This window comes from Streptosporangiales bacterium (assembly GCA_009379825.1).
Lineage (GTDB): Bacteria > Actinomycetota > Actinomycetes > Streptosporangiales > WHST01 > WHST01.
On the sequence record WHTA01000008.1, the window covers coordinates 55,812 to 112,996 of the forward strand.

Below are 57,185 nucleotides of genomic sequence, written 5' to 3' on the forward strand. Positions count from 1 at the left end.
GAAGCAGTCGTGCAGCGACCGGCCCCTGATGTGCGTCAGCGGGAGCACCTCGAGCATGCCGCGGTCGACGACCTCCTCGATGACGTCGCTGGACGTGACGGCGGACAGCGTGTCGAAGACCGCCTGCGCCCACGGCGACATCTTCTCCGACTCGCCGCCTGGCAGGTAGCCGAGCTCCTGGCCACCGACCGCGTAGACCGGGCGGAACACCACGACCTTGCGGTGCTGCCCACGTTCGAGGACGGCGTCCAAGCCGGCGCACAGCGCCAACGCGGACTTGCCCGTACCCGCGCGGCCGCCGAGCGAGATGATGCCGACGTCCGGGTCGAGTAGCAGGTCGAGTGCCACCCGCTGCTCCGCGCTGCGGCCGTGGATGCCGAACACGTCACGGTCCCCGCGGACCAGCTGCACCTGCTTGTCCTGCGTCACCCGGCCGAGCGCGCTGCCGCGCTCGGACATCAGGATCAGCCCGGTGTGGCAGGGCAGCTCGAGAGCCTCCTCCAGATCGGCGGTGCCGTCGGCGTAGAGCTGGTCGATGACCGACGACCCGACATCCACCTCGGCCATGCCCGTCCAACCGGACTCGAGCACCAGCTCGGCGCGGTACTCCTCGGCGGCCAGCCCGACCGACGACGCCTTCACCCGAAGCGGCAGGTCCTTGCTGACCAGCGTGACGTCGCTGCCGCTCGCCGCGAGGCTGCGCGCGACGCTGAGGATCCTGGTGTCGTTGTCACCGAGCCGGAAGCCGGCGGGCAGCACGCTCGAGTCGGTGTGGTTGAGCTCCACCCGTACGGTGCCGCCGGTGTCGTTGAGCGACAGCGCCTGGTCGAGCCTGCCGTGGCGCAGCCGCAGGTCGTCCAGCAGGCGCAGCGCCTGCCGGGCGAAGTAGCCGAGTTCGGGATGGCTGCGTTTGCCCTCCAGCTCGCTGATCACGACGAGAGGGAGCACGACCTCGTGCTCGGCGAAACGGTGGATCGCCATCGGGTCGGCCAGGAGAACACTCGTGTCGAGAACGTAGGTGCGCCGCTGCGCGGCTGCACGGCGATGGTTGGTCGTCGCCACACGCACTCCCCCGGGCGCCTACCGGCGCCACTACTCGTAGGACCGGGACCGGACCCGCGCGGGGCGGGATGTCCGGCCCCTCCCTTGCAGCAGCATCAGCAAGAGTGCGGGCCTCCCGAACGGAAGGCCGGTCGCCTTCCGTCGAGATCGACGCTATCGCCCCGCTCGCCCAGGTGGCACCCGACACGCCCGGGCACGTTGCCCGCACCGACGCTCGGTGACGTCCGGGGACGCGAGCGGCAGCTACTTGCCGAAGCGGCGTTCGCGCTGGCCATAGGCGCGCAACGCGCGGAGGAAGTCGACCTTGCGGAACGCCGGCCAGTACCCCTCGTAGAAGTAGAACTCGCTGTAGACGCTCTGCCAGAGCAGGAACCCGCCGAGCCGCTGCTCCCCCGAGGTACGGATCACCAGGTCGGGGTCCGGCTGGCCGCGGGTGTAGAGGTGCTCGGCGATGTGCTCGACGTCGAGCGTCTCCGCCAGCTCCTCCAGCGAGGTGCCGCGGGTCGCGTGCTCCTGCATCAGTGACCGCACCGCGTGGGTGATCTCCTGCCGGCCGCCATAGCCGATCGCGACGTTCACGGTGAGGTCGGTGAAGTCCCTCGTGCGGTCGGCCAGCTCCTTCAGCAACCGCGCCATGGAGTCCGGCAGCAGGTCGAGCGCGCCCATCGGGTGCACCCGCCACCTGCCCACCCCGGCGATCGAGTTGACCACGTCCTCCACGATGCCGAAGAGGGTCTGCAACTCGTCCTGCGACCGCTTGCCGACGTTCTCCGTGGACAGCAACCACACGGTCACGACCTCGACGCCGACCTCCTCGCACCAGCCGACAAGGTCCTCGATCTTGTCCGCGCCCTTGCGGTGGCCGAAGCTGGACGACTCGCCGTACGCCTTCGCCCAGCGGCGATTGCCGTCGACGATCACCCCGACGTGCCGAGGCACTCGTTCCGGCGTGAGCTGACGTTCGAGCCTTCGCTCGTACAAGCGGTACAGAACGTCGCTTACTGCCATGCGCCTTCTCCCCTAACGGCCACCACCACCGAAGGTTACTCGCTGTCGCGGTGGTGCTCCACGGCCGCGGCGACAGCCACGGCCGTGGATTGACGCGTCAGGCCTCCAGACGGTTGACGAGCGCGTCGTACTCCGCCCGCAGCTCGGCCGGCAGGTGGTCGCCGAAGGTCGCGAAGTGGTCGGGGATACGCGCCGCCTCGCTACGCCAGACGTCCCGGTCCACGCTCAGCAGCTCGGCGAGCACCGCCTCGTCCACGTCCAGCCCGGACACGTCGAGGGCACCGGGTGCCGGCACCCGCCCGATCGGGGTGTCCACAGCCGCGGTGCGGTCGTCGATGCGCTCGATGATCCACTTCACCACCCGGCTGTTCTCGCCGAAACCGGGCCACAGCATCGACCCGTCCGTGCCCTTCCTGAACCAGTTCACGAAGAAGATCCGCGGCAGCTTGGTCTGGTCGGCGCTCGCGCCGAGCCGCAGCCAGTGGCCGAAGTAGTCGCCCATGTTGTAGCCGCAGAACGGCAGCATGGCGAACGGGTCGTAGCGCAGCTCGCCTGCGGTGCCCTCCGCCGCCGCCGTACGTTCCGACCCGACGTTCGCACCGAGGAAGACGCCGTGCTGCCAGGAGAACGCCTCCGTCACCAGCGGCACGGCACTGGCCCGGCGGCCACCGAACAGGAACGCGGAGATCGGCACCCCGGCGGGGTCCTCCCACTCCGGCGCGATGCTCGGGCACTGGCCTGCGGGCACGGTGAATCTGGAGTTCGGGTGCGCGGCCGGCTTGTCGCTGTCCGGCGTCCAGTCCTCACCCCTCCAGTCGATCAGGTGGGCGGGCGGCTCGTCGGTCATGCCCTCCCACCAGACGTCGCCATCGTCGGTCAACCCGACGTTGGTGAAGATGCAGTCACGCGTCAGCGTCGCCATCGCGTTGGGGTTGGTGTCCGTGCTCGTGCCCGGCGCGACGCCGAAGAACCCGTACTCCGGGTTGATCGCGTACAGCCTGCCGTCGTCGCCGAAGCGCAGCCACGCGATGTCGTCGCCGACCGTCTCCACCTTCCAGTCGGGGATGGTCGGCACCAGCATGGCCAGGTTCGTCTTGCCGCAGGCGGACGGGAACGCCGCCGCGATGTAGCGCGGGTCGCCGCCCGGCGGCGTGACCTTGAGGATCAGCATGTGCTCGGCGAGCCAGCCCTCGTCGCGCGCCATCACGCTGGCGATCCGCAGCGCATAGCACTTCTTGCCGAGCAGCGCGTTGCCGCCGTAGCCCGACCCGTACGACCAGATCTCCCTGGTCTCGGGGAACTGCGAGATGTACTTCGTGTCGTTGCACGGCCAGGGGACGTCGTCCTCGCCCGGCTCGAGCGGCGCACCGACGGAGTGCACGGCCCGCACGAAGAAGCCGTCGTCACCGAGCTCGTCGAGCACGGCGCGGCCCATCCGCGTCATGATCCGCATGGAGAGCGCGACGTACGCGGAGTCGGTGATCTCCACGCCCAGCGCGGACAGCCGGGAGCCGAGCGGCCCCATGCAGAACGGCACGACGTACATCGTGCGCCCGCGCATGCAGCCGGAGAACAGTTCCTTGAACGTCGACCGCATCTCCTGCGGGTCGACCCAGTTGTTGGTTGGCCCCGCGTCCTCGGCCTTCTCCGAGCAGATGAACGTACGCGACTCGACCCTGGCGACGTCGCTCGGCTCGGAACGGGCAAGGAAACTGCCGGGGCGCTTCACCGGGTCGAGCCGGATCAGCGTGCCGCGCTCGACCAGATCGGCGGTGAGCCGCTGCCACTCGGCGTCCGACCCGTCACACCACTCGATGCGGTCGGGAACGGTCAACTCGGCGATCTCGCGTACCCAGTCGAGCAGCCCGCGGTGTCTGGTAGGAGCCTGTTCCAACCCTGCGATGTCGGTCACGACGTCCTCCTCAAACGGCCGCGGAATGCCGAAAACGGCAGACGGAGCGGAGTACCGCGACCGGCCCGCTCGTCCTTTCAGGGGATGGGACGGATGGTACGCCACCTATCGCCGACGTCCAGTGTCTCTGCGAACGAGACGGTGGTGACCTCTCTCACGTGCGTTCAACAATCGCCCTTGAGCAGGGCAGACGCAACCCGTGAGGAACCTCGCTTCGTGACCCTACTGTTGCGGCCAGCCGCCGTAGCCCTGTTGTCCGCCCCACTGTCCCGGGTTGCCCTGCGGGTACGGCGGCGGCTGCTGGTAGCCGGGCGGCGGGTACGCCTGCTGCATCGCGGGATCGTAGTAACCCTGTGGCTGCTGCGGGGTCGACTTGAGCTCGGCCGCGCGCAGCATCGCCACGGCCACGAGCAACGGGATCACCGTGAGCGCTATCTCCGGCAGCTCCTGGAAGAACGCCTCCGCCTTGTCCCCACCGGACGGGCCGGTGCTGTACTCGGACGTCGACTCGTAGAACAGGCCGGCGAACAACGTGAGGATGCCGAAGAGGACCAGCAGGCCGGCCTCGATGATCACGATGAGCAGGATGGCCTTCGCCCGCCGGATCACGTCGGGCAGCAACGTCACCAACACCACCGCCGCGGTGAGCAGCGCGGCCACCTCGAGCCCGACGAAGCTGCTCGTGCCGTAGTACGCGTTGTAGAGGAACCAGCTGTCCTCGTCCGTGGCGGCGCCCGACGGGTTGAGCAGGCCCCACATCCCCGTCACGAACGCCAGGAACACCACGCTGACGAGCACCCACGCGACCGGCTCGCGCAGTGGTTTGACCGTGTCTTTAATCATCGTCCCCCCAAGGTGAGGCCATGGCCCGGTCACCCTACTGCGGGACGACGGCGGTTACGAAGCAGATCCCTCCGGCGCGCCCGGACCCTTCGCGCGCACCTGCTCGACGTGCTGCAGCGCCTCGCGCAGTTCGACCAGCCAGCTGTCGCTGTGCTGCCCGACCAGCCGCACGCACCAGGCCAGCGCCTCCGACCTGGACCTGGCGACACCCGAGTCGACGAGTGTGTCGAGCACCAGCCGCTCCGGTTGGCGCAGCCTGGTCATCACCGGGCTGGACAGCGAGGTGAAGACCTCCCGCGTCTCACCGCACACCGCACCCCACGCGACCTTCCGCTCCGAGGCGCGTTCCAGCTCGCGGGCGATCCTTATCCGCTGGTCCCTGGTGTCCTCGCGGAACTGCTTGATCTTGCCCTGTTCGGCCGCCGTCCGCTCGGCGTCCGTGCTGTCGTCGCCGACCCGTGGCGGCGGCAGTGCGCCGACCACCGTGACCTCGTCGCGGTCGACGACGATCTCCGGTGGCTCGGTGAACCATTCCTCCGGCAGCCGGCCGGCAAACCAGCCGCGCAGCCGCTCCTTCTCGCTCCTGTGCTCGCTCATGTAATCATGATTACGCTATTACATGCTGCCGGCAAGGCCTCTCTTACCCGGACGCGGACGCGACGGTCAGCGCGGCCGCCAGCTGGCCGGCGTCGGTGACCGGCCGGTCGCAGACGAAGCCACGGCAGACGTACGCGGCTGCCTGGCCGTCCACCAGCCCGCGCTGGGCCAGCAGCGGCACCTGCTCGCCCTCGCCAGGCGCCCCGACCGCGCGCACCGCGCCCGGGCGCACCGACGACAGCGAGACGGCCTGCAGCTGCTGCGTCGCCGGGTCGTCGGCGGCACCCACGACGGCGATCTCGACCGGGCCGTCGAGCAGCGCCTCCGCGACCGCTAGCCCCCAGCCGGCGAACCTGGGCGCGCGCGACGCCAGCTGGCCGTACAACCCGAGCGCACCTGCGGCCGCCTCGCGGTGCCGGCTCGACCCGGTCAGCGCCGCGTACGACAGCAGCGCACCGGCCGCCGCCGACCAGCCGGACGGCGTCGCGCCGTCGGTGGGGTCGCGCGGCCGTACGACGAGCTGCTCGCCGTCGTCCGGGGTGTCGTGGAAACCGCCGCTGTCGGCGGCGAACCTGGTCAGCACCGTCTCGAGCAGCTCGCCGGCGAGCTGCACGTGCGCGGTGTCGCCGGTCACGCCGTACAGGGCGAGCAGCCCCTCGGCGACGTCGGCGTAGTCCTCGAGCACGCCCGCGTTGTCGCCGACGACGCCGTCCCTGGACGTACGGCGCAGCCGGCCGTCCACGACATGGACGTCACGTAGCAGCTGCACGGCGGACTCCGCGGCCGCGACGTACGCCGGCTGGTCGAGCAGCGCGCCGGCCTCGGCGAGCGCCGCCACCGCGAGCCCGTTCCACGCCGCGACCACCTTGTCGTCCCTGGCCGGCTGCGGCCGTTCGGCACGCAGCGCGCGCAGCCGGTCGGTGACCGCGGCGAACCGCCGCTCGTCGTCGGGGTCGCGCCGCAGCTGCAGGGTGGAGGCGCCCGCCTCGAACGTGCCCTGCTCGGTGACCCCGAACAGCTCGGCCGCCCACCGGCCGTCCTCCTCGCCGAGCGCGTCGCGCAGCTGCTGCGGCGTCCACACGTAGGTGGCGCCCTCGACGCCGTCGGTGTCCGCGTCCAGCGCGGACGCGAAACCACCCTCCGCGGTACCCAGCCGCGAGAGCATGAAGTCGGCCGTCTGCGCGGCCACCCGGCGGGCCAGCGGCGACCCGGTGGCGCGCCACCAGTGCAGGTACGCGCGGAGCAGCAGCGCGTTGTCGTAGAGCATCTTCTCGAAGTGCGGGACGACCCAGTCGGTGTCCACCGAGTACCGCGCGAAGCCGCCCTCCAGCTGGTCGTACATGCCGCCCCTGGCCATCGCCTCGCAGGTACCCGTGACCAGGTCGAGCGCAGCGGCCGAGCCGGTCCGCACGTGGCTGCGGAGCAGGAACTCCAGCACCATGGACGGCGGGAACTTCGGGGCGCCGCCGAAGCCGCCGCGCGCCTCGTCGTACTCGCGATGCAGTACGTCGACGGCGGCGTCGAGCTGCTCCGCGGTGACCGGTGCCGTCGGTGCCGCGATCTCCTTGCCGGCGAGCGCGGCGACCACCTGCGCACCCTGGTCGACGACGGCGTCGCGCTTCTCCTGCCACGCGCGCACGACGCCGGTGATCAGCGCGTGGAACTGCGGGCGCGGGAAGTAGGTGCCGCAGTAGAATGGCGCGGCGTCCGGCGTGAGGAACGCCGTCATCGGCCAACCACCGCGGCCGGTCATCGCCTGGGTGGCCTCCATGTAGACGGCGTCGACGTCCGGCCGCTCCTCCCTGTCGACCTTGATGCAGACGAACTCCTCGTTCATCCGCTGCGCGGTCTCCGGGTCCTCGAACGACTCGTGCGCCATCACGTGGCACCAGTGGCATGCCGCGTAGCCGACGCTGAGCAGCACGGGCACGTCCCTGCGCCGCGCCTCCTCGAACGCGCCAGGACCCCACGGCCACCAGTCGACCGGGTTGTCCTTGTGCTGCAACAGGTACGGACTGGTCGCGTCAGCAAGACGGTTGGGCATACCTCCAGCGTGTCACGCCGCCGCCTGGTCGGCGGCGAGGGCCGTCGAGCACCGTGACACCGAGCACCCGGCACTCCAGCGCTGCCCCAACCTTGGGACTCGGCGTACTCGACATTGGGCCCGAGCAGGTCGATGTAATCCCAGACTCCACCTACCTCTCATGCGAAGTAGGCCAAGGCACCGAGAGCGCGCAGCCCGAAGACGAGCGGCGCGGCGATCTTGCCGAAGGCACGTCGGTAGACGTGCAGGGTGAGCGCGCATGCGAAGAACACGACCAAGCCGATGGCGGCCAGCAACCCGATCGTTCCAGCGCCGGCCAGGCCGATACCGAGGCCGACAGCAGCGACAGCCTTCGGTATGCCGGTCAGTGTCACGAAGGTTGGCGAGAGCCCCAGGCTGCGTGCATTGGCCAGCACGAAATCCGCGGTTCCGGTGACGGCCGTCTGCTGGATCCTGCCGATGATCGGCGCGATGGTCACCCACGTCCGGCACGGCTCACCCAAGTTCGTGACGGTGAACTTGGTTATCTTGCTATAGCAACGTTCATCGCATGGGGCCGCTTCGGACCGGAGTCGTTCACCGGCTGACTGCGATGGGGAATGTCTATCGATCGGAGGACCGGCATGAACGTCGGTCAGGTCGTCACCGTGCTGGCCCTCGTCGTCGCGGGGTTCACGGCCTGCGCCGAGTTCGGCTCGTACGCGTTCGTCCACCCGGTGATCCGCCGGCTGCCATTCGAACACCACGTCGCCGTCGAGCAGGGGCTGGTACGGACGTTCGGCCGGTTCATGCCGGTGGCGATGCCGGCCTCGTTCGCCCTGCTCGTCGCCTGGAGTGTGGTCGGGCAGAGCAATCCGTGGCTCGAGGTCGCGGCGCTCGTCCTGTGGGGCGCGGGTCTCGTCACGACGATCGTGGTGAACGTAGCGATCAACCGGCAGACCGCACGGCTGGACGTGGCCACCGTCGACGCCGAGCAGTGGCGTGCGGCGCGGGCCAGGTGGGAGCTGTTCCAGGCGTTCCGGTCATGGGCGTTCCTGCTGTCTTTCGTCATCGTCTGCGTCGCAACCGGCGCCGCCGGCTAGCCGCCTCCCGGCCTGGCCACCTGTTCCGCGAGCCGTGCGGGCGCCTGGATGCAGTACGAGTCGGTCAGCAGCTCGGCCAGCTCGTCCCAGTCGGTGGCGTCGTCGAGCAGCAGGCCGACGACGTTGTGGCCCCACTCCGTCTTGAAGTACGGCGGCCCCAGCTGCTGGAACGCCATGACCTCGTCGGACGCGGCGCGGAAGGTGATCCGGTAGAGCTGGTCCTCGCCGCCGAAGACGTGCGCCACCGTCGCCTGGCCGACGCGCCAGCGCACGCCGACCCAGGCGTCCTCGAACACGCACTCGGGGAAGGCCTCGAGCACCGCGCCGAGCCGACGCACCCACTCCTCGGGAACCTCGGGTCGCTCGCCCACGGCAGCAGTCTCCCCCACCCCACCGACACCGACGCGCCCCATCCTCGAGGAGCACGAGCTCAGCGTTCTGCTGCATCGTGAACGAGCAGCGCCGCCTGGACTCGGTTGGTGAGACCGAGCTTGGCCAGCGAGCGACTCACGTGTGCTTTCACGGTTGCCTCCCGCATCGAAAGCGCGCGACCGATCTCCGCGTTGGACAGTCCCTTCGCGACAGCCTGCAGCACCTCGTGTTTCCGGTCGATGAGTACGGCGAGGCGTTCGCGCGCGGCGTCGGCCTGGTACGGCCTGCGGTCGGCGCACGAGTCGATGAGCCGCTTGGTGACGGTGGGCGCGAGCATGGCGTTGCCCTCGACCACGGTCCGGACCGCCGTGACCAGGTCGCGCGGCGGCGTGTCCTTCAGCAGGAACCCGGCCGCGCCCAGGCGCAGCGCCTCGTGTACGTACTCGTCGAGGTCGAAGGTGGTCAGCATGACGACCCTCGCCGGTACCTCCGAGCCGGTGATCTTCGCCGCGGCGGCAAGGCCGTCCATTCCCGGCATGCGCACGTCCATGAGCACTACGCCCGGAGATGTCCGCAGCACTGCCGCGACGGCGTCCTCACCGTTGGCGGCCTCGGCCACGACGGAGATGTCGCTGGCCGACTCCAGGATCGTCCGCAGCCCGGCGCGCACGAGCGGCTCATAGACGACGACGACCACTCGAATCATGACGTGCTCTCCGGCTCCGGTACGGGCAACCGCGCATGGACGGTAAAGCCGTCGTCCGCGTCCCGTCCGGCGTCGAGTGTCCCGCCGAGCAGCCGCGCACGTTCCCGCAGTCCGACCAACCCGAGGCCACTGCCAGGCGGCGAGGAGACGGGGCGGACAGGTCGCTCGTTGTGCACGGTCACCTCGACATGGTCCCGCGAGTACTGCCGCGCCACCCTGGTCGGCACGCCGCCCGCGTGTTTGCCCACGTTCGTCAGGGCCTCCTGCACGATCCGGTATGCGGTGTGGTCGACAGCGGCCGGCAACGGCCGTATGTCGCCGCTGTCGGTACGACCGACGCCGACGCCGGCGGCGCGAGACCGGTCGAGCAGCTCGTCGAGGTCGTCGAGGGTCTGCTGTGGTTCCCGCTCCTGGTCAGTCCCGGACGGCGAGCGCAGCACACCGAGGACGTGCCGAAGGTCCGCCAGTGCCTCCCTCCCGGCGCTGCGAATGACGGTCGCCTTCTCCGCAGTGCTCTCATCCGGCGCGGACACCGCAAGCGCCCCTGCCTGCAGAACGACCAGCGACACCTTGTGCGCAACGACATCGTGCATCTCGCGCGCGATACGCGCGCGCTCCTCCGCCCGGGCCTGCTCGTATCGGCTTTCTCGCTCGCGCTCCAGGTGCATGGCACGTTCGCGGAGCCCGGCGACCAGCTGGCGTCGCATCCGCACCCATAGTCCTACGAGGAACGGCAGCCCGATCAGTAGTGCCGTGACCAGACCTGCGGACACGTACGGCTGCCCGGAGATCGCGGCGGTAACGAACAGTGGGATCGTGACGACCGCAGTCGTGCCGACGACGTATCGAAGGCGCTCGACTCGCCCGACCGGCAGGGTAGCCGCGTAGTACGAGGCGACGAACACGGCCGGCCACATCGCGAACAACAGCCAGACCGCCACCGCCACAGCGACCAGCGGCCACAATCGTAGGCGTGCTGTCGCCGCAACTACCCCGGACGCGGCCGCGGGTACGACGACGAGCCAATCGGGCAGCTGCCATACCGACTGGACGTCGGTCACGGACTGCACCGTCATGAACCCGTCGACCACGACCAGGGACAGCAGCAACACCGACAGACCAAGCACCCACGGAGCAGCTGCGTCGGCTACGCGCCCTGCTCTCGTCAGCACCCGGCGGCCGGTCGAAGGCGGCACCGAGGAATCTTCCACGGCCACCAGCGTAGGTCGCCCGCCCGGAGCCGACGCTCATACTTAAGTAGCAGCGCCGGATCGCCGGTCGGTCGATGTCGCTTCCCGCGAGCGGCGGCATGTTGGGTGACATGCACACCAGCCAGTCATTGCGATCCCTGCTGACGGCGGTTGCCGTCAGCGCCCTGCTGCCGGCGACCTCGGCCCCGAGCGCACCGTCGAGAAGTACGTCCAGGACACCGTCGAGTCTGGGGTGCCAGGGATCGCCGTCGCCGTGCTCGAAGGCGACGAGATCCTGCACACCGCAGCCGCAGGGACCAATGGCCGCGGCGGAGAACTGACGACGGGCACGCCGATGCGCATCGAGTCGCTGTCCAAGTCGTTCACGTCGCTGGCCGTGATGCAGCTCGTCGAGCGTGGCAGCGTCGATCTCGACGAGCCCGTCAGGCGATACCTGCCGGAGTTCGAGCTGTACGATGCTCGCCAGGACCGGGTCACCGTGCGTCAGCTACTGAACCAGACGTCCGGTATGGCGGACGAGGCCGCACCCGACCTCTACGAGGCGGACACGACCACCCTCGCCGAGTCGGTCGCCAGGCTGCGCACCGCACATCTGGTGTCCGCCCCGGGAGCCCAGTCCCACTACCACAATCCGAACTACGCGGTGGCCGCCCGTCTCGTCGAGAAGGTCAGCGGGCAACCCTTCGCCGACTACCTCGACAAGAAGGTGTTCGAGCCGGTCGGCATGCACTCGACCTTCGACACCCAGACCGCGGACCAGCGCGTTCCCGGCATGGCCGCCGGCCACACCATGGCCTACGACCGACCGTTCGAGAGCGACGGCATCGACTACTTCGCCGAAGGCTCGGGCGGTGTGGTGAGCACAGCGGACGACCTGGCCCGCTGGCTGGTGACGCAGAGCTCCCGGGGACGCACATCCACCGGCGACCAGCTGGTCTCGCCGGAGGGCATCGCCGAGATGCACCGCCCGCAGCCGAACGCCGATGGCTACGGCCTCGGCTGGTACCACGCCGAGTCGGCCGAGGGCCCACCGGTACGGACCTCCCACACCGGCTCAGGCGCGAGCTTCGGGGCCTACCAGGGTCTGTTCACCAAGTCCGGGTACGGAGTCGCCGTCCTCGTCAACCACGGGGCCGGGTTGACCGCCGCGGACCCGGGCGTGCTCGGCCAGAACCTGCTGTCCGAGCTCGATCCCGATATCCCGCCCCTGTCGGGCAGCGGCCACGGGCTGCGCAACGACCTCATCCTCACCGCGCTCGTGCTTCTCACCCTCGCCCTGGGCGTACGCGGGGTCGTACGTGCACGCCGCCGGGCGCAGCGGCGCGTCAACCGGTCGCGACTCGGCACCGCAGCTCGACTGCTGCCGCTGCTGCTGGTCGTTGCGGCCGTGCTGAGCGTGCCGACCCTGCAGCTCATGGCGACCGGTCGGACGGCACCGTACTCGTTGCTCTTCTACGTGATGCCGGTCGCAGTGGTCTGGCTGCTCCTCGCCGGACTGGCCGCGAGCTCGGTGCTCGCCCTCCGGTCGTTGCACTACGTCCGCGCTCGCCGGGCGACATCGGACAACAAACCGTGACCAACTCGCTCGTATCCGTATGCACCGGGTCTCGGACCGACAACGCGCCCGCCACGCTTCGCGTTGAACCGGATGGCGCGTGTGATCCACGTCGCCAAACCACGTACCATGCGGTACTGCTGGCCGTGCGGGAGAAGGCGAAGGAACATACATGGCAGACGGTCCTGGCCGTCCGACAACCCCCGCAGGTGGCGTCGGCCCCAGAATCGCAGCGTGTGCCCTCATCGTGGGGGTCGGTGTGCTCGTCGCCCTCCTGCTGATCCCAGGTGTCGGGAACCGCGCCAGCGCAGGTGACCGGGACGAACCCGGCGCCACGCCGACGCCGGTCGACTCCAAGTCGCTGCACGACTTCGGTGACCGGCTGCCCGCCAAGGACCGCACCGCCCGGCTCGCGGACATCGAGGAAGTACGCATCCCGGTCGACGGCGTGACGCGCAAGGCGCTGGTCTACATCCCGTCCGGGGTCAGCAAGAACGCACCGGCGTTCGTCGCCGTACACGGGTACACAAGCAGCGCGCAGGCGCTGGTCAGGCGGACGAGCTACGTCGACCTCGCCGAGCGCAACGGCTGGATCCTGGCGATGCCGCAGGGCCGGAAGTACGCCAACGGTCAGCACGCCTGGAACGCCGGCACCTGCTGCGGCGGGGCGCCGTCCGCCGAAACCGACGACGTGAAGTTCATCGACGCCCTCGCGAAGGAGCTGGTGGACGACTACGGCGCCGACCGGGACCGGCTCTTCTACCACGGCTACTCGAACGGAGCGATGCTCGGCTACAAGGTCGCGTGCCGCCCGCAGCAGCCGTTCCGCGCCTTCGCGTTCCTCTCCGGCACCCTGGTCAGCCCGTGCACGCAGAGCTCGGGCGCGCCCATCCTCGCCATCCACGGCCTGCGCGACGGCACCGTGCCGTACGTCGGCAGCCGATGGCGGGTGGGACTGCAGACCAAGCTGCCGCCGGTGCTCGACTCGGCCAACACCGCGGCCGTGCTCAACGGCTGCCGATCGCCGCTGGACAGCAGCTCACCGCGGGATCGGCAGGTGCGGGTGCTCGAGGCCGACTGCCCGTCGGAGTCCCCGGTCGAGCTGGTCACGGTGTCGAATATGACCCACCAGTGGACCGAGGACGGCGACCGCTACGGCCTCAACGAGACCCGCTACTCCACGAAGTGGCTGCTCGCGCACTCCTGACGCGCGCTACTCGCCGCGGTCGACGTCGATCTTGCGCAGGTGCTTGATCATCGACCTGGCCAGCAGGAACACCGCGAGGCCGAGGAACGCGAACAGCGCGAAGCCGAGCAGTCCCGGCGTCACCGCCCACTTGGAGATCAACACGCCCGCGAAGGTCAGGTACATGGCGCCTCGATCCGGTCGCGCACCCCCGCGAAGAGGTCGGCCTCGGGGAGCTCGACCTCGACGTGCGAACGTGCCAGGTGGTAGTCGTCCGTGGGCCAGGCTACCTGCTGGACGTCGAGCGGCACGGCGAACCAGTGCCCGTTCGGGTCGACCTGGGTGGCGTGCGCGAGCAGCGCCCGGTCGCGTATCTCCAGGTAGTCGGCACAGTCGACGTTGGTGGTCACCGGCACCACCTTGCGGTCGTCGTGCTCCCACTGCGCCAGCCGCTCGCCGTACGGCGACTCCAGCCCGCGCCGCTCCATCTCCGCGTGCAGCGCCGCGAACCGGTCGTAGTGGAACGAGACGTTGTAGTAGAGCTTCTGCGGCTGCCAGGGCTCGCCCGCGTCCGGGTAGCGCTGCGGGTCGCCGGCGGCCTCGAACGCCTCCACCGAGACCCGGTGGCACATGATGTGGTCCGGGTGCGGGTAGCCGCCGTTCTCGTCGTACGTGGTGATCACGTGCGGCTTGAACTGCCTGATCAGCCGCACCAACGGCTCGGCCGCCACCTCGATGGGCTGCAGTGCGAAGCAGCCGTCGGGCAGTGGCGGCAGCGGGTCGCCCTCGGGCAGGCCGGAGTCGACGAACCCCAGCCAGACGTGGTCGACGCCGAGCGCCTCGATGGCCCGCGCCATCTCCTCCCTGCGCACCTTCGGCAGGTCGGCAAGCAGCTGCGGGTCTTCCTGCAATGCGGGATTGAGCACGTCTCCCCGTTCACCACCGGTGCAGGTGGCGACGACGACCTCGGCGCCCTCGGCGAGGTACATGGCGAGACTCGGCGCACCCTTGCTGGACTCGTCGTCCGGGTGCGCGTGCACAGCCAACAATCGCAGGCCCGCAGACGGGCCTGGCCGGCCGTCGGGGCCAGTGACAACACGGGGCACGAAACGTAGCCCTCCCAATTCGCTTGGACGCATGGCAGACTTACACGTCACAATTGTCGCTGAACCCGAGCTTCGACCGAGCGGAGACCCGCTGACCGTGAGCAGCACACGACCGCAGGCCACCGGAGACGCTACGCGTCGCCGGGTGGTGGCTGTGGGCTGCCTGGTGGACGGTCGCACTTCGTCGCGCTGGCGCTGAGCCGCGCGGGTCGCTCGAGTTTTCTTTCCCGTATTCCCCTGTATCCGAGGAGTGCTGTCGTGACCCATAACAGCGTCAACTGGCTCACCCAAGAGGCTTACGACCGCCTCAAGGAGGAGCTTGACCACCTGACCGGACCTGGTCGCACGGAACTCGCGAAGAAGATCGAAGAGGCCCGCGCCGAAGGTGACCTGCGCGAGAACGGCGGTTACCACGCCGCCAAGGAAGAGCAGGGCAAGGCAGAGGGGCGGATCAGGCAGCTCCAGGACATGCTGCGCAACGCCGAGGTCGGACAGAAGCCGGCGGACAGCGGCGTGGTCGAGCCAGGGATGCAGGTCACGGTGCAGTTCCCCGACGGCGACGAGATGTCGTTCCTACTCGGCTCCCGGGAGGTGGCCGCGGACGGCATCGAGGCGTACTCCGTGCAGTCGCCGCTCGGTTCGGCCATCAACGGCAAGAAGATCGGCGACAAGGCCGCCTACACCCTGCCGAACGGCAGCGAGATGGCCGTCACCGTGACGGAGGCCAAGCCCTTCGCGGCCTGACCCGCGTACGCAGAGTTGCACGCTGCATGGTGCCCGGTCGTCGACCGGGCACCACCCGTGTCAGCCACCGACGCTGGTCCGTACGAGCGGCAGGACGCGGTACGGCACCGGCGTGGACATCGCGATCACCGTGGACATCCGGATGATGCCGGCGAAGCCGAGTACCTGGTCGATCACCTGCTGCAGGTCGCCGTTGCTGCGCGCGACGATGCGACAGAGCAGGTCGCCCGGCCCGGTGATGGTGTGCACCTCGAGCACCTCGGGTATCTCGGCGAGGTGCTCCGCGACCTCGTGCCCGCTGCCCTGCCTGATCTCCACCGTCGCGAACGCCGTGACGCCGTAGCCGATCGCCGCAGCGTCCACGTCCGGCCCGAAGCCGCGCACTATGCCGGTACGTTGCAGCCGGTCCAGCCTGGCCTGCACGGTGCCCCTGGCGACGCCGAGCCGGCGGGAGCACTCCAGCACCCCAAGCCGCGGCTCGTCCTCGAGCAGGCTGAGCAGGCGCGCGTCGAGCGCGTCGATCCCCATCGCACCGCCTCCCGGTGAGCATGCTGAACAGATCAGCGGCATAGTCGCCGTGCCCACTGTACATATTGACCAGTTGATTACGGCTGAGTTGAACACATCGCCAACCGGGGAGATCCTTCGTCCAAGGGCAGCTCTCCCCCGGACCGAGGAGGTCGGTAGCGATGGCGGACACCCAGCCGGTCGACCAGGTGAGTGACGTCGACGCCCTGGTCGGGGCCGTACCACACGACGAGCGGGAAGACCCGTTCCCGCTCAAGGGCATGGACGCGATCTGTTTCGCGGTCGGCAACGCCAGGCAGGCCGCGCACTACTACTCCAGCGCATTCGGCATGCGCTGCGTCGCTTACCGCGGGCCTGAGCAGGGCGACCGTGAGCATGCGTCGTACGTGCTCGAGTCCGGCAAGGCCAGGTTCGTGTTCACCGCGCCGGTGCGGGGCGGCACCGCACTGGGCGACCACCACCACAGGCACGGCGACGGGGTGGTCGACCTCGCACTGCAGGTGCCCGACGTGGAACAGGCGTACGCACACGCGGTCGCCGCGGGGGCGCGCGGTCTCGCCGAGCCCGAGGTGCGCGAGGACGAGCACGGCAAGGTCGTCGTCGCCGCGATCGGTACGTATGGCGAGACCAGGCACTCGTTGGTGGACCGGTCGAACTACAGCGGGCCTTACCTGCCCGGCTACGTGGCGACCGAGCCGATCGTGGCACCACCGGAGAAGCGCCTCTTCCAGGCCATCGACCACTGCGTCGGCAACGTCGAGCTCGGCAGGATGAACGAGTGGGTGGACTTCTACCACCGCGTCATGGGCTTCACGAACATGAAGGAGTTCGTCGGCGACGACATCTCCACCGAGTACTCCGCGCTGATGAGCAAGGTAGTCGCGAACGGCAACCGGCGGGTGAAGTTCCCGCTGAACGAGCCAGCGGTCGGCAAGAAGAAGAGCCAGATCGACGAGTACCTGGAGTTCTACGGCGGCGCCGGCTGCCAGCACATCGCGATCGCGACCAACGACATCGTCCGGTCGGTGCGCGAGATGCGTGCGCGGGGCGTACGGTTCCTGCGCACCCCGGACACGTACTACGAGGAGCTCGGCAACTGGATCGGCGAGACCCGGGTGCCGCTCGAGGTGCTGCGTGAGCTCGGCATCCTCGCCGACCGCGACGAGGACGGCTACCTGTTGCAGATCTTCACCCAACCGGTGCAGGACCGCCCCACGGTGTTCTTCGAGCTGATCGAGCGGCACGGCTCGATGGGGTTCGGCAAGGGCAACTTCAAGGCGTTGTTCCAGGCCATCGAGCGCGAGCAGGCCCGCCGCGGCAACCTGTGACCGCCCGCCGTTCGGGTCCCGGCCGCCACGTTCGGCCGGGACCAACCCCCCGTCCCCACCGGTTGTGCTGGACGCCGCCAGCCGATACGGCAGGATGGGCACATGCCAGACGAGCGCGCCCCAGAGGCCGCCCCGGACGACGCCCCGCCCCCGGCAGCGTCGCCGTCGGAGCAGACGCCGGCCCACGCCCCGACGCCACCCACCCCGCCGGCGGCAGCCGCATCGACGGCCGACCAGCCCCCGGAAGGCGCCACGCCCCCGGCGGCGCAGCAAGAGCCGACACCACCAGCCTCAGCACAGGCACCAGCATCGGAGCAGGCGCCAACGCCGCCCGCCCCGGCGGCGGAGCACGACCCGACACCCGCACCATCGCCGGCATCGGCGGCGGCCCAAGGCCCGACGCCGCCGGTGGCGGGGCCTGAGTCGGTGGCGCCGGCTGGTGAGCCGCCAGCGCCGCTGTTCGGTACCAGGGAGTCGGCGGCCGGCTTGCCGTATGCCACGAGCGCCGGCGCCGGGGGCTCGTACCAGCCCGGACTCGGCCCGCCGCCGGTTGATGCGCTCGCCCCTCCCGGGCGGCGGCTGGCCGCCCGGGTCATCGACACGGCGATCGTCGGGCTCGTGCTGTCGGTGCTGCAGACGGCGCTGTGGGTCGTCATCTTCCTGTACTCGCCGCGGCTGCGGCAGCTCGCGACCGACTACGTCAACGACCCCACCGGCGAGCTGCAGACCCAGCTGCAGCAGGCGATCACGCCGTGGGCGTGGCTGTCGGCGTTCGTCGTCCTCGCCGTGTGGTTCCTGTACGAGGTGCCGTTGACGGCGAAGCGCGGCCAGACCCTCGGCAAGATGGCGTTGGGCATAAGGGTCGTCGGCAGCTCCCAGACGGGACGCGTCGGCATGGGACCGGCCACCGCCAGGTGGGCCATCCTCGCGCTGCCCGGTCTCATCCTCGGCGTCTTCGGGCTGCCGATCCAGGCCATCGACTGCGGCTGGATGCTGACCGACAAGGTCGGCCGCCGCTGCCTGCACGACCGCCCGGCGAAGACCTACGTCATCGCGCGGACCGCCGTCGGCTGACCACCGCAGCCTCAGGTCGAGGCAAGCGATGCGATGTCGTCGAGGCTGATCGACGTGGCGACAGGGATGTCCGCTGCCGTCGGGTACGCCGCGGCCGCCCAGGAGCCACCCACCTCGCGGCCGTGCACGACGAGGTGGCAGCGGGGCGCTGAGGGCGGCTGTGGCATTGAGGTGACGCGCCCGATCATTCCTCGTCAGCACGACTCGTGCGGTCGACCGGCTACCGACGTCGCCCGGTGCCAGCCGACCGGCGACGAGGCACATCGCGGCAATGGCGACGACGCCGGGGCGGCTCCGGCCTCAGCGCGGTTCGGGTTCAGTTTGAACGACGTCACGGCGCATCGCGTAGTACCTCGTAAAGGCGCGGCGAGGAGCAGCCATGTGGAGACCTGCGTCGATGGTCGGCACGATACTGGCGACCGTGGTACTCGCGGCCGCATGCGGGGGTTCTGGCAACGGCTCGGATGGCGGCGGGAAGCTGAGGATCACGTCGCCAAGCGACGGCGCTTCCGTCGGCCAGCCATTCACGCTGAAGTTCGACGCGGGTGACATCGGCCCGCCGGACTCGGGTAAGAATCACGTGCACGTGTTCATCGACGGTGAAGAAGACGACTACACGGTCGTGACGAAGGGGTCCTTCGTGGTCAAGGGCCTGTCGAACGGCGACCACACGATCACGGTTACCAAACAGCGCGCTGACCACTCGCCCACCGGGGCGGAGGCCGAGATCGACGTCAATGTCACCGGCGGTGACAAACGGGATGACGACACCGATGACGACGGCGGTGGCTACGGCTACTGATGCGCAGACTTGGCCGGGTTGGTTCGAACGGCGCGAGCGGCAGTAGAGTCGGAGGGTGACGGGCATACCGGCGTGACGCCGTGGGAGATCGCCGCCGTCCTCGGAGCTGGAGCCGGCGCGGGTGCCATCAACACCGTGGTGGGCTCGGGGACACTAATCACGTTTCCGGTGCTGCTCGCCGTCGGGCTGCCAGCCTTGACCGCCACCGTGTCGAACGCGCTCGGCCTCATCCCCGGCAGCATCAGCGGCGCCATCGGGTACCGCAACGAGCTGGAGGGCCAGCGCCGTCGCCTGGTCACCCTGGCCACCGGCGCCGTACTCGGCGCACTCACCGGAGCGAGCCTGCTGCTCGCGTTGCCGGGCGGCGGCGTTCGAGATGATCGTGCCGGTGCTCGTCGGTATCGCCGTACTGCTCGTCGCGTTCCAACCCGTGATCAGCCGCGCGGTCCAACGTCGCCGCAAGGGCAGGGCGGAGGCCGGCCCGCTGCTGTGGACGAGCATCACGCTCGCCAGCGTCTACGGCGGTTACTTCACGGCAGCCGCCGGCATCATCTACATGTCCCTGATGGGCGTGCTGCTGGACGAGAGCGCGCAACGGCTAGTCGCGGCCAAGAACGTCCTCAACGTCGTCGTGAACATGGTGGCCGCGGTGTTCTTCCTGTTCGCCGCCGAGTTCGACTGGACGGCTGTGTTGCTGCTCGCGGCCGGGTCGGCGCTGGGTGGGCAGCTCGGCGCACGAGTGGGTCGGCGGCTGAGCCCGTCCGTCCTCCGCGCACTCGTGGTCGTCGTCGGGACCGTCGCCATCGTCCAACTGCTCCGACACTGACCTGTCGATCCTGACGGCTGCCGTTCGTGTAGAGGGTGAAGGACCTACCACGAGGAGGCATCATGACGGGCGAGATCCTGCTGACCGGCCTGAAGATCGGCGAGTCCGCACGCTGGCACGACGGCCGGCTGTGGCTGTCGAACTGGGGCACGCACCACGTGCTCGCGGTCGAACCCGACGGCACCACCGAGGTGACGGCCACGGTGCCCACCACCATCCCGTTCTCCTTCGACTGGCTGCCGAGCGGCGAGCTGCTCGTGGTGAGCGGTCCGGAAGGACGGCTGCTGCGCCAGCAGGCCGACGGGTCGCTGGTCGACCACGCCGACACGGCACAACTGGGCACCGGCCTGAACGAGATCGTCGTGGACGGCCGCGGCAACATCTACGTCAACGGCGGCAACGACTTCCATCCCGGCGAGGGCGAGGCACCTGGTTTCATCGCCCTCGTCACGCCGGGCGGGACGGTGCGGCGCGTGGCGGAGCGAATCGCCTTCCCCAACGGCATGGCCGTGACGCCCGACGGGACGACGCTGATCATCGCCGAGTCGTTCGCCGGTACGCTCACCGCGTTCGACATCGCCGGCGACGGCTCGCTGTCGAACCGGCGCGTCTGGGCACCGCTGCCTGGCGACGGCATCGTGCTCGACGCCGACGGCGCCCTCTGGACGCCCGGGTGGGACGAGCCCGGCCCCGCCTGCCTCCGTGTCGCCGAGGGCGGACAGGTTCTGCAGACGATCCCGCTCGACCGTGCCTGCTTCGCCTGCACGCTCGGCGGCGACGACGGCAGGACCCTGTTCATGCTCACCTCGGACTGGCACAACGACGACGGTTTCGAGGACAACATCGAACGCCTGCTGACCGGCCCGGAGACCGGCCAGGTCGTCACGGCACGTGCGCCGGCGCCGCACGCCGGGCACCCGTGAGTGTCAGGCCGAGCTGGGCGCGTCGTGCGGTAGCTCGGGGATCGCGGCCAGCAGGTCCCTGGTGTACGGATGTTGCGGTACGTCCATCACCCGGTCGGCGGTGTCGATCTCGACGATCGCGCCCTGCTTCATCACGGCGATGCGGTCGGCCACGTAACCGACCACGTTGAGGTCGTGCGTGATGATGAGCAACGTCAGCGACAGCCGGTCGCGTAGGTCCTGCAACAGGTTCAGGATCGCGGCCGCGGCCGACACGTCCAGCCCGGCGGTCGGCTCGTCGGCCACCACGACGGCCGGCTGCATGGCGAGGGCACGGGCGATGCCCACGCGCCTGGCCTGCCCGCCGGACAGCTCGTGCGGGTACTTGGTCGCCTGTTCTGCGGCGAGGCCCACCAGGCCGAGCAGCTCGTCGACGCCGTACTGGTCCTGCGGTGGCGTCTTGTTGATGCGGTACGGCTCCGTGACGAGCTGGTCGACGCGCAGCCGCGGGCTCAGCGAGCCGTACGGCTCCTGGAAGATCATCTGCAGCCCGCGCCGCACACCACGCCACCGACGGCGGTCGAGGGTCGCGATGTCGGTGCCGTCGAACACCACCTGGCCACCAGTGACCGGCACCAGCCGCAGCAGCGCCTTGCCCAACGTTGTCTTGCCCGAGCCGGACTCGCCGACGAGACCGACGATCTCGCCGCGGTCGAGGCCCAGGTCGACACCGTCCACGGCACGTACGGCGGTCGGTCCCTTCGCGGACAACCGGTCGAGCAACCCACGGCGGCCGGCGAAGTGCACGCGCAGCTGCTCCGTACGCACCAGCACACTCGACTCGCGTTCCGCGCCGGAAGCCGCAGGCGCCGCGTCGCCGGGCAGCTCGACGGACGGCGCTGCGTCGCGCACCTCGGGCAGGCAGCGCACCTGCCGGCCGGCCACGTCGACCAGCGGCGGTTCACCGTTGGTGCAGGCGTCCTGCGCGGCATGGCACCGGTCGGCGAACGTACAGCCGGCCGGCAGCTCGGCGAGGCTGGGCACCCGCCCAGGTATCGTCGACAGCCGTTCGTCGCGGCGGTGCCTGGACGGCACGGCGGCGAGCAGCTTGCGGGTGTACGGGTGCTGCGGACGCTGCAGCACCTCGGCCGCCGCGCCGCTCTCCACCACGCGTCCCGCGTACAGCACCAGCACCTGGTCGGCGAGCTGGCTGATGACGCCGATGTCGTGCGAGATGACGACCAGCGCCGTCCCCTGTTCGCGGCACAGCTCGGTGAGGATCTGCAGGATCTGGGCCTGGATGGTGACGTCGAGCGCGGACGTGGCCTCGTCGCAGATGAGTACGTTCGGCTGCAGCAGCAACGTGGTCGCCACAATGATCCGCTGCCGCATGCCGCCGGAGAACTGGTGCGGGTAGTCGTCGATCCGCAGCTGCGGGTCGGGGATGCCGACCCGCTCCAGCATCCGCACGGCTTCCGCGCGCAGCTCGTCGCGCCGCCGACCACCGGTGTCGGCATGTGCGCGCTGCGCGTTGATCATCTGCGTCGACACCCTGAACGTCGGGTTCAGGCTGGTGAGCGGGTCCTGGAAGATCATGCCGATCTCGCGGCCGCGCACCTCCCGCAGCTCCCGGCAGGAGAGCGTCAGCAGGTCGCGGCCGTGCAGTGCCAGCCGGCCGGACGTGACGCGCCCGTTCGGCGGCAGTAGCCGCATCATGGCCGACGCCAGCGTCGACTTGCCGCACCCCGACTCGCCGACGATGCCGACGACGCTGCCCGCCGCGACGTCCAGGTCGATGTCGTGCAGCACCTCGAAGCTGTGCGACTTGACGCGGTAGTTCACGTGCAGGCCCTGCACCTGCAGCACGGGCTCAGCCATTGGTCACTCCCCGCACCCCGGACAGCCGCGGGTCGAGGTGGTCGCGCAGCGACTCCCCGAGCAGGGTGAAGCCCAGCGTGGTGAGCACGAGCGCGATCGCCGGCACGAGCAGCGGCCACGGCGACTCCCACACGTGCGCGAACGCGTCGGCGAGCATCACGCCCCAGGACGGTTCGGGTGGTGGCACGCCGAGCCCGAGGAACGAGAGCCCGGAGGCAATCGTGACGGCGACCGGGATGTTGATCGCCATCAGGATGAACAGCGGCGCGATCACGTTCGGCACGATGTGCACGCCGAGGATGCGCAGGTTCCCCGCGGCGAGCGAGCGTTCCGCCTCGATGTAGGGCTGCTCGCGTACGACGAACACCGACGCTCTCGCCATCCGCGCGTACGCAGGCGTGAACCCGACGGCGATGACGAGGATGACGTTGCGCTGCGACGGCCCGAGCAGGGAGAGCAGCGCGAGCGCGAGGATCACCGCGGGGAAAGCCTGCATGCTGTCCATCAGGACCACGAGCACGCGATCGGTGCGACCGCCGACGTACCCGGCGACGACGCCGATAGTCAGCCCGAGCACCAACGCGATCAGCCCCGCGGGGATCGCCACGGACATCTCGATCCGCGCCCCGAAGATGGCCCGCGACAACAGGTCGCGGCCGAGCGTGTCGGTACCGAGCCAGTGCTCGGCGGACGGTCCCTGCAGGCGCGCCTGGATGTCCTGTGCCAGCGGGTCGTACGGCGCAAGCAACGGCGCGAACGCCACCGCGAGCACCACGAGCCCGACGAGGACGAGTGACAGCGTGCCTGTCCACGTGCTCGCGACACCTCGCGTCACACCGAACGACATCCGGCCGCCCTTGCGTACGACCTGGGTCAGAGACGTCATGCCAGCCTCCCCGACTCCTCGACCCTGATCCGCGGATCCAGCACGCGGTAGGAGAGATCCGCGGCGAGGTTCGCGAGCACGAACAGCAGCGCGATGACGAGAACGGCGCCGCGGACGATCGGATAGTTCCGGTCCTCGATCGCCTCGACGATCAACGAGCCGAGCCCGGGTCGGGCGAAGATCACCTCGACGAAGACCGCCCCGCCCAACAGGTCGCCGAGACCTACGCCGAGCAGCGCGACCGTCGGGACGATCGCGTTCTTCAACGCGTAGCGATACGCGATCAGCCGCTCGCCCAGGCCGAGTGCACGCGCCGCGCGGATGTAGTTGGCGCCGAGCACTTCGAGCATCCCGCTGCGTACGACGCGCGCGAGATAGCCGACCCACACCAACGCCAGTGCGACGGCGGGCAGCACCAGGTGACGGATGTAGTCCGCCGGCACGGTGATGTCACCCACCCCCGTCGCAGGGAGCACGCCGAGGAGCACGGGGAAGACCAACAACAACAGCAACGCGACCACGTACGACGGCATGGTGATGAACGACACGGAGACCAGGCTGGTGACCGTGTCCACCACGGTCCCCGGCTTGGTCGCCGCGTACACACCCATCGGGATGCCCACCAACGCGGCCAGGCCGAGCGCCACGACCGCGAGGATGATGGTGTGCGGTAGGTAGGCGGCCAGGATCGCCGCCACCGGCTGGTGGTTGACGAAGTCGGTACCGAGGTCGCCGCGTACGGCGTTCCACAGGAACATGACCACCTGTACCAACACCGGCTGGTCCAGCCCCATCTCGGCACGCACTTGCCTGGCCAGCTCGGGGCTCGCCCGCGGGCCCATCACCAACGTCGCCGGATCACCCGGGATGACGTTGACGAGCATGCCGAGGATGGTGGTCACGATGACCGCGACCATCGCGGTCATCGCGAGCCGCCACAACAGGTAGCGAAGCATGTCGGCCGACCCTAGGACTTGACCGCCCAGGCCCGGTACTTCGCGAACCGCTGCGGGATGAGCGACGTCCGCACCTCCCGCGGATGGGCGTAGTGGTTCGTGCGGTACATCACCCAGGCCGCGATTGCGTCCTCGTCCATCAGCTCCTGCATCCTGACGTACATGTCGCTGCGCTTGTCCGGGTCCAGCTCGACGAGGGCGGCGTCGTGCAACCGGTCGAACTCCTTGTTCTCCCAGGACATGAAGTTCCAGTCGCCGACCTGGTCGCCGGTGAACCAGACGGTCGCCCAGGACGGGTCGGCCTGGTTGCTGAACGAGAAGTAGAACATCTGCAGCGACTTGACCTGCTCGTGCATCTGGTCACCCGGGTACTTCTTGATGGTGACCTTTACGCCGACCTTCTTCATGTTCTGCTGCACGATCTCGGCAACCTGCTCGGCCCCGGGCTCCTCGGCGATCCCCATCTCCAGGCTGAGCCCGCTGACGCCGGCGTCCTTCAGCTGCTGCTTGGCTGCCGCGGCGTCCGGCTGGTACCGCGGAGCGTCCTTCCAGTGCCCGACCGGCACGTCCTCGGAGATGAGCGCGTGGGCCCGACGGGTCTCGCCGTCGAACGCCGCCTCGAGGATCGAGTCGACGTCCAGCGCCTCGCGCAGCGCCTTGCGCACCTTGACGTCGCGCAGCTTCGGGTGCGTGACGTTGAAGCCGATGAACGCGTAGTCGAGCGTCGGCAGCGTGGTGACCTTGAAGTCGCCCTTCTTCTTGAACCGCTTGACCGACGAGTACGCGATCTGCCCCAGGTCGACCTCGCCGGACTCGACGGCGACGTCGGCCGAGCTGTCGTCAGGGATGGGCACGAACTTGATCCGCTTCCACTGCGGCTTGTCCGCCCACTTCTGGCTCGGGTACGCCCACTTGTCGAACTGCTTCAGCGTGGTGTGCTGGCTGCGCTTCCACTCGACGAACTCGTACGGGCCGGTACCGACGGGCTTGGTCGCGAAGTCCTCCCCCAGCTCGTCGTAGGCGGCCTTGGAGATGATGAGCCCCGCGTTGCCCGGCAGCGTGGTGTAGAACAGCGGCGCGAACGGCTTGCTGAGCTTGATCACACCGGTGTGCTTGCCGGTGACCTCGACCTCCTTCAGCGTCGCCCAGTCGCCCTGGTACGTCGACTCGATGTCCGGCTTCGTCAACCCGGCGATCCGCTCGAAGGAGAACTTCACGTCCTCCGCGGTGAGTTCGCCGTAGCCACCGTGGAACTGCACGCCCTTCTTCAGCGTGAACTCGTGCGTCAGGCCGTCCTCGGACGAGGTGATCTTCTCCGCCAGCTCGTTGACGGGTTCGGTCTTGCCCGGCACGTACGTGACGAGGTTCTCGGCGATGCAGACCATGATGGCGTCGTCGGTCGACGAGGCCATGAACCCCGGGTCGAGGTTCTGCAAGTCCTCGACCGTGCGGATGGCAAGGACGTCGTCGTCACCTTCACTGCCAGCCCCCTTCACGCCGCTGCACGCGGACAGCACAGGTGCGGCGCCGAGAGCGGCCACGACGAGACCGCTGGTCTTCAGGAATCCACGGCGGGACCAGTTGGCGGACACGATCGACTTATCGGGGTTCATCGACGTTCTCCTCTTGGCTCAGGTCAGATCTCGGGGTGTACTGAAGGACCACTCGTGCTCGAAGACTTGCTCCTCACCGTGGTAAGCGGTCAGACCGGTGCGGACATGGAAGGTCGACTCGTCACACGTCAGTACCCCGTTCGCGACCACGCGGACGTGCCAGTCACCGCGCGCGAGCTCGCTCCAGCGCTGGCAGGTCACGGTCGCGGACCTCGGGTCACCGTCGACGATCTCGAAGATGTCGCGCTCGGACGAGTCCTTGCGCATCGGCTGGCCGAGCTCCTCGCGGACGAACCCGCCGCCGTTCTGGTAGACGACGGTGGTCTTGCCGGTGGCCAGGTCGCGCGTGACGGTGCCGACGTCGGGTGGCTTGATCGGCTCGTGCTCGAACGGCCGCAGCCGCTCCGCCGGCGCGAACGGCACCCGCGCGTCCGCACCGCGCGCACGCACCGGCAGGTGGATCGCCGAGCCGGGGAAGTGCACGATGACGCGCGCCGACCGCGGCGACGGCCACACCATCGGCCAGCAGGCCGGCGCGAGCGCGACCCGCAACCGGTGCCCCTTCGGCACCGAGTAGCCGATGGCGTGCAGCGGGAACCGCACGCGGTACCGCTCACCCGGCTGCAGCGGCTCGGGGTGCTCGTGGCTGTCCCTGTGCGTCAGGTTCAGCACGCCCTGGGTGATCAGCCGCGACGAGCCGTCCGGCGCGACGTCGCAGACCCGCACGGCGACCAACGCCTGCGACTGGTCGGAGCTGACCTCGAGCTCGGCCTCGGGGACGCCGAGGATCTCCACCGCCTCGGTCAGCGGCTCGCCGTCGAAGCAGGTCGCTAGTGCGTCGTCGGCGCGCTGGTCGACGGGCAGGTCGTACGCCGTCGCATACGAGCAGGAACGGCCACTGAGCGCGCCGTGTGCCTGTTCCGGCCGCAGCTCGACGGTGCCCGCAGACACCGGCTGCCCGTCGAACGTGGCGATGCCGGCACCGAGCTGCAGCGGCCGGTCGTCGACGTTCGGCGACGGCCAGGAGTCGTCCACGACCCAGCGGCCAGGCCGCTCCTCGTAGTAGCCCTGCGGCGGCACCGGCTCCTGCAGCCAGGTGCACAGCTGCGGCTCGTCCTCGATGCCGTTGGGCACGTCCTTCAGCCAGCGGTCCCACCAGCGCAGCGCCTCCTGGAGGAAGCCGATCTGCGGTCCGGGCTCGGCGACGTGCGGCCAGAGGTGCGCCCACGGCCCGACCAGGCCGCGGCGCGGCACCGACAGCGACTCGAGCATCCGGAACACCGAGTCGCGGTACGCGTCCACCCAGCCGCTGACCAGGAAGACCGGGCAGCGGATCGCCGCGGGGTCCTCGCAGATCGAGGCGTGCTGCCAGAACTCGTCCCTGCGCTGGTGTTCGAGCCAGGCCCGGGCGAACGGCGGCGTCTGGTCCAGCCGGCGCTTCCACTCGGTGAGCCACTCGTCGCCCCAGACCTCGGGCTCGGGCGGCAGCGCGTTGCGCACCAGCATCGACGTCGCCCACGGCAGCATCTGGTCGGCCAGCACCGCGCCGCCCCAGTAGTGCACGTCGTCGGCGTACCGATCGTCGGTCGAGCAGAGCGAAAGCACCGCGTGCAGCTCGGGCGGCTGCTCGGCCGCGACCTGCAGGCCGTTGAAGCCGCCCCAGGAGATGCCCATCATGCCGACCTTGCCGGTGCACCACGGTTGCGCCGCGATCCACGCGATGCACGCCACCCCGTCGTCGAGCTCCTGCTGGGTGTACTCGTCGGTGATGACGTCCTCGGAGTTGCCCGTCCCGCGGATGTCGACCCGCACCACGGCGTACCCGTGGCCGGCGAACCAGGCGGCGTTCGTCGCGTCGCGCAGCGCCGTGCCGTCGCTCTTCCGGTACGGCAGCAGCTCGAGGATGCCTGGCACCGGGTCCGACGCGGCGTCGTCGGGCAGCCAGATCCGGGCGGACAGCTGCGTGCCGTCCGCCATGGGGATCCAGGTGTCCCTGACCTCGCGGACCGCCCGCGGTAGCTCGCCGGGATCGCGGTCGATCGTCGCCATCCGCGACACACCTCCATTCATGCCGACATTATGCAACACATGATGCAGCATGGCAGCATGGCAGCATGGCAGCATGGCAGGGGCGTCTGAGAATGGTCAAATGCGGCCCGCGGACCAACCGCGGCTCGTCCAGTCCGTCGAGCGGGCACTGACCATGCTCGAGGAGATCGCCGCCAGCGAGACGCCACCGTCTGCCACCGAGATCGCCCAGCGTGCAGGCGTGAACCGGGCTACCGCCTGGCGGTTGCTCGTGACGCTAGAGCACTTCCACCTGATCGAGCGCGACCCGCACAGTGGTCGGTACACGGTCGGTTACGGCGCGACACGGATCGCTGCGGTCTCGGGTGCCGCTTCGCTGGTCCGGATCGCGCGCCCGGTGCTGGAACAGCTCGGCACCGAGCTCAAGGAGTCGACCTACCTGCAGGTGGCCAGCGGCAGCAGGCTCGTCGTCCTCGACGAGGTACGTGCGGTGAACCCGGTGCAGGTCGACCTCGGCAACGTCGAGGTGCCGCTGCACTGCGGCTCGGTCGGCAAACTGTTCCTCGGGTTCCTGCCGGACGGGGAACGCGAGGAGTACCTGGCCCAACCGCTCACCGCGTTCACCGAGCGCACCCTCACCGACCCCGACCGGCTGCGCACGGAGATCGCCCAGGCGAAGGTCGACCGGTTCGCCATCGCCTACCAGGAACACCTGCCGGACTGGGCCGGCGCCACAGCGGTGGTGTGCGACCGCAGGGAGCGACCGCTCGCCTACCTCAACGTGACGGTGCCCTGCTACCGCTACACCGAGGAGGACGTGTCCAACTTCCGCACACCGCTACGACACGCGGCCGCGGACCTGGAACAGCGCCTGCTCTACCGGCGGATGTAGCTCACCGCGGGCGCGTCCTCGCGTAGTGGGCACGCGCCTTCGCCCGGTTGCCGCAGCGGGTCATCGAGCACCACTGTCGGCTGCGCCGCTGCGAGAGGTCGACGAACCGCAGGCCGCAGTCGTCCGCGGCACACTCACGTACGGCGGCATCGCCGGTGGCGAGCTCGATCGCGTCCACCGCTACGACGGCGAGGGCCGCCCCCACCGGGTCGGCGAGCCGGGCAAGGGACCGTTCGACGGTGCCGTCCGCGGTCAGCCGCAGCCGCGGTACGGGCAGCGCGACGGCGGCCGCCGCGTCGTTGAGCACGCGCACGGCACGCCGGGTCGGCGCGGGCGAGAGCAACACCACGTCACATGCCTCGCGTACGGCGAGGAAACCGGCCAGCTGCCCGGCGGTGGGCCGTGGCCGGCGAACGACGAGACCGGCGGCGAGCAACCAGTCGGCCAGGTCGCCGGTCGTGACGAGCAGCTCCCGCCCGCCCCTCGGCCGGTCCCGCAGTGTGTTGAGCAGGTCCACCGCCGGCCTGCCGCCGTCGAATACCCAGTTGTCGCTCATCCAGCTAACCTAACCATATGAACCAGTTAGAGACAGGTACAGCGCTCGTCAGCGGAATCCGCATGCACTACCAGCGGGCGGGTGCCGGCCCACCGTTGGTGCTCCTGCACGGCTGGCCGCAGACGTCGTACTGCTGGCACCGGCTCGTCGAACCGCTCGCCGAGACGTACACGGTGATCGCGCCCGACCTGCGCGGCTACGGCCGCACCGACAAGCCCAATACCGGTTACGACAAGCGCACCATGGCGACCGACGTCGCCGAGCTCGTACACACGCTCAGCTTCGAGCAGGTGGGCGTGGTCGGTCACGACCGGGGTGCGCGCATCGCGCACCGGTGGGCGCTCGACCGCCCCGACGAGGTCAGCCGGCTCGCCGTGCTCGACATCGTGCCGACCCGCGAGATGTGGCGCCGGATGGACCACGTGCTCGCCAAGGGGTTCTGGCACTGGCTGTTCCACCTGCAGCCTGACCTCCCGGAACGCCTGGCCGGCAACGACGTCGCCGGCTACCTGGGCTACTTCTTCGAGCGGTGGACGTACCGCCGCGACGGCCTCACGCAGGAGGCCATCGACGAGTACGTACGCGCGTTCTCCGCACCAGGCGCGCTGCGCGCCGGCTTCGACGACTACCGCGCCTCGTTCCCCACCGACGCCGCCGACGACGACGCGGACGCAGCCGCCGGCCGGCGGCTCGGCATGCCGCTGCTCGCGCTGTGGGGCGCGACCGGCCTCATCGACGGGCTGCCGGTGCTGGACATCTGGCGGGAGTACGCCGCCGACGTCAGCGGCACGGCCATCGCGGAGTGCGGCCACTTCCTCCCGGAGGAGCAACCGGCCACGGTGCTCGCACACATCCGCGACTTCTTCGGCAGCTGACCGGAACCGTCCCGCCACGACGACGGTCCGAGCGCCATGCTGCGCCTCTCGTGGTTCGCCGCGGCGGCCGTCGTGGCCACCGACCTGGTCGTCTACGTCGTCGCGCTCGCCGACACCAGCCTGCTCGTCTCGGCCGGCTCGGTCCTGTTCTACGGCGTGGCGGTGGCGACAGGGCCTGCGTTGCTCACCGGCGCCGAGTGGCTACTGGCGCGCGGCCGGGGCCGCGGCAGCGCAGCACTGCTGGTCGGTGTCGGCGTCGTCGGCGGCGGGTACCTCCTGCTGCTGACCGGCCTCGGCCTGCTGGCACCCGTCTGCGACTTCGGCAACGGCGACGCCTGCGCGTACGGCACCGCGGGTGCGCCGTTGTGGTACGTATTGCCACGTACGGTATGCATCCTCGCCGTGGCCGCGGGAACCCTCGGGCTCCTCGCCGGGCTCGGCCGCACCGACACGGGCGGCAGCGGGCCGCCGGTCGCACCGGCGCTGGCGTCATTCGCCGTCTCCGCGGGCTGTGGGCTCGCGATCTGCGCCGTCAACCTGCCGGCAACGGCCGAGCGGTTGGCCACGGGGGTAGCGGACAGCCAGTTCCTCATCGACGAGGCGGCCAGCGACGCGTACACGGCCGCGGGTTGGCTCACTGGCACGGCGGCCGTACTAGTCGGCGGCGTGGTGTTCCTGGCGTTGCTGGCACGGCATTCCGGGCCCCGACGGGGTGCGGCGCACGTGTTCGGCGGCCTGCTGGCCTTCGCGCAGTTGGCCTGGACCTACACCGCCCTGGCCGCCAACCCGGTGGGCTGGCAGGTACCGAACCGGTTCCACCTGGTGTCCGCGCCGCTGCCGTCGTGGTACCCACCCACACTCGCGACCCTCGTCGTACTCGCGTTGGTGGCCACCCTGGCCGGCACCGTCCTGCTGCTGGCCGCAGGACGCCGACGAGGTATGGCCGACCTATAACGGTCGTCCCTAGCCTCGCGTTCGACCGTGCAGTCGAAAGCGATGGCAGCCGTTGAACCCACAGTTCCCGCAGCACACCACGAGAATGCGCCGGTTCGCTGTCGCCGTACCGGTCATTTGCGCGCTGTTCGAGACGGTGACGGTAGCCGAGTGGTACGCACAACGGCCCGAGGTTCGGGTCGAGCACCATCCGGCCGGGAGCGTACCCAGACCGCTGCCCAGCTCCGCCCCGCTTCTCGGCGAACACTCGCTGACGTGGCGCAACGCGTACACGACCGCCGATCACGTGACGCGGTCACGACTCGTCGGTGGCAGCCTGGTCACCATCACACCCAACGGCGACCAGTACTACTAGCGTCTCGTCGCACTGCACACGCAGACCGGTGCGGTGCTCTGGGAGAACGACACACCCTGGACGCTGGAAGGGAGCACCGACGACAAGGCTCGACGCACGCACCGGCAACCAACGGTGGCGGTTGAGCGCCGCCGACGTCGCCGACTCGCGATGCAGGCCGAAGACCGACCTGGGCAAGCCGCGTAACTCAGGTGTGGTCGTCACAGCGGCCGTCACCTGCGGGCCCGGCCTGAAGGAGCTGTTCACGGCCGTCGACGCCCGGTCTGGCGAACCGCTGTGGCACGATCGAGTGCCGAGGACTGGTCGACGAGAGCCGGCATCACCACGTTCGCCTCGGATGCCGGCGACCGGACACAGTTGCTCGACCGAGCCGGACGAGTGCTGTTCACCACTGACCCGGAAGACCAAGGACCGCACTACCTCTTCACCTCGCACAACTGGGCAGTCCTCACCCACCGGCGAGAGAACAGTGCACTGCTGGCGATCGTCGACCGGAGGACCGGGCACGTCCGGCAGTTGTCCGATCCCGGCCGCGGGGCGCCAGGGAGCAGCCACCTCGCCTCGGCCGGCCACCTCTACACACAGAGCACGGTGTGGACGGACGACCTCGTCGCTGTGCTACCTGTCCGCGGCAGCCGCGTCGATCTCGATACCGGACGTACCCATCATGCGCCCCTGCCGTTCGCCGGTCTGCCCATGTTCCTCGCCGACGCAGGAGACAACGAGGTACCGGAGCAGGTCTTCGCCGCCGCGGGCGGCAGACTGTTCACCGTCAGCAGGCGGGCGATCTCGCCGGACCGCTGGCACAGCGTGGTCAGCTCCTACACCGCTGCGAAGAGCGAGCCACCGACCGAGCTGGCCGGTGTCGCGGTGAAGGACTGGCCGAGAGCCTGTGCACCGCTCGCCGACGTACCCGGCGTCACGAAGAGCGACCTCGTCGGCGAGGACCAGCGGATCGGGAACCAGTCGATCCCGCAGCAACGCTGCTACCACTACCGCACTCTCGTCCAGGTGCTATGGGTCGCCCGCACACCCGGGCAGGCCACGGTGATGTTCGGGCGGAACGGTAGGCGCCGGGCGGGTGCGGACCAGGAGCGGCCGATGCCCGGAGCAGCCGACGGTGCTCGGCTGCTCCGGGTCGGCCGGTACATCGTGTCCATCGACACGGGTTCGGACGACCGAGACGCGGTCGACCGCACTGTCGTGCAGGCGCTGCGTACCCACGGCCATGACGCCGACAGCGGTGACCCTCAGAGCATCTTTGCGAGGAACCGCTGAGTGCGTTCGGTCGTCGGGTTGTTGATGGTCTCGTGCGGATCGCCGGACTCGACCACCTTTCCCTCGTCCATGAACACGACGCGGTCGGCGGCGCGTAGCGCGAAGCCGATCTCGTGCGTGACGACGATCATCGTCATGCCCGACTGGGCGAGGTCCTTCATCACGTCGAGCACCTCACCCACCAGCTCGGGGTCGAGCGCCGACGTCGGCTCGTCGAACAGCATGAGCTTGGGGTCCATGGCGAGTGCCCGCGCGATGGCGACCCGCTGCTGCTGGCCGCCGGAGAGCTGGGTGACCCGCGACTCCGTCCTGTCCTCCAGCCCCACCCGCGCGAGTAGCTCACGGGCACGCTCGGCCGCCGTCAGCCTGGACTGGTTCTTCACCAGCCGCGGACCGGCCATCACGTTGTCGAGCACGGACATGTGCCCGAACAACCCGAACTGCTGGAACACCATGCCGATGCCCTGCCGCTGCTTGGAGATCGTCTTGTCCGACATCTCCCGCACCTTGCCGTTGCGGTCGGTGTACCCGACGCGCTCACCGTCGACGTAGATCTCACCGGCGTCGATCGGCTCCAGGTGGTTTATGCACTGCAGCAGGGTGCTCTTGCCCGACCCGGAAGGGCCGAGCACGCAGACCACCTCACCGCGCGCGACGGTCAGGTCGATCGAGCGCAGCACCTCGGTCTTGCCGAAGCTCTTCCACACTCCGTTGACCTCGACCATCGGCCTGTCGTCGGCCACGGCCTCGCTCACCTCCTGTGCGTCCTCGGCCGTCATGCCATCGACCCGTCGCCAAGGCCCTTGCCGAGCCGCCGTTCGAGCAGTCGCTGCCCGATGGTCAGCACGGAGACCACGATCAGGTACCAGATGCTCGCCACGATGAGCAGCGGGATGGTCTCGAACGTGCGCGAGTAGATGATCTCGGCGCTGTACAGCAGATCGGGCATGGCGATCACGCTCACCAACGCGGTGTCCTTCAACTCGGAGATGGTGCGGTTGCCCATCGGCGGGATGATCAGCCGGAACGCCTGCGGCCAGACGATGTGCAGGAACGTCGTACGCCTGGTCATGCCAAGCGCCCTGGCCGCCTTCACCTGGGTCCGGTCGACGCCGAGCAGACCACCGCGCACGACTTCGGACATGTACGCGGACCCGTGCAACCCGAGGCCGAGCAACGCGGCGACGAACGGTGTGATCAATGCGTTCGCGCTACCCGACACGAGCTCGGGACCGAACGGGATGCCGATGGAGATGCGCGGGTACAGCGCCGAGAGGTTGAACCAGAAGATCAGCTGCACCAGCAACGGCGTGCCCCGGAACAGCCAGACGTACGCCGCGGCCACCGCGGCGAGCACCGGGTTGCTCGAGACCCGCATGAGCGCGAGGACCGTGCCCAACGGGATCGCGATCACCATGGTGAGCACGGTGAGCTCGATCGTCCGCAACAGCCCCAGCAGGATCGCCTTGCTGGTGAAGTAGTGGATGACGACGTCCCACTGGAAGTTCTCGTTCGTCAGCACACTACGCAGCAAAAGCACCAGCAAAAGCAACAGCACTGCGGCGGGCAGGCTGTTGCCGACCGTCAGCTTGCTCCCGCGGCCGAGGAACCTGGCCAGGGGCGAGCCCTGGCCAGGTTCCGGCTGCGGACTGTCGACGACTGCCACTTGTCAGCCGGCCTGGATCTCGTTGATCTTGAACTCGCCCTCGTCGAGCGTGGTCTCCTGCAGGCCCCAGCGGGCGAACACCTTGTCGTACGCGCCGTCCTTCTTCAGGTGCTCGAGCGCCTGCTGGATCGGCTTCTCCATACCGCTGCCCTTCACCGAGCCGATCGCGACCGGGTTCGGGTTGATGGTGCCGGCGGCCTCGATCTTGCCCTTGGACTGCTTCACCGCGTAGCCGAGCACCGGCGAGTCGAGCAGCAGACCGTCCACCCGCGAGCTGTTCAACGCGAGCAACGAGGCGCTGGAGTCGCGGAACGTCTTCATCTGCACCGGCTTCTCGCCCTGCTTCTTGCACCTCTTGTCGATGTCGGGGATCACCTCGACGCTCTGGAACGAGCCCTTCTGCACACCGATGGTGGCACCGCACAGGTTCTTCACGTCGAGCTTCTTCGGGTTCCCCTTGGCCACACCGAGCGAGGTGCCGGACTGCGCGTAGTTCACGAAGTCGACGGCCTTCGCGCGGTCCGCGGTCGGCGAGAACTGGGAGAGCACGACGTCGTATCGCTTCGCCTGCAGGCCGGGGATGATCCCGTCGAGCGGCACGCCCTTCACATCGACCTTCAGACCCATCACCTTGCCGAGGAGCACGGCGAGATCGGGGTCCACGCCCTTCATCCCGCTGTCCGTCTCGAAGTGCGCGGGCACGCTGGACGTGCTCATCACGACGGTCATCGAGCCCTTCTTGCGGATCTCCGCCGGCACCGCGTCCGCGATGCTCTGGACCTTCTCGACCTTCGGCAGCTTGCCCTTCGCACCACCCTCGGACGACTCAGGATCGGAACCGCCTGATCCACCGCCACCACACGCGGTCAGGGCAACGAGCGCTGCCGCCGTAAAGGCAACACCAAGCCGACAAAGACGATGCAAAGACATGTAACCTCCGTAGCCGTACTTCAACGTGGTTCGCCCGTGCCGTCAGTGCACCAGGGCTTCTCGCGATTCCTCGGGTCCCCCGCCGACACGGTACGCGGTGCTCTCGATCGCACCTCCGCGGGTGAACCGATCGGGGTCGAACGGTTCGATCGGCGCGGCGGAAGCGCGTCCTTCGACGACCAGTTCCGCGATGCACGCACCGATCGCCGGCGCCTTCTTGAAGCCGCCGCCGCTCATCCCGACGGCCAGCTGTAGTCCCTCGACGCCATCGACGGGGCCGAGCAGGCAGCACCGGTCAGGCGTGACGTCGAGCGGCCCCGCAGCCGAGTCGCGTACGGCCGAGTCGGCGAACGCCGGCAGTGCGGCGGCCAAGCGTGCTCTCGCGCGGTCCGGGAACTCCCGGTCCACCTCGGAGGCTTCGCCGGAGTCGAGCGGGCTCGGTTGCGACGCGGAGCTCAGGCCCACGAGCGTGCTGTCCGTCCCGTGCGGCCGGGTGTAGATGCCGTGCCTGCGGTCGATGACGGTCAGGTGACCGCGCTCACCGCGCAGCGAAGCCGGCCGCTCGACCAGCGTGCGCTGCGCCCGGTACGGGTCGATCGGCACGTCCACACCGATGTCGGCGAGCATGGCCTTCGACCACCAGCCGTTGGCGAGCACGACCACGTCCGCGGCAATCGTGCCGGCGGCGGTCACCACCCCCGTGACGCGGGATCCCTGCTGCTGCAGGGAAAGCACCGGCTCGTCCAACCGCACGGTGGCATCGTGCCGTTGCGCCGCGGCCGCGAAGCCTTCGGTGGTCGCGACCGGGTCGGCGTATCCGCTCCGCGGCTCGTACGCCGCCAGCTCGCCGTCGCGCACGGCAAGCGCCGGTTCCAGCGTACGGAGCTCCGCTGCGTCGACCAGCCGGGTGTCGATGCCGACCCGCTGCTGCATCGCGACGTGGGCACGCAGCAGGTCGTTGTCCTCGGGCAGCACGAGCTGCACGAACCCGGTCTGCACGAAGCCGCAGCTGCCGCCGACGCGTTCCGCCCACTCCTCGAACCACGGCACCGCCGCCCACGCCATGGCGGCCTCGGGCTCGTTGGTGTAGTGCGTGCGCACGAGCGCGCCGGAACGACCGGTCGCCCCGGCCGCGAGCCGCTCGCTGCGTTCGAGCAGCGTCACGGCGCCCGCGCCCAACCGGGCGAGGTGGAAAGCGATGCTGGCACCGACGACACCGCCACCGACCACGACCACATCCGCTACCGCTGCCATGCACTCCCCCTTCTCGTCGCCACAGCCTGCCGCCCGCCGACCGAGCCGCACAAGACGGGCTTTGTACGAGAACAATCGCCGTTGTCAGCCCTGAGCACGACGTAACCGTGCCACGGAGTCGCGATAGCGCTGGTACGCCTGCTCGTACCGGCCCGGCCGACCCGGCTCCACCAGGTCGCCAGTGACCAACGACACAGCCGGTTGCGCCAACCCGGCCGCCGCAGCGCCGAGCATAGCCGCGCCGACGGCCGATGCGCTGCGCAACGCCGTCGGCCGCAACGGCAGCCCGAGCACATCCGCGAGCAGGGCACGGAACACGGGTGAAGAACCACCGCCGCCGGTCAGCCGCACCTCGGCCGGTTGCTGCGCGGACGGCAGCGCCTCGTACGCGTGCCTGATGGCGAAGGCCACGCCCTCGACGGCTGCGCCTGCCAAGGTGGCACGGTCGGTGGCGAGACCCATGCCGAGCCACGCGCCAAGCGAGCGGGGCTCGAGCACGGGCGAGCGCTCACCGGTGAGGTACGGCACGAAGGTCACCTCGCCGGGCCCGGCAGCCGCGGCGGCGTAGAGGTCGTCCCACGCCAGGCCGAGCAGACCGCGTACCCAGTCGAGCGCGATGCCCGCGTTCTGCACCGCCGCCATGGCGTACCAACGGCTCGACGCGTCGTGCGTGGCCGCCCGGTAGACGTGCGTGCGCGGGTCCGCCGTGCCGGTCGGCCGGTGCAGCGGCCGCACGAGCTGCGCACCGGAACCCACGGACAGCTGTGCATCGCCGGGATCGCGCAGGCCGGTGGCGAACACCGCGGCCGCCGTGTCACCGGCCCCGACGGCCACCGGCTGGCCGTGCTCCGCAAGCCGCAGCTCCCCCGCGGCTGCGGCGGTGAGCTGCCCGGCGAGCGCACCGGACGGCCGCACCTCGGGCAGCAGCGCACGGTCGAGGCCCACGGCGTCGACCGTCTCGGTGGCCCAACGATCGCCGGGCACGTCCCACAACAGGGTGGCCGAGGCATCCGAGGGGTCGGTGGCGAACTCGCCAGTCAGGCGGTAGCGCAGCCAGTCCTTCGGGCTCAGCGCAACGCGCGCTCGCGCGTACGCCTGCGGCTCGTGGCGTTCGACCCACAGCAGCAGCGGGCCCGCCATGCCTGCGACCAACGGGTTGGCAAGCGCGGCGCGCTGCGGCTCCGCGAGCCGCCGCCACTGCTCCACCTCGGCCTGTGCCCTGGTGTCCGGCCACAACAACGCCGGACGTACCGGCACGCCGGCGCCGTCGCACAGCACGACACCGTGCATCTGGCCGTCGACACCGATGCCCACGACGTCGTACGTACCGCTGGCGAGCACCTCACGCACGGCCGCTGCAGTGGCCTGCCACCACAGCGTCGGGTCGGTCTCCGCCCAGCCAGGCCCGGCCACCTCGACCGGGTACTCGCGCACCGCCTCGGCCAGCACCCGGCCGTCGAGCCTGAGCGCGAGGGCCTTAACCCCGCTGGTGCCGAGGTCAACACCGAGCAGGCACGGCTCAGGCATCGCCTGCGGCGGCCAGGCCGTCGACCACGAACTGCTTCGCGTGCGTCGCGAGGTCCACGCCGTCGCTCCACAGGTTGCGCCACACCGCGAGGTTCGACGACAGCGTCGGGTTCACCACCGCGGACGAGAAGCTCTCGAACGTGATCACGCCGCCATAGTCCGCCTGGTGCAGGGCGCGGAAGAACTCCGCGAAGTCGACCGTCCCCGTACCCAGGTAACCGCGATGGCCCTCCCCTACGTGCACGTAGCCGAGCCGCCCCCCGGCTTGCTCGACCGGTGTCGTGAAGTCGGGCTCCTCGATGTTCATGTGGTACGTGTCGAGGTGCACGACCACGTTGTCCGCGCCGATGTCGTCGATGAGCGCGAGCGCCTGCTCGGTGGTGTTGAGCACGTTGCTCTCGTACCTGTTGACGACCTCGAGGCCGAGCGTGATGCCGTCGGCGGCCGCCCTGTCGGCCAACCGTGCCAACGAGTCCACGCAGTTCTTCCGCCCGGCGTCGGTGACCGGCTGGGCGTACTTGCCGAGTGCGGAGTAGATCACGCCGCCGAGGTAGTCGGCACCCACGCCCTTCGCCACGGCGAGAGCGGCGTCGAGCAGCTCCTGCCCGCGAGCCACGGCCGCCGGGTCGCGACTGGAGATGTCGGCGTCGAAGCTCAGTCCGAGCGAGCAGCCGGCGGCAAGCCCGTACTCGTCCAGCAACCTGCGGGTGCCGGCGGCGTCGACGGTGCCGGGGTCGAGCACGGGGATCTCGATCAGGTCGTAGCCGGCCGCGGCGGACGCCGAGATCGCGTGGCGCGCCTCCGGCTCACTCCAGCCACCGACCCAGACGAGCGCGTGGATGCCCAGCTTGTTCATCGATCTCCTTAGCCCGCAACGGCTCCGGTGACCATGGCCACCAGTTCGTCCCCTGTGGTGTCGGCCGACCGGCGGCCACCCACCAGACGCCCCGACCTCATCACCCACACTTGGTCGGACAGCCGCATCACCTGGTCGAAGTTGTGGCTGATGATCAGCACCGCGAGGCCGTCCTCGCGCAGCGCCCGGATCAGCTCTTCGACCTTTGCCGTCTCCTGCACACCGAGCGCGGCCGTCGGCTCGTCCATGATGACGAGCTTGGAGCCCCAACCGGCGGCGCGCGCGATCGCGACCCCCTGCCGTTGCCCGCCGGACAGCTTGCGTACCCGCGCACGCACCGAAGGGACGTTTACGGCGAGGCGCGACAGCATGTCGTGTGCCTCGCGCGCCATGGCCTTACGGTCGAGCAGCGCCACCGGCCCGAACCCGCACACCCGTTCGCGGTTGAGGAACAGGTTCTGCGTGACGGTGAGGTCTTCGACGAGCGCGAGGTTCTGGTGCACGGTCTCGATGCCGGCGCGCCGGGCGTCCTCGGGCGAGGAGAACTTCACCGGCTCGTCGTCGAACACCAGCACGCCTTCGTCCGGTGTGTGCACGCCGGCGATGCAGCGGATGAGCGTCGACTTACCCGCGCCGTTGTCACCGATGATCGCGGTGATCTCGCCACGCTTCACCGAGATCGACACGTCGGTGACGGCACGGACGTTGCCGAACGCCTTGCTGAGGTCGCGGATCTGCAGCAGGTCGCCTGTGGTGCCGGTCATCGCTGGTACCTCGCGAGGAACGCCGCAGCGACGACGATCACGCCGACCGCGAGCGGTTGGTAGAACTGGGATACGCCGAGCAGCGTGAGGCCGTTCACCAGACTGGTGAGCAGCAGCGCGCCGAGCACCGGGCCGAGCACGGTGCCCTTGCCGCCGTACAGGCTCACCCCGCCGAGCACCACGGCCGCCACCGAGTTGAGCAGGTAGTTGAGGTTCGCTGCCGGTTCCGCCGCGCCGATGCGCGACACCAGCAGGATGGCGGCCACACCGGCGAGCACACCGGACATGGTGTAGACGGCGATCTTCACGCGTGCCGTGTTGATGCCCATCGCACGGGCCGCTTCGTTGTTGCCGCCCGTGGCGAGCAGGTGCACACCGAACCTGGTGCGGAACCACACCACGTGCGCGACTACAGCGATCACCGCGGCGGCGATGACCGGGTAACCGATCGGCCCGATGCTGCCGGTGGTGAACTGCAACAGGAACATGCTCTCCACGTCGCGCGGGTTGCCGCCAGAGAGGATCAACGCGCCGGCGGACGCCGCGGACAGCGAGCCAAGCGTCACCACGAAGTCGGTGATCTTCGCCTTCGCCACCAGCAGGCCGTTGAGGCAGCCGACGGCGGCACCCGCTATGACGGCGGCGACGCACGACATCGCCGTACCCCAGCCGCTGGCGTACGCCCAACCGAGCACCACCGCGGCGAACGTCATGGTGGACGCGATGGACAGGTCGATGCCCGCGGACGCGATGACGAACGACTGCCCCACCGCGAGGATCACCAGCATCGCCGCGGACACCAGCAGCGCCTCGATGTTGCCGATGCTGAGGAAGGTGGCGTCGAGAACGCCGAACACCAGCACGATCGCCACCAGGCCCACTGCCGCGGCCCACTCGGCCCAGAAGCCGACGTCGCGCAGCCGTGCGGTCACCGGCACCGCGTCGACGGCCGGATCCCGTTGCACAGCGGCCATCAGTCCGCCTTGTCGCGGAACGGGTCGTCGTACGGCTGGAACGGCTTCGGGAACGCCTTCAGCGCCTTGTCGGCGGTGTCCTCGGTCACCAGCTGCACGGGCGCGTCCACCTGCTTCGGCAGCTTCTTGCCCGCGGCGGCCGCTGCGCACGCCTCCATGCCCATCGTGCCCATGGTGTACGGGTACTGCGCGACGCTGGCGGTGAGCTTGCCGTCCTTCACGCCCTCCAGGCCGTCCTCGATCCCGTCCACGCTGATCACGTCGACGTCACCGGTCTTGCCTGCGTTGGCCACGGCACGGCTGACACCGAGGCCCATGTCGTCGTTCGCGACGAAGAAGCCCTTGATGCCGGAGTTGCCGCGCATGATGTCCTGCGCGTCGGTCAGTGCCTTCTGCCGGTCCCAGTCGGCCGCGACGGTCTGCTTCACCTCGAGCTTGCCGCGCACCGCCTGCTTGAAGCCGGTGAGCCTGGCCTGGCTGGTCACGTCGCCGGCAATACCGCCGACAAGCGCGACCTGGTCGCCGGAGTCGAGATGCTTCAGCATCTCCTTGCCGGCCAGCCGCCCGGCGGCGACGTTGTCGGTGCCGATGTACGTCGCGATGTCGAGCTTGGCGCGCTTCGCCGCCGACGCGTCCACCGGGCTGTCGATGTTGACGATCGGCTTGTCGTTCGCGCTCACCTTGGCCAGCGACTGGGTCAGGTTGGTGCCGCTGATCGGGTTGACCAGGTAGCAGCCGTAGTCCTGCAGCGCCAGCGCGTCGAGCTTGTCGGCCTGGCCGGTCGTGTCGGTGATGGAGTTCGCGGCCTGCACGGTGACCTCGCCGCCGCCGGCCTTCGACTCCGCCTCGATGCCTTGCTTCATCGCCTGGAAGAAGGGGTTGTCCAGCCCCTTGATGACCGCGGCGGTCTTGACGTCACCACCGCTCTCCCCGTCCGGGGAGTCCGAGCAGGCGGTCATGAGTGCACTCGCGACGGCGACCGTCGCGATGAGCCGGTGCTTCACCTGTGAAGCCACTGCGCCTCCTGTAACGAGAGCCAGACTTCTGTCCCCGTAAGGAGCAAGAATACGCACACTTATGACGTTGTCAATACAGAAGATTGCCATATAGTGGTCCCACGCAAGCTAAAAGGTCGGAGGCGGCGGCATGGAGGGCATCGAGAGCAGGCTGTCCGGGGCCGGCGAGCTGCTCGACCTGATCCGCAGCCACGGCCCGCTCACCCGCGCGGAGATCGTCGAGCGCACCGGGCTCGCCAGGTCCACGGTGAACGGCCGTCTCGACACGCTGCTCGGCACCGCGCTGATCCGCCCTGCGGGTGCGAGCGCGTCCACCGGCGGCCGGCGCCCCACCACGTTCGCCTTCGACACCACCGCAGGCGTGCTGCTGGTGGCGGACCTCGGCGCGTCCGGCATGCGGGTGGCCGTCTGCGACCTCGCCGGCAGCATCCAGGACGAGCGCGAGGCGAAGCACGACATCGCGGACGGGCCGCAGCCGGTGCTCGACCAGGTGACGAATCTGTTCACCGAACTGCTGCACGACGCCGACCGGACCGCCGCCGACGTACGCGGCATCGGCATCAGCGTGCCGGGCCCGGTGGAGTTCGCGACCGGCCGCGTGGTCAGCCCACCGATCATGACCGGCTGGGACGGCTACGACATCCCCGGCTACTTCGCCGCCGAGTACGACTGCCGGGTGGTCGTGGACAACGACGTCAACGCGATGGCGTACGGCGCACACCGCGCCGAGTACCCCGACACCGCGCACCTGCTGATGATCAAGGTCGGCACCGGAGTGGGCTCGGGCGTAGTGGCCGACGGCAAGGTGCTGCGCGGCGCACAGGGTGCGGCCGGCGACATCGGGCACACCAGGGCGGAGATCGCCGACGACACACCGCCGGAGTGCCACTGCGGCAACGTCGGCTGCGTCGAGGCGTACGTCGGCGGCTGGGCGGTCGCCCGCGACCTGCGCGCCGAGGGCTACCAGACCGCGGCCGTGGACGACGTGGTCGCGCTCGTCCAGGCCGGTGATCCGACGGCCACCCGGTTGATCCGCCGCGGCGGGCGGATCCTCGGTGCGTCGGTGGCCAGCGCCGTGAGCCTGCTGAACCCGTCCGTGGTCGTGTTCGCGGGCCAGCTCGCCGCCGCCGAGCAGCACCTGCTCGCCGGCGTGCGGGAGCTGGTGTACCAACGCTCGCTGCCGCTGGCGACGCGGTCGCTGGAGATCGCGGCCAGCCGGCTCGACCTGCAGGCGGGCGCCGTCGGCCTGTCGTACCTGCTCGCCGACACCATCTTCGCCCCCGACCAGCTCGCCACCCTGGTACGGCGCACCGAACCCACGACGTAGCCGTGGCAGGCTTACCGTCGTGAACTTCGTGATCATCGGAGCCGGCGCGGTCGGCGGTGTCGTCGGCGCCCGGCTGCAGGAGGCCGGGTACGCCGTCACCTTCGTCGCGCGCGGCGCACACCTGGCGGCGATGGCGGCGGACGGCCTGCGCGTCGAGTCGCCGGCAGGCACAGCCACCCTCGACGTCCGGGCGACGGACGACCTGCGTACCGTCGACTGGACCGCCGGGCCGGTGGCGCTCGTCGCGGTGAAGAGCCAGCAGCTACCCGCCGTGCTGACGGACCTCGCCTCGGCGGCGCCACCGGAGACGCCGGTCGTGTGCCTGCAGAACGGCGTCGCCAACGAGCCCGCGGCGCTGCGGTTGTTCTCCCGCGTCTACGGCGTGAACGTGAACTGTCCCGCGACGTTCCTCGAGCCCGGCGTCGTGCAGGCCTGGTCCACACCCGTCACCGGGCTGCTCGACATCGGCCGCTACCCCGGCGGCGTCGACGACGTAGCGCGCGACGTGGCCGCCGCGTTCCGCGCGTCTACCTTCGACGCGTACGCCGTCGAGGACATCATGCGGTGGAAACACCGCAAGCTGCTGACCAACCTGCGCAACGCCGTGGACGCTGCGTGCGGCCCCGGCGAGCAGAACGCGGAGCTCGCCGCCCGTGCGCTCACCGAAGGCGAGGCCGTGTTGACCGCCGCCGCCCGCTGCTTCGCCAGCCGCGACGAGGACCGAACGCGCCGCGCGGACCTCCTCGAGCTCGGCGACATCGACGGCCGCATCCGCGGCGGCAGCTCCACCTGGCAGAGCCTGCAACGCGCCACCGGCGACGCAGAAGCCGACTACCTCAACGGCGAGATCGTGCTCCTCGGCCGCCTACACGGCGTCCCCACACCAGCCAACGCGGCCCTGCAACACGTGACCCGCCAACTGGCGGTCGACCACCGCCCACCCGGCTCCATCCCGGCGGCCGACATCCTCGCCCAGCTGCACGGCTGACGACCAGCCGGGTCAGCTCTGGACCGTTTCCTCGACAGGTGTCTCGACGCGCGGCTTGGTCAGCGCACTGCCGATCACCAACGCCAGCACCGACAGCGGCAGCGAGAACAACACACTGTTCCAGTCGTACGGCTTGTCCAGCACGAACTCCCACGTGATGGTGGCGGCGATACCCGTCAGCATGGACGCCGCGGCACCGACCGGCGTCACCCGCTTGGTGACGAACACGGCAAGCAGGCAGGGCGTGATGACCGCGCCGTACATGGTGTAGGCGAAGAGCTGGATCTCCAGCACGCTCGGGAAGAACTTGCCAATCGTGAACGCGAACACGCCGAGCAGCACGATGGCCAGCCGGGTCAGCAACAGGTAGTGGCCCGAGGTGTGTACGTCTGGTCAGACTGGCATAGAGGTCCTGCACGAGGTTGGTCGCAGTGGACCGCAGGTAGGAGTTGCCCGTCGTGATCATGAAAGCCGTCGCGGCGACCAACAAGGCGACGCCGAGGACGGCCGGAAGTGAATCCGTGGCCAGCCGCAGGATCGCCGTGTCCGCCGCGATCCCCGGTAGCAGCACGGCGGCACACGACGCCATGATCAGCACCGCGGCGTAGAAGAAGATGTCACCGAAGAAGAACCCCATCGCGGCTTTCTTGGCGACGCCGGGATCACGTGCGGAGCCGAACCGCTGGTACATGTTCTGGTCGCCGAGGAACAGCATCAGCGTCGGCAGCCCGAAGCCGAGCAGCTGCATCACCGTCAACCCACCGGTCCACGTCGTCTGCTGCTCCGGCAGGCTCGCGAAGAGCCCGTCGAAGCCGCCGACCGCGATCAAGGTGGCGATGGTGCCACCGAACAGCGCGACGGTGATGAGAAGTGCACTGATCGCGTCCGTGTACGCCAACGAGAGGATCCCACCGAGCACCGCGGTGCCGATGACGAGCGCGAGGCCGATGATCTCGCCGTACATCGTCGGCACCCCGGTTGCCATGTTGAGCAGGTAGCCGAGTGCCCGCACCTGCTCCGACGCGATAGCGATGTACGCGATGATGATCGCCCCCCGCCGACAGGAGGCGGACCTTGCGGCCGTACCTGAGCTCGATGATCTCCGGCACCGTCCGTTTGCCGAGCGCCCTGATCCGGGATGCCAGGAAGAAGTACATGACGGCGATACCGAGCGGCGCGCCGATGCTGTACAAGATGCTGGCCAACGGGCCATAGGTGTAGGAGAAGTTGGCCCGCGCCACGATCGTCCCGGCACCGGTCCAGGTCGCGAGCAGTGTGCCGGTGAGCACCAGGCGAGGTAACTGGCGGCCCGCGACGACGAAGTCGTCGTCGGTCTTGACCCGGCGGCCGTACCAGACACTCAAGCCCACCATGAGGGCGAAGTAGCCGACCAGGACGGCAGTTGTGAGACCGACGTTCACGAGCACTCCTCTCGCCGGGCGGGCGACGTCAGGTGTCAGGCACGCGCACCGCGGTGATCGGCGACGACGGTGCCGGCCTGGACGACCAGCTGCAGGTGCCGATCCGGCTGCGCGAGTACTTCGATGTCGTCGAGCGGGTCACCGTCGACCACGATGAGGTCGGCGTGCGCGCCCGGCTGGACCACGCCGACCTCACCGACCGCCCCGAGGAGCTCGGCGGCCGCCGTTGTCGCTGCCCGGATCACATCGATCGGTTCCTGGACCTCGGCGCGGATCCGGAATTCCTCACACTGCCTGCGGTTCATCTCCCCCAGCAGGTCGGTGCCGTACGCGAGGTTCACGCCGGCCTCGTACGCGCGCGCCAGCGCCGTCAGGCCGTCGTGCAGGACATCGTCGACCTTCTCCCAGCTCACCTTCGGCAGCCCGTGCGCCATCCCTTCGGCCTTCAGCGCCGCGTACGTGACCAGGGTCGGCACCAGCCACGCCTCGTACCGCCTGAACAGCTCGATGCTGGTGTCGTCGAGCAGGTTGCCGTGTTCGATGCAGCGGACACCCGCATCCAGCGCGCGGTTGATCGCCCGGGCCGGATACGCATGTGCAGTGACGTACCTGTCCGCGGCAGTCGCCTCGGCCACGACCGCACGCAGCTCGTCGGTGGAGTACTGCGTGGAGTTGACCCGGTCGTCCGGCGACGACACCCCACCGGACGCGTGCACCTTGATGTGGAACGCGCCCTTGCGCAGCTCGTCGCGCCGCCAGACGCACGGCATCGACCCCGTCGGCGACCCTGGCCGTGCCGGTGCAGCAGCCTTCGTCGGACAGCTTCCGCTCACCCCGCGCGAACTTGTCACCGTGCCCGCCGGTCTGGCTGAGGCTGCGACCGCCGTAGAACAGCCGCGGGCCGCGGACCCAGCCACATTGCTGTGCACGCGCCAACCCCCAGTCGCCACCGCCGGTGTCACGTACGGTGGTGAACCCACGGTCGAGGATCGCGCCCATCCGGCGGATGGCGCCTGCGACCACGTAGCTCGCCGGCGAGGTCAGCAGCGAGGACAGGTCGGCGCTGATCGCCGCGAGATGCACGTGGCAGTCGACGAGCCCCGGCAGCACGTACTGCCCCGCCAGGTCCAGCCGCCGGGCGTCCGCAGGTGCCGCGAGCCCGGTCCCACCTCCGTGATCCGGCCGTCGAGCGCGAGCACGTCTGCCTCGGCGTACTCGCCGGTGCCCGGGTCGAGCACCGTGGCGTTGGTCAGCAGCAGCGGTTCGGGCATGCCCACTCCAGAATCCCGTCGACACGCGGCCGGGGGTGCAAATAACGCCCATCACAGTGGCGTATCTGTCGTAATATTGTCAATCAGTGGCTACTCAGAGGGATATTCGTTCATGACGGTGCGGACGAGTGAGCATCACCAGACGTCGGTCGAGCTGACCGCCGCCGACCTCGACCTGATCGCCGCCCTCCAGGTGTCGCCGCGCGCAGAGAACCGGCTGCTCGCTGCGGCCCTCGGCGTCTCGGTGGCTACGGTGAGCCGGCGGCTGCGCCGGTTACAGCAGCAGCGGGTGCTCGGCTTCGCTGCCGACGTGCCGTGGTGGGCGCGGTCGCAGACGCACCCGCAGCACATCTGGATCGAGACCGAGGCCGGGCGGACGCCGGCGGTGGCCGCGGAGATCAGCCAGCTGCCGGACGCGCAGTACGTGGCGCTCACCACCGGCGGCGCCGACGTGTACTGCGTCGTGCACCCGTACCACCGCGAACAGGTGCCCGAGCTACTCAGCCAGCGGCTGCCGTCCATCCGCGGCGTGCTCGCCACCCGCACGGAGGTCGGCCTCGGCTGTTACGCGACCGGCGCCGGCTGGCGGCTGCGCCGCCTCGACGCGACACAGGAACTGGCACTCGGTGGCGTCACGGAACCGAACCTGCCGGCCTCGACACCGGTGCAGCTGCGCGACGACGAGCGAGCAGTGCTGCGGCTGCTGCAGGTCGACGGGCGAACGTCGGCGGCCAGCGCGGCACGGACACTCGGCACGAGCACGTCGACGGCATACCGGTTGATCACGTCCTTGCTGCAGCGCAGGATCCTCGTGCCCCGCGTGGAGGTGGAGCCCGGCCTGCTGGGCCACCCGTTGGAGGTGGTGGTCTCGCTCGTCGCCGCCCCGGGGCAGATGCCGCAGCTCGCGACCACCCTCGCGGAACACCCGGCGGCGCGGTACATCGTCACCGTGGCCGGCCGGTCGTCGGTGTTGTTCCACAGCGTCTTCGCGCACGAACGCAACCTCGCCGACTTTCTCGCCGCCGATATGGGCACGCTGCCCGGCGTCGTCTCCCACGACGTCTCCGTCGTCCTCGACGTGGTGACCAGATACTGGGGCCGGCGCGAGGAGAAGCTGCACGCCGAGCCGCTCTCGTGAGCGCGGAGGAACCCAGCTGCCCTAGGCTTGCGCGGTGCATCTCCATCTCGTCGCGTTGGTGGTCGCCGAGTACGACCCGGCAATCGACTTCTTCGTCGGTGTGCTCGGGTTCGAGCTGGTCGAGGACAGCGCTTCGCTGACCAACGACGGGCGGCCCAAGCGCTGGGTGGTGGTGCGGCCGCCGGGGGCCGAGACCGGCATCCTGCTCGCCCGCGCCGACGGCGCCGAGCAGTCGGCCACCGTCGGCCGACAGGCGGCGAACCGCGTCGGCTTCTTCCTGCGCGTCGACGACTTCGACGCCACGTACGCCCGTCTGCAGTCCGCCGGCGTGGAGTTCGTGACCCAACCACGCACCGAACCCTTCGGCCGCGTCGCAGTGTTCCTGGACATCGCCGGCAACCGCTGGGATCTCATCGGCCCGGCCTGATCACCTGCCGCCGTCGGGCACGCTCCACCTGTGCGGCCTGTGTCGGCTCGGTCACCTCCCGTGCTCGTCCAGTCGCGACCGCACCGACCTGCCCGTTCGACCGATTGCGGTTCGGAGAAGATCCGGTCCCCCCCCTGCGTGGCGGGCGTATCGTCCAAGTCGAAAGGGGTCGTAGCCAACGGCTCCGGGAGGAGGGGCCATGAAACCTCGCGTAACCCTCATACCCGCACTAATCGGCGCTCTCGCGCTCGCTGCCTCCGCATGCGCCCCCGCAGAAGAGCAGGCCGCGGAGTTCACGCCAGGTCCGCTAGGGGCGGTGACGGTCCGCCCCGACCAGCCGATAAAGGTCGGCGCCATCCAGGTCATCAGCGGTGCCGACGCGAGCCTGGGCGAGGACCAGCAGCGGGCTCTCAGGGTCGCCATGGACGACAAGGGCGGCAAGCTGTTCGGGCACGACCTCGAGCTCGAAGTCGAGGACGCGCAGTGCCTCGCGGAGGGCGGGACTACGGCCGCGCAGAAGCTCGCGGCGGACCCGCAGATCGTCGGCGTGGTGGGGACGAGCTGCTCGGGTGCGGCGGTGCCCGCGATGGGGATCCTCGCGGACAAAGGCATCTCGATGATCTCCGGATCGAACACCTCGCCGTCGCTCACGTCCAACCTGCGCGGCAAGAAAGGAGCCGACAACCACAAGGGCTACTTCCGCACTGCACACAACGACGTCATCCAGGGCCAGGCGGCCGCCACCTTCGCCCTCGAGAGGCTGAAGGCGAAGAGAGCGGTCACGATCCACGACGGTGACCCGTACACCGAGGGTCTGGCCAACGCGTTCGGCGCCGCGTTCAAGGAGCAGGGCGGGAAGGTGGCCCTGGCGACCGCCGTGGACAAGAGCGCCACCGACATGCGGCCGATCCTGACCGAGGTGGCTGCCAAGAAGCCGGACCTCGTGTTCTTCCCCATCTTCCAGCCGGCGGCGGACTTCATCGTCCGGCAGGCCAAGGAGTTCCCTGAGCTGCGCAACGCCGAGAAGCTCATGGGGGCCGACGGTCTGCTCTCGGACACGTTCGTCGTCATCAAGGCAACGGAGGGGATGTACTTCTCCGGCCCGGCCACCCCGACGGGTTCGCCCTACCAGGAGTTCGTGGGCAAGTACGAGGAGAAGTTCGGCGAGAAGCCGATCCAGTCGTTCCACGCCCATGCCTACGACGCGTTCAACATGCTCCACGCCGCGATCAGGAAGACCGCCGTCCGTGAGGACGACGGCACGATCCAGATCGACCGCAAGAAGCTGATGGACGCGCTGTACGCGACCAAGAACTTCGAGGGCCTGACCGGGTCACTGCGCTGCGACAAGTTCGGGGACTGTGCAGACGCGAAGATCGACATCGTGCAGAACACCCAGGAACAGGAGAAGATCTCCGACGTTCGCGGGAACGTCAAGTTCACACACGAACCCTGATAACGGGGAGCACAGCCGGACCGCCCGTGATACGGGCGATCCGGCTGGCCCCTGACGCCACGTCCGAGGGAGACGAGGGAGAGCCGTGGCCGCGACGAAACCCCCGCCGGCGCCCGTCATCAAGCGGCGGGCTCTTCAGCTCCCGTTCGTCGACGGCTTCCTCTGGCTGGTGCGGATCGCCGTCGTCGTGCTCGTCGTCGTCGGCGCGTTCAACAGCCTGACGAGTGGCCGCCTCAGTCTCGCGCAGTGGCGGGACCTCGTCGTGTTCGGGATCTCGCAGGGCGCGGTGTACGGGCTCATCGCACTTGGCTACTCGATGGTGTACGGCGTGCTCGGGTTCATCAACTTCGCCCACGGCGAGGTCTTCATGATCGGCGCGATGACCGGGTTCTTCGCCACGGCCGCCATGGTCAGGACGGCACTCTGGGCGGCGGCGCCGTTCGTCGCACTCTTCGTCGTCCTAATCCTCTGCATGACCGTTTCCGCGGTGGCCGCCCTGGTGCTCGAACGTGTCGCCTACCGGCCGCTGCGCGGCCGTCCACGGTTGGTCATGTTCATCACCGCCATCGGGGCGTCGTTCTTCCTGCAGTACACCGTGCGAGGGCTGTTCGGACCCGCGCCGCGAAACTACCCTCCGGTCGAGGTCCTCCAGGGCTGGCTCAGCCTGCCCGGTTTCCGGATCCTCAAGATCCACCTACTGGTCATCGTGGTGGCCGTGCTCATGATGACCCTTCTCTACCTGTACATCGAGAAGACCAAGGCCGGACGGGCCATGCGCGCCGTGGCGGAGGACCAGGACACCGCCAGGCTGATGGGGATCGACGTCGACCGCACCATCGCCCGGGTGTTCGTCGTCGGCGGTGCGATGGCAGGGGCAGCAGGCCTGCTGTTCGGACTGTTGTTCCAGAGCGTCAACTTCTTCAGCGGCTTCCTGCCCGGGATCAAGGCGTTCGCCGCCGCGGTGCTCGGCGGGATCGGCAACCCGATAGGCGCCATGCTGGGCGGGCTCATTCTCGGCAGCGTCGAGTCGGTCGGACCCAGCCTCGTGCTGTTCGGCCTCGACATCCCATCCGCTCATCAGCTCAAGGACGTCGTGGCGTTCATGGCTCTCATCCTCGTACTGATCTTCAAGCCCACCGGCCTCCTCGGCGAACGGGTGAGCGAGGACCGGGGATAGCCATGGCCGAAGACGTCGACACCGCCGTGGCCGCGCCGGGCGCGGCGGCCGAGCTACTCCCCGCCCGCCAGGTCGACCTGTGGCGCGCGGCGAGGATTGGACCCGTCGGCGGGCTCGTCGCCGTGTTCATCGCAGTCAACGGCATGGTCTCGACATTCTCGGAACGGCTGATCCTCGCGTCGATCTCGCTCGCATACCTGGCGCTCGGCGGCATCCCGTTCCTCTTCGGCTACCTGGCCGGGCGGCCGCCACCGGTACTGCAGGGGTTCGCGACGCCACGCGGCGGGTGGCGGAACCCGACGGCCGGGGCGATCACCGGGCTGGCCATCGGAGTCGTCCTTGCGGCGTTCGTGATCTTCATCGCCGCGGTCAACATCCGCGGCGTATTCATCAACGTCTCGCCAGACCTGGTGCGGCAAGGCCCTCGGCTGCTGACATTCAACCAGGGGGTAGGCCCCGGAATCGGCTTGATCGTCGCGTTCAACCTCGGCTTGGGCATCGTCGGCGGCGGTCTGCACCTGCTCGGCCGCCGCTGGCGGCGGGCAGTTTTCGCCGCCGCGCTGTGGGTGCTGGGGTTCGGTCTGATGGCGTCGTTCGTCGGCCAGATACTGCGCGGCATCCAGGACACCCTGCGGCTGTGGACCGCACCAATCGCCGACTTCTTGTACGAGCCGAGCGGGGCGTTGCGGGTCGCGGGGGCGATCACGGTCGGCGTCGTGGGCTTCGGCCTGTCCGTGCTGTCGACCCGGCAGCGACGTCGCCCGGTACGGGAGCGGTTCGAGCGGCTGCCCGAACGGTCCCGCCGGCTCGGTCGGCTGATGATCCTCGTGCTCGTCCTGCTCGTGTTGGGGCTGCTGCCCCAGCTCCTCGGGCCATTCTTGACCGAGGTGCTGAACATCGCCGCGATCTTCCTGCTCATGGCACTCGGGCTGAACATCGTGCTCGGGCTCGCCGGGCTGCTCGACCTCGGCTACGTCGCCTTCTTCGCCGTGGGTGCCTACACGACGGCGGTGCTCATCTCCCCGCAGTCGAGTCTTGGTCTCGGGTGGATCTTCTGGGCGGCGATCCCGTTCGTGGTCCTGACGGCCACCGTCGCGGGCCTGCTCGTGGGCACGCCCGTGCTGCGGATGCGCGGCGACTATCTCGCGATCGTCACGCTCGGCTTCGGTGAGATCGCACGACTGCTCTTCCTCTCCGACTGGTTCAAACCCACGTTCGGCGGCGCCCAGGGGATCACCCGGATTCCGCCCATCACCGTCGGGCCGTTTGTCGCCCGTGATCCCCAACTGTTCTTCTACGCGGTCTTCGTCTTCATCCTGCTGGCCGCGTACGCCACCTACGCCTTGCAGGCCTCGCGCGTCGGGCGGGCGTGGATGGCGATGCGCGAGGACGAGTCCGTGGCGGAGGCCATGGGAGTGAACATCGTGGCCGCCAAGCTGTCCGCGTTCGTCATCGGAGCGATCCTGGCCGGCGTCGGCGGCGCTCTGTTCGCGACGAAGATCGGCTCGGTCTTCCCGCACAGCTTCAACGTGATCGTGTCGATCACCGTGCTCGTGGTGATCATCGTGGGCGGCATGGCCAGCGTGCCCGGCGTGGTCCTTGGCGCGTTCGTCCTCGTCGGCCTGCCGGAGTTCTTGCGCGAGTTCGAGGAGTACCGGTTCCTGCTCTACGGCGCGCTGCTGATCTTCATGATGCTGCGGCGACCCGAGGGGTTCATCCCCAGCCGGCGGCGCGCACGAGAGCTGCACGAGGAAGAGGTCGCGCAGGACGAGTGGCTGCGGCCCGAGGCCGCCGAAGGGGCGGCTGGTCCGGCTTCGGACGGGAGGACCGACCGGTGACCACGGCGTTGCTCGACATCCGCGGGCTCACCAAGGACTTCGACGGAGTCCGGGCGGTGGACGACCTCGACCTCGACGTCCGGCCGGGAGAGATTCTCAGCGTCATCGGACCCAACGGGGCAGGGAAGACGACCCTCTTCAACCTCTTGACCGGGATGATCGCCACTGACAAGGGTGACGTGGTCTTCGACGGGCAAGACATCGTGGGTCTGCGACCGAGCCAGATCATGGCCCACGGAATCGCCCGCACGTTCCAGAACGTGCGCCTGTTCCCCGAGATGACCGTGCGGGAGAACGTCATGGTCGCCCGCCACTGCCGCACCCGGTCGGGGCCGCTCAAGGCGATCCTGCGGCCGCGGTCGTTCAGGCGGGAGGAGGAAGAGACCAGGCGCCGGGCAGAAGAGGCGCTGGCATTCTTCGGCACCCGGCTCACCGGATGGCGCTTCGACATGCCGGCCAACTCGTTGTCTTACGCCAACCGCCGCAGGCTGGAGATCGCCCGTGCCATGGCCTCGGATGCCAAGTTGCTGCTTCTCGACGAGCCGACCGCGGGCATGAACCCCCGGGAGACCCAAGAACTCACCGAGCTGATCCGGCAGCTGCGCGACGTCACCGGTACGACGATCATGCTCATCGAGCACGACATGCGGGTCGTGAAGGGTGTCTCTGACCGGGTCGCGGTGCTCGACTACGGGCACAAGATCGCCGCGGGTTCGTACGAGGACGTGGCCGGCAACGAGCGCGTCATAGAGGCCTACCTCGGCAGAAAGGCGACCCGCGAATGAGCCCAGCCGTGAACGACGGCCTTCCCGCGGAGCAGCCAGAGCCGTCCGACGGGACGGTCACCGAACCACCGCCGATCCTTGCGCTCCGCAACGTAAGCACCCACTACGGCCTGATCCAGGTCCTCCGCGATGTCAGCATCGAGATACGTCCAGGGGAGATCGTCTGCCTGCTCGGCGGCAACGCCAGCGGCAAGACCACCACGCTCAGGACCGTCCTCGGCTACGTGGTCCCCACGAACGGCGACCTCCTGCTCGACGGGAAGCGGGTCAACGGCCTGCGGACCCAGCGACTGGTCGAGGCGGGAATCTCGATGGTGCCGGAGAACCGGCGGCTGTTCAAGCGCATGACCGTGCGGGAGAACCTCGAGCTCGGCTGCTACCTGCGAGGGAATCGGGCGGAGATCGCCGAGGACTACGACCGGGTCTTCACGCTCTTCCCGCGGGTGCAGGAGCGCCTCCGCCAGCGGGCGGGCTCGCTGTCCGGCGGCGAGCAGCAGATGGTGGCGATGGCTCGCGCCCTCATGGCACGCCCCAGAATCCTGTTGATGGACGAGCCGTCGATGGGCTTGGCACCCGTACTGGTCGAGCACAACTTCGAGCTCATCCAGGAGATCAACCGCCAGGGCATGACGATCTTCGTCGTCGAGCAGAACGCGAACATGGCGCTGTCGATCGCACATCGGGGGTACGTGCTCCAGACCGGGCGGATCGTGCTGTCCGACACTGCCGCGAAGCTGCTCGACAACCCGCAGATGCGCGAGGCCTACCTCGGCGAGCTGTGAGCGGCCATGGTGGACTTGTCGCTGACCACACACGCTGGACGGGGGGTGTGCCGTGCCTGCTGAGACTCGCGGCCGCGAGCATGAACCGACGCTCCCCGTTGGACGGGTCAAGGAGCTGCTGGACGCTGTTACCACTGACTCCGAAGCGGACACGGCCTACCTGCTCGCACAACTGAACTTGCCCGTCGACGAGTCCGCCTCCCTGGAAGGCCGCATCCACAACCTGCGCTCGTCGTTGTCCCGCTGGTGTCGCCGAGGCCAGGAGCTGTCGGCTCTGTTCTCCAGCGCGCGAGCTCGCGGAACTGCGAGACGCCGACGCCTTGTTGCACCGTCTCGTCGAACGGACGCACGACCTGATGGGCACGGATGTCACATACCTGTCCGAGTTCGACGAGGCCAGCGACGAGCTTCGGGTCCGTTCCACGCTGGGAACGGTTGCCCCGGAGTTTCGCGAGCTGCGGGTGCCACCTGGAATGGGTCTTGCCAGCCAGGTCGTGCGCACCCGCTGCCCGCAGTGGACGTCCGCGTACCACGACAACCGGAGGATCCCGCACGAGGCCGGGATCGACGCGGCGGTGACCGCCGAGGGGTTGGTGTCGCTGCTCGGGGTACCGCTCGTAGCCGGCGACCGTGTGCTCGGGGTCCTCTTCGCGGCGAACCGCAGCGAACACGAGTTCACACCGGACGAGATCGCACTGCTGAGCGCGTTCGCCGATCACGCCGCCGTCGTGCTCCAGACCACGCGGCTGCTCGAGCGCGCGAACGAAGCAGCGGAGGAAGCGAAGCGCGCCAACGCAGTGCTGGCGAGCAACATGACGGCAATGGAGCGCGCCGGCGTAGTGCACGAGGCGCTCACCACCGTCGTGTTGCAGGGCGGCAGCGTGGACGGTGTCGCCGACACACTCGGCAAGGCGCTGGACCGGCCGGTACTCATCCTGGACAGGGAGCTCGTTCCAGTGGCGCAGACCACAACGGAGGGAACGATGTCTGCCGTCGAACAGGACGGTCAGCTCGTTCCTGAAGCGCGTGCCGCGATCGACGAGAGCAGACACTCCGGACGATGTGTCTTCCTGGCAGGCAACAGCCCGCTTCCCGAGGTCGCCGTGGCGGTCGTGGCCGCCGAGACGTTCCTCGGTGCGGTACTGGTCGGCCACGGCGAGCTGGAGCTTCGGGCGGTCGAGCAGCGTACGATCGAGCGCGCCGCGCAGATCTCCGCGCTGGTGGCCGTCAAGCAGGAGGCAGTCGCTGCGGCGGAGGACAGGGTTCGCGGCGAGCTTGTTGCGGACATCCTCCGTGCCGACGCGTCCCGGTGGCAGGAACTCGTCCTGCGCGCCCGGGCCGCAACGTGCGGCTGGACGACCTGCGGTCCGCGATCGTCGTCGCGCTGCCACTGGAGAGCCGGCGGGTCGCTACGGATGTGCTGCACGGCGTCGTGCCCACGGCTCTGGTGGGCGAACGCGACGGAATGCTCGCGGTGCTCGCGGCCTCGCCCGACCCGATCGGTACGGCGCGCGAGGTCTGGACCGCTGTGCGGGGAGCGTTGCAGGTTCCCACCCTGGTCGTCGCCGGCCCGCTGGCACGTTCGGCGGAGACGCTCGGCCGGTGTTACGACGTCGCCCGACGGTGCGTGGAGCTGTTGCAGAAGCTCGATACCGCAGACACCGCGGTGGACGCGCGAGCCTACGAGCCGTACCTCGCGATGTTCGGTGGCGGCAGTCAGGATCCGTCCGGTTTCATCGAGTCGACGATCGGGCCGGTATTGCAGTGGGACAGCGAACGAGGGACCGAGCTGTTCACCACTCTGTGCGCCTTCACCGATGCCGGCGGCAGTCCCACGCCCACCGCCCGCGCGATGCGCGTCCACATCAACACGGTGTCCCAACGGCTGGACCGGATCAGCGCCCTGCTCGGGTCGGACTGGCGCGACCCCGAGCCACTGTTCCGCATCTCGGTGGCGGCGCGGCTGCACGCCCTCGCCGGGCACGACTGAGCACGACCAGCAGAGATGAGCAATTCGCCCATGCCGCGCGGCCAAAGTATGGGTGATTTACCTATGTGCGTTGCGTAACTCACTCCCTAGTGTTGCTGGCTACCGAGACGGCCAGCGTAGGAGGTTCGCGTGACGACACAGAGCAGGTTGCCGGAGTTTCGGAACGAGTCTCCCGCGGACCGGCGGATGTTGGTCGCCAAGAACACCGGTGCAGCTCCCGAGGATCTCGACGCACTGACCCTGGACGCGGGCCTCACCGTCGAGCAAGCCGACCTCATGATCGAGAACGTCGTCGGCGTGTTCGGTGTACCGATGGGTGTGGCCACCACCTTCACCGTCAACGGCGCGGATGTGTTGGTGCCGATGGTCACGGAGGAGCCCTCCGTGGTCGCCGCGGCGAGCAACGCAGCACGGATCGCACGTGTTCGCGGCGGTTTCC

Annotated in this window: 51 protein-coding genes and 5 pseudogenes (2 of these 56 cut by a window edge); 25 read left to right on the plus strand and 31 right to left on the minus strand. The window is 69.3% G+C overall.

What is annotated here, in order from left to right; genetic code table 11:
• The 7 genes from GEV07_06265 to GEV07_06295 all read right to left on the minus strand — a co-directional run.
• On the minus strand, positions 1-1,062 hold the 5' portion of the coding sequence (locus GEV07_06265) for a PhoH family protein (GenBank protein MQA02334.1). The gene continues 270 nt to the left of window position 1, outside the view; 1,062 of the gene's 1,332 nt are visible here — the first part of the coding sequence; the start codon lies at positions 1,060-1,062; its stop codon lies beyond the left edge, outside the window.
• A gap of 243 nt (positions 1,063-1,305) precedes the next feature.
• Positions 1,306-2,070 carry an isoprenyl transferase gene (locus GEV07_06270; GenBank protein MQA02335.1) on the minus strand — a complete coding sequence of 255 codons (765 nt, stop codon included), beginning with the start codon at positions 2,068-2,070 and terminating at the stop codon, positions 1,306-1,308.
• 97 nt (positions 2,071-2,167) lie between these two features.
• A complete protein-coding gene (locus GEV07_06275) occupies positions 2,168-3,973 on the minus strand; it encodes a phosphoenolpyruvate carboxykinase (GTP) (GenBank protein MQA02336.1) in 1,806 nt (601 codons plus the stop codon).
• A gap of 231 nt (positions 3,974-4,204) precedes the next feature.
• On the minus strand, positions 4,205-4,825 hold the full coding sequence (locus GEV07_06280; GenBank protein MQA02337.1) for a hypothetical protein: 621 nt from the start codon (positions 4,823-4,825) through the stop codon (positions 4,205-4,207).
• 54 nt (positions 4,826-4,879) lie between these two features.
• Positions 4,880-5,422, minus strand: a complete 543-nt coding sequence (locus tag GEV07_06285) for a hypothetical protein (protein MQA02338.1) — start codon at positions 5,420-5,422, stop codon at positions 4,880-4,882.
• 43 nt (positions 5,423-5,465) lie between these two features.
• Positions 5,466-7,466: a DUF255 domain-containing protein gene (locus tag GEV07_06290; protein ID MQA02339.1), complete on the minus strand. Its 2,001-nt coding sequence runs from the start codon at positions 7,464-7,466 to the stop codon at positions 5,466-5,468.
• A gap of 158 nt (positions 7,467-7,624) precedes the next feature.
• Positions 7,625-7,945 carry a DoxX family protein gene (locus GEV07_06295; GenBank protein MQA02340.1) on the minus strand — a complete coding sequence of 107 codons (321 nt, stop codon included), beginning with the start codon at positions 7,943-7,945 and terminating at the stop codon, positions 7,625-7,627.
• Between GEV07_06295 and GEV07_06300 the strand changes: the two are divergent.
• Positions 7,749-8,053: pseudogene (locus GEV07_06300) on the plus strand (hypothetical protein). The gene GEV07_06295 and the pseudogene GEV07_06300 sit on opposite strands and share 197 nt — an antisense overlap.
• Before the next feature lie 36 nt (positions 8,054-8,089).
• Positions 8,090-8,548 carry a DUF1772 domain-containing protein gene (locus GEV07_06305; GenBank protein ID MQA02341.1) on the plus strand — a complete coding sequence of 153 codons (459 nt, stop codon included), beginning with the start codon at positions 8,090-8,092 and terminating at the stop codon, positions 8,546-8,548.
• Here GEV07_06305 and GEV07_06310 read toward each other — a convergent pair.
• The 3 genes from GEV07_06310 to GEV07_06320 are packed head-to-tail and all read right to left on the minus strand — an operon-like array spanning position 8,545 to position 10,702.
• Entirely contained in the window at positions 8,545-8,961 is a 417-nt protein-coding gene (locus GEV07_06310; protein ID MQA02342.1) for an MmcQ/YjbR family DNA-binding protein, read from the minus strand. The two genes, GEV07_06305 and GEV07_06310, sit on opposite strands and share 4 nt — an antisense overlap.
• Positions 8,962-8,978: 17 nt before the next feature.
• Positions 8,979-9,626, minus strand: a complete 648-nt coding sequence (locus GEV07_06315) for a response regulator (protein ID MQA02343.1) — start codon at positions 9,624-9,626, stop codon at positions 8,979-8,981.
• Positions 9,623-10,702 carry a histidine kinase gene (locus tag GEV07_06320; protein ID MQA02344.1) on the minus strand — a complete coding sequence of 360 codons (1,080 nt, stop codon included), beginning with the start codon at positions 10,700-10,702 and terminating at the stop codon, positions 9,623-9,625. The genes GEV07_06315 and GEV07_06320 overlap by 4 nt, the downstream gene beginning before the upstream one ends.
• 262 nt (positions 10,703-10,964) lie before the next feature.
• Between GEV07_06320 and GEV07_06325 the strand changes: the two genes are divergently transcribed.
• Positions 10,965-12,413, plus strand: a complete 1,449-nt coding sequence (locus GEV07_06325; GenBank protein ID MQA02345.1) for a serine hydrolase — start codon at positions 10,965-10,967, stop codon at positions 12,411-12,413.
• Positions 12,414-12,564: 151 nt separating this feature from the next.
• Positions 12,565-13,599 (plus strand): hypothetical protein, encoded by a 1,035-nt coding sequence (locus tag GEV07_06330; protein ID MQA02346.1) that lies wholly within the window; start codon positions 12,565-12,567, stop codon positions 13,597-13,599.
• A gap of 155 nt (positions 13,600-13,754) precedes the next feature.
• Here GEV07_06330 and mca read toward each other — a convergent pair whose 3' ends face one another.
• The gene (gene mca, locus GEV07_06335) at positions 13,755-14,717 is read right to left on the minus strand and encodes a mycothiol conjugate amidase Mca (protein MQA02347.1); all 963 of its coding nucleotides are present in this window, start codon (positions 14,715-14,717) and stop codon (positions 13,755-13,757) included.
• 225 nt (positions 14,718-14,942) lie between these two features.
• On the opposite strand from mca, the gene greA reads away from it, so the two are divergent.
• Entirely contained in the window at positions 14,943-15,428 is a 486-nt protein-coding gene (gene greA, locus GEV07_06340) for a transcription elongation factor GreA (GenBank protein ID MQA02348.1), read from the plus strand.
• Positions 15,429-15,488: 60 nt separating this feature from the next.
• On the opposite strand, the gene GEV07_06345 is transcribed toward greA, so the two are convergent.
• A complete protein-coding gene (locus GEV07_06345; protein MQA02349.1) occupies positions 15,489-15,956 on the minus strand; it encodes an AsnC family transcriptional regulator in 468 nt (155 codons plus the stop codon).
• Between the two features lie 161 nt (positions 15,957-16,117).
• On the opposite strand from GEV07_06345, the gene hppD reads away from it, so the two are divergent.
• From hppD to GEV07_06370, 5 genes and pseudogenes are all read left to right on the plus strand, one after another.
• Complete coding sequence (hppD, locus tag GEV07_06350; protein ID MQA02350.1) at positions 16,118-17,284, plus strand: 4-hydroxyphenylpyruvate dioxygenase; 1,167 nt, start codon at positions 16,118-16,120, stop codon at positions 17,282-17,284.
• Between the two features lie 102 nt (positions 17,285-17,386).
• Entirely contained in the window at positions 17,387-18,358 is a 972-nt protein-coding gene (locus tag GEV07_06355) for a hypothetical protein (GenBank protein ID MQA02351.1), read from the plus strand.
• A 397-nt stretch (positions 18,359-18,755) separates the two neighbouring features.
• Positions 18,756-19,160, plus strand: a complete 405-nt coding sequence (locus tag GEV07_06360; protein MQA02352.1) for a hypothetical protein — start codon at positions 18,756-18,758, stop codon at positions 19,158-19,160.
• Between the two features lie 72 nt (positions 19,161-19,232).
• Positions 19,233-19,986 (plus strand): annotated as a pseudogene (locus GEV07_06365) (TSUP family transporter).
• A 62-nt stretch (positions 19,987-20,048) separates the two neighbouring features.
• Complete coding sequence (locus GEV07_06370) at positions 20,049-20,909, plus strand: SMP-30/gluconolactonase/LRE family protein (GenBank protein ID MQA02353.1); 861 nt, start codon at positions 20,049-20,051, stop codon at positions 20,907-20,909.
• 3 nt (positions 20,910-20,912) lie between these two features.
• Here the strand turns inward: GEV07_06370 and GEV07_06375 are convergent, their stop codons facing one another.
• From GEV07_06375 to GEV07_06395, 5 genes are read right to left on the minus strand one after another with little or no spacing between them, the layout of a single operon-like run.
• Positions 20,913-22,766, minus strand: coding sequence for a dipeptide ABC transporter ATP-binding protein (locus tag GEV07_06375; GenBank protein MQA02354.1), 1,854 nt, complete (start codon positions 22,764-22,766; stop codon positions 20,913-20,915).
• On the minus strand, positions 22,759-23,652 hold the full coding sequence (locus GEV07_06380) for an ABC transporter permease subunit (GenBank protein ID MQA02355.1): 894 nt from the start codon (positions 23,650-23,652) through the stop codon (positions 22,759-22,761). The genes GEV07_06375 and GEV07_06380 overlap by 8 nt, the downstream gene beginning before the upstream one ends.
• Positions 23,649-24,569: an ABC transporter permease subunit gene (locus GEV07_06385; protein MQA02356.1), complete on the minus strand. Its 921-nt coding sequence runs from the start codon at positions 24,567-24,569 to the stop codon at positions 23,649-23,651. The genes GEV07_06380 and GEV07_06385 overlap by 4 nt, the downstream gene beginning before the upstream one ends.
• Before the next feature lie 50 nt (positions 24,570-24,619).
• On the minus strand, positions 24,620-26,221 hold the full coding sequence (locus GEV07_06390) for a twin-arginine translocation signal domain-containing protein (GenBank protein MQA02357.1): 1,602 nt from the start codon (positions 26,219-26,221) through the stop codon (positions 24,620-24,622).
• Between the two features lie 18 nt (positions 26,222-26,239).
• Complete coding sequence (locus GEV07_06395) at positions 26,240-28,270, minus strand: CocE/NonD family hydrolase (protein ID MQA02358.1); 2,031 nt, start codon at positions 28,268-28,270, stop codon at positions 26,240-26,242.
• Positions 28,271-28,319: 49 nt separating this feature from the next.
• Between GEV07_06395 and GEV07_06400 the strand changes: the two genes are divergently transcribed.
• Entirely contained in the window at positions 28,320-29,141 is an 822-nt protein-coding gene (locus tag GEV07_06400; protein ID MQA02359.1) for a helix-turn-helix domain-containing protein, read from the plus strand.
• A 1-nt stretch (position 29,142) separates the two neighbouring features.
• Here the strand turns inward: GEV07_06400 and GEV07_06405 are convergent, their stop codons facing one another.
• Positions 29,143-29,697 (minus strand): hypothetical protein, encoded by a 555-nt coding sequence (locus tag GEV07_06405; protein ID MQA02360.1) that lies wholly within the window; start codon positions 29,695-29,697, stop codon positions 29,143-29,145.
• A gap of 17 nt (positions 29,698-29,714) precedes the next feature.
• Here GEV07_06405 and GEV07_06410 point away from each other — a divergent pair, with 17 nt between their 5' ends.
• The 3 genes from GEV07_06410 to GEV07_06420 all read left to right on the plus strand — a co-directional run bounded on the left by GEV07_06410 (position 29,715) and on the right by GEV07_06420 (position 33,159).
• Positions 29,715-30,572 carry an alpha/beta fold hydrolase gene (locus GEV07_06410; protein MQA02361.1) on the plus strand — a complete coding sequence of 286 codons (858 nt, stop codon included), beginning with the start codon at positions 29,715-29,717 and terminating at the stop codon, positions 30,570-30,572.
• A gap of 36 nt (positions 30,573-30,608) precedes the next feature.
• Positions 30,609-31,526, plus strand: coding sequence for a hypothetical protein (locus tag GEV07_06415; GenBank protein MQA02362.1), 918 nt, complete (start codon positions 30,609-30,611; stop codon positions 31,524-31,526).
• A gap of 631 nt (positions 31,527-32,157) precedes the next feature.
• Positions 32,158-33,159, plus strand: coding sequence for a hypothetical protein (locus GEV07_06420; protein MQA02363.1), 1,002 nt, complete (start codon positions 32,158-32,160; stop codon positions 33,157-33,159).
• Here GEV07_06420 and GEV07_06425 read toward each other — a convergent pair.
• The 9 genes from GEV07_06425 to GEV07_06465 all read right to left on the minus strand — a co-directional run bounded on the left by GEV07_06425 (position 33,132) and on the right by GEV07_06465 (position 42,089).
• Positions 33,132-33,884, minus strand: coding sequence for an ATP-binding cassette domain-containing protein (locus GEV07_06425; protein ID MQA02364.1), 753 nt, complete (start codon positions 33,882-33,884; stop codon positions 33,132-33,134). The genes GEV07_06420 and GEV07_06425 overlap by 28 nt on opposite strands.
• A 50-nt stretch (positions 33,885-33,934) precedes the next feature.
• Positions 33,935-34,777, minus strand: a complete 843-nt coding sequence (locus tag GEV07_06430) for an ABC transporter permease subunit (protein MQA02365.1) — start codon at positions 34,775-34,777, stop codon at positions 33,935-33,937.
• Between the two features lie 51 nt (positions 34,778-34,828).
• Complete coding sequence (locus GEV07_06435) at positions 34,829-35,755, minus strand: transporter substrate-binding domain-containing protein (GenBank protein ID MQA02366.1); 927 nt, start codon at positions 35,753-35,755, stop codon at positions 34,829-34,831.
• 42 nt (positions 35,756-35,797) lie between these two features.
• The gene (locus GEV07_06440; protein ID MQA02367.1) at positions 35,798-37,009 is read right to left on the minus strand and encodes an FAD-dependent oxidoreductase; all 1,212 of its coding nucleotides are present in this window, start codon (positions 37,007-37,009) and stop codon (positions 35,798-35,800) included.
• 84 nt (positions 37,010-37,093) lie between these two features.
• Positions 37,094-38,536, minus strand: a complete 1,443-nt coding sequence (locus GEV07_06445; protein ID MQA02368.1) for a hypothetical protein — start codon at positions 38,534-38,536, stop codon at positions 37,094-37,096.
• The gene (locus GEV07_06450; protein ID MQA02369.1) at positions 38,529-39,392 is read right to left on the minus strand and encodes a TIM barrel protein; all 864 of its coding nucleotides are present in this window, start codon (positions 39,390-39,392) and stop codon (positions 38,529-38,531) included. The genes GEV07_06445 and GEV07_06450 overlap by 8 nt, the downstream gene beginning before the upstream one ends.
• 8 nt (positions 39,393-39,400) lie before the next feature.
• On the minus strand, positions 39,401-40,156 hold the full coding sequence (locus tag GEV07_06455) for an ATP-binding cassette domain-containing protein (GenBank protein ID MQA02370.1): 756 nt from the start codon (positions 40,154-40,156) through the stop codon (positions 39,401-39,403).
• A complete protein-coding gene (locus GEV07_06460) occupies positions 40,153-41,130 on the minus strand; it encodes an ABC transporter permease (protein ID MQA02371.1) in 978 nt (325 codons plus the stop codon). Before GEV07_06460 ends, GEV07_06455 begins: the two co-directional genes overlap by 4 nt.
• A complete protein-coding gene (locus GEV07_06465; GenBank protein MQA02372.1) occupies positions 41,130-42,089 on the minus strand; it encodes a substrate-binding domain-containing protein in 960 nt (319 codons plus the stop codon). The genes GEV07_06460 and GEV07_06465 overlap by 1 nt, the downstream gene beginning before the upstream one ends.
• 187 nt (positions 42,090-42,276) lie before the next feature.
• On the opposite strand from GEV07_06465, the gene GEV07_06470 reads away from it, so the two are divergent.
• Both GEV07_06470 and GEV07_06475 read left to right on the plus strand, forming a co-directional pair.
• A complete protein-coding gene (locus tag GEV07_06470; protein MQA02373.1) occupies positions 42,277-43,473 on the plus strand; it encodes an ROK family protein in 1,197 nt (398 codons plus the stop codon).
• A 19-nt stretch (positions 43,474-43,492) separates the two neighbouring features.
• Complete coding sequence (locus GEV07_06475; GenBank protein ID MQA02374.1) at positions 43,493-44,461, plus strand: ketopantoate reductase family protein; 969 nt, start codon at positions 43,493-43,495, stop codon at positions 44,459-44,461.
• 12 nt (positions 44,462-44,473) lie between these two features.
• Here the strand turns inward: GEV07_06475 and GEV07_06480 are convergent, their stop codons facing one another.
• From GEV07_06480 to GEV07_06495, 4 genes and pseudogenes are all read right to left on the minus strand, one after another.
• Positions 44,474-44,824, minus strand: a complete 351-nt coding sequence (locus tag GEV07_06480; GenBank protein MQA02375.1) for a hypothetical protein — start codon at positions 44,822-44,824, stop codon at positions 44,474-44,476.
• A 19-nt stretch (positions 44,825-44,843) separates the two neighbouring features.
• Positions 44,844-45,509, minus strand: a pseudogene (locus GEV07_06485) (sodium:solute symporter family protein).
• Positions 45,124-45,882, minus strand: coding sequence for a hypothetical protein (locus GEV07_06490; GenBank protein MQA02376.1), 759 nt, complete (start codon positions 45,880-45,882; stop codon positions 45,124-45,126). Before GEV07_06490 ends, GEV07_06485 begins: the two are co-directional and overlap by 386 nt.
• Before the next feature lie 35 nt (positions 45,883-45,917).
• Positions 45,918-47,153: pseudogene (locus GEV07_06495) on the minus strand (amidohydrolase family protein).
• Here GEV07_06495 and GEV07_06500 point away from each other — a divergent pair.
• The 9 genes and pseudogenes from GEV07_06500 to GEV07_06540 all read left to right on the plus strand — a co-directional run.
• Positions 47,152-48,291 carry an AsnC family transcriptional regulator gene (locus tag GEV07_06500; protein ID MQA02377.1) on the plus strand — a complete coding sequence of 380 codons (1,140 nt, stop codon included), beginning with the start codon at positions 47,152-47,154 and terminating at the stop codon, positions 48,289-48,291. The pseudogene GEV07_06495 and the gene GEV07_06500 overlap by 2 nt on opposite strands.
• 34 nt (positions 48,292-48,325) lie before the next feature.
• A complete protein-coding gene (locus GEV07_06505) occupies positions 48,326-48,718 on the plus strand; it encodes a VOC family protein (protein ID MQA02378.1) in 393 nt (130 codons plus the stop codon).
• Positions 48,719-48,917: 199 nt separating this feature from the next.
• Positions 48,918-50,174 (plus strand): ABC transporter substrate-binding protein, encoded by a 1,257-nt coding sequence (locus GEV07_06510; protein MQA02379.1) that lies wholly within the window; start codon positions 48,918-48,920, stop codon positions 50,172-50,174.
• A 169-nt stretch (positions 50,175-50,343) separates the two neighbouring features.
• Positions 50,344-51,351: a branched-chain amino acid ABC transporter permease gene (locus GEV07_06515; GenBank protein ID MQA02380.1), complete on the plus strand. Its 1,008-nt coding sequence runs from the start codon at positions 50,344-50,346 to the stop codon at positions 51,349-51,351.
• Positions 51,352-51,353: 2 nt separating this feature from the next.
• Positions 51,354-53,189, plus strand: coding sequence for a leucine/isoleucine/valine transporter permease subunit (locus tag GEV07_06520; GenBank protein MQA02381.1), 1,836 nt, complete (start codon positions 51,354-51,356; stop codon positions 53,187-53,189).
• Positions 53,186-53,974, plus strand: a complete 789-nt coding sequence (locus tag GEV07_06525; GenBank protein ID MQA02382.1) for an ATP-binding cassette domain-containing protein — start codon at positions 53,186-53,188, stop codon at positions 53,972-53,974. Before GEV07_06520 ends, GEV07_06525 begins: the two co-directional genes overlap by 4 nt.
• Positions 53,971-54,756, plus strand: a complete 786-nt coding sequence (locus tag GEV07_06530; GenBank protein MQA02383.1) for an ATP-binding cassette domain-containing protein — start codon at positions 53,971-53,973, stop codon at positions 54,754-54,756. The genes GEV07_06525 and GEV07_06530 overlap by 4 nt, the downstream gene beginning before the upstream one ends.
• Positions 54,757-54,808: 52 nt before the next feature.
• Positions 54,809-56,746: pseudogene (locus GEV07_06535) on the plus strand (GAF domain-containing protein).
• A gap of 129 nt (positions 56,747-56,875) precedes the next feature.
• Positions 56,876-57,185, plus strand: the 5' portion of a protein-coding gene (locus GEV07_06540; protein MQA02384.1) for a hydroxymethylglutaryl-CoA reductase, degradative. 968 nt of this gene lie beyond the right edge of the window; the window shows 310 of its 1,278 coding nt (coding positions 1-310); its start codon is at positions 56,876-56,878; its stop codon lies off the right edge, out of view.

Bases quoted from the DNA above. Each gene is read 5' to 3' on its own strand.
- GEV07_06270 (MQA02335.1), bottom strand. From the start codon at position 2,070: ATGGCAGTAAGCGACGTTCTGTACCGCTTGTACGAGCGAAGGCTCGAA.
- GEV07_06280 (MQA02337.1), bottom strand. From the start codon at position 4,825: ATGATTAAAGACACGGTCAAACCACTGCGCGAGCCGGTCGCGTGGGTG.
- GEV07_06285 (MQA02338.1), bottom strand. From the start codon at position 5,422: ATGAGCGAGCACAGGAGCGAGAAGGAGCGGCTGCGCGGCTGGTTTGCC.
- GEV07_06290 (MQA02339.1), bottom strand. From the start codon at position 7,466: ATGCCCAACCGTCTTGCTGACGCGACCAGTCCGTACCTGTTGCAGCAC.
- GEV07_06305 (MQA02341.1), top strand. From the start codon at position 8,090: ATGAACGTCGGTCAGGTCGTCACCGTGCTGGCCCTCGTCGTCGCGGGG.
- GEV07_06310 (MQA02342.1), bottom strand. From the start codon at position 8,961: ATGGGGCGCGTCGGTGTCGGTGGGGTGGGGGAGACTGCTGCCGTGGGC.
- GEV07_06315 (MQA02343.1), bottom strand. From the start codon at position 9,626: ATGATTCGAGTGGTCGTCGTCGTCTATGAGCCGCTCGTGCGCGCCGGG.
- GEV07_06320 (MQA02344.1), bottom strand. From the start codon at position 10,702: ATGACGGTGCAGTCCGTGACCGACGTCCAGTCGGTATGGCAGCTGCCC.
- GEV07_06330 (MQA02346.1), top strand. From the start codon at position 12,565: ATGGCAGACGGTCCTGGCCGTCCGACAACCCCCGCAGGTGGCGTCGGC.
- mca (MQA02347.1), bottom strand. From the start codon at position 14,717: ATGCGTCCAAGCGAATTGGGAGGGCTACGTTTCGTGCCCCGTGTTGTC.
- GEV07_06345 (MQA02349.1), bottom strand. From the start codon at position 15,956: ATGGGGATCGACGCGCTCGACGCGCGCCTGCTCAGCCTGCTCGAGGAC.
- hppD (MQA02350.1), top strand. From the start codon at position 16,118: ATGGCGGACACCCAGCCGGTCGACCAGGTGAGTGACGTCGACGCCCTG.
- GEV07_06355 (MQA02351.1), top strand. From the start codon at position 17,387: ATGCCAGACGAGCGCGCCCCAGAGGCCGCCCCGGACGACGCCCCGCCC.
- GEV07_06360 (MQA02352.1), top strand. From the start codon at position 18,756: ATGGTCGGCACGATACTGGCGACCGTGGTACTCGCGGCCGCATGCGGG.
- GEV07_06370 (MQA02353.1), top strand. From the start codon at position 20,049: ATGACGGGCGAGATCCTGCTGACCGGCCTGAAGATCGGCGAGTCCGCA.
- GEV07_06375 (MQA02354.1), bottom strand. From the start codon at position 22,766: ATGGCTGAGCCCGTGCTGCAGGTGCAGGGCCTGCACGTGAACTACCGC.
- GEV07_06380 (MQA02355.1), bottom strand. From the start codon at position 23,652: ATGACGTCTCTGACCCAGGTCGTACGCAAGGGCGGCCGGATGTCGTTC.
- GEV07_06385 (MQA02356.1), bottom strand. From the start codon at position 24,569: ATGGTCGCGGTCATCGTGACCACCATCCTCGGCATGCTCGTCAACGTC.
- GEV07_06390 (MQA02357.1), bottom strand. From the start codon at position 26,221: ATGAACCCCGATAAGTCGATCGTGTCCGCCAACTGGTCCCGCCGTGGA.
- GEV07_06395 (MQA02358.1), bottom strand. From the start codon at position 28,270: ATGGCGACGATCGACCGCGATCCCGGCGAGCTACCGCGGGCGGTCCGC.
- GEV07_06400 (MQA02359.1), top strand. From the start codon at position 28,320: ATGGCAGCATGGCAGCATGGCAGCATGGCAGGGGCGTCTGAGAATGGT.
- GEV07_06405 (MQA02360.1), bottom strand. From the start codon at position 29,697: ATGAGCGACAACTGGGTATTCGACGGCGGCAGGCCGGCGGTGGACCTG.
- GEV07_06410 (MQA02361.1), top strand. From the start codon at position 29,715: ATGAACCAGTTAGAGACAGGTACAGCGCTCGTCAGCGGAATCCGCATG.
- GEV07_06415 (MQA02362.1), top strand. From the start codon at position 30,609: ATGCTGCGCCTCTCGTGGTTCGCCGCGGCGGCCGTCGTGGCCACCGAC.
- GEV07_06425 (MQA02364.1), bottom strand. From the start codon at position 33,884: ATGGTCGAGGTCAACGGAGTGTGGAAGAGCTTCGGCAAGACCGAGGTG.
- GEV07_06435 (MQA02366.1), bottom strand. From the start codon at position 35,755: ATGTCTTTGCATCGTCTTTGTCGGCTTGGTGTTGCCTTTACGGCGGCA.
- GEV07_06440 (MQA02367.1), bottom strand. From the start codon at position 37,009: ATGGCAGCGGTAGCGGATGTGGTCGTGGTCGGTGGCGGTGTCGTCGGT.
- GEV07_06445 (MQA02368.1), bottom strand. From the start codon at position 38,536: ATGCCTGAGCCGTGCCTGCTCGGTGTTGACCTCGGCACCAGCGGGGTT.
- GEV07_06450 (MQA02369.1), bottom strand. From the start codon at position 39,392: ATGAACAAGCTGGGCATCCACGCGCTCGTCTGGGTCGGTGGCTGGAGT.
- GEV07_06455 (MQA02370.1), bottom strand. From the start codon at position 40,156: ATGACCGGCACCACAGGCGACCTGCTGCAGATCCGCGACCTCAGCAAG.
- GEV07_06460 (MQA02371.1), bottom strand. From the start codon at position 41,130: ATGGCCGCTGTGCAACGGGATCCGGCCGTCGACGCGGTGCCGGTGACC.
- GEV07_06465 (MQA02372.1), bottom strand. From the start codon at position 42,089: ATGACCGCCTGCTCGGACTCCCCGGACGGGGAGAGCGGTGGTGACGTC.
- GEV07_06470 (MQA02373.1), top strand. From the start codon at position 42,277: ATGGAGGGCATCGAGAGCAGGCTGTCCGGGGCCGGCGAGCTGCTCGAC.
- GEV07_06500 (MQA02377.1), top strand. From the start codon at position 47,152: ATGCCCACTCCAGAATCCCGTCGACACGCGGCCGGGGGTGCAAATAAC.
- GEV07_06510 (MQA02379.1), top strand. From the start codon at position 48,918: ATGAAACCTCGCGTAACCCTCATACCCGCACTAATCGGCGCTCTCGCG.
- GEV07_06520 (MQA02381.1), top strand. From the start codon at position 51,354: ATGGCCGAAGACGTCGACACCGCCGTGGCCGCGCCGGGCGCGGCGGCC.
- GEV07_06530 (MQA02383.1), top strand. From the start codon at position 53,971: ATGAGCCCAGCCGTGAACGACGGCCTTCCCGCGGAGCAGCCAGAGCCG.